Genomic DNA, 57,671 nt, shown 5'->3' with positions numbered 1-57,671 from the left:
CTTTCCCTTTCCATTGTTCTCCTAGTACCGCTACGTTTACATCATTATCCACGTAAACGGGGAGTTGCAGTTGCTTTTCCAACTCGGACCTTAGTGGGAAATTAACCCAACCTAAGCTAGGTGCCTCAATGACAATACCATTTTCCGTATCAGTGATGCCTGGTGCCCCGACACCAACGGCCATTACTTTGTCAGAAGCGAGGCTTTCTTTTTGAAGTAACCCTTTAACGGTATTGCAAATTTTACTTAGTAAATCTTCTTCCTTTAATGCCACTTGTGTTTCAAATCGATCTAAGGCGAGGATGTCTCCGGCCATATTGAGAATACCGATTTCTACAAGCGTACCTCCAATATCAATGCCTATCATATAATGGGCACTATGGTTAAAAAATAGGTGGATAGGCTTTCGGCCACCAAGGGAACTAGCCACAGCACTTTCTTTTTCATAAAGCCATTCCTCTGCGATTAATTCATCAACGATGGCAGAAACAGTAGGTTTACTTATGGATAGGGCGGAAGAGATCTCGGCTCTTGAGGTCTCGCTGTTATCCCTAAGGTACTGAAGGATTTTCTTCTTGTTCAAGTGCTTCAAATAATTTGGTGTGTTCGTTCTAGTTTGCTTCATAAACCTGGCCCCTTGAATAGTATTCGTTCAGTTTTTAGTTAGTTCGTAAAGGTTCCTTACTAACTGATTCTATAATATTTCTATTGTTTGGATTTGTCAATGGATTTATCAGAAAATTTAGATCTCTATTTTTCGATCAATTTTGTCAATTAAAACGATATGTGCGATATGTAAACCAAGTTTATCCCCAATCAGCAAGACGTTCAGTCCAAAAAAAGGGGGCCAACCGTCCAAATGGAAACGATAAAATGGTTGCCCCCTTCCTCTATTTTTCCTAGGTTCTATTCTTCAACATGATGCAATGGATAGCTTAATAGATTCGTGAAGAGACGATAGCCACCAGGAACTTGACCTTGTACCTGTCTATACCAAACGAGGTTTGTGAGCATATACGTTCCTTCACCGTATTCTGCCATTAAGATACCACTTACGAAAGGATCTTCCCCTGGATCCGCCATACTAATAAACGTTTGATAGGAATCGTCCCACTCCATAGGGAAGTAGAGGGCGCGCTCCTGAACCCAATTATCCCAATCGGCTGGTCCAATGGTATTCGGGAAGTTAAACAATGGGTGATCCGTTTCGTGTACCGTCACTTCGCTGTCCACCTCAATGTAGGTTACTTCCGCGTGTTTATCTGTTACTCTCCAACGAATGGAAGGAGTACCTATTCTCATAGGATAAGGTGCATGGGTCTGCCCATTGAATCCATCGTTTGGTGTATGATATTGCACCACTAAATGACCACCCTGTTCCACATACTCCAACAGTCGATCGTTATTTTGAGGAAGGACATTGTTTCGGTAAGCACGGATTCCTAACACGATGGAATCATATTGGGAAAGGTCTCCAGAGATAATGTCATCCTCCGTTAGCTTCGTTAAATCCATGCCGATGTTAATCAAATAATCGGCGATTTGGTCAAAGCCACTTTCAAAGTATCCAACCTTTAATCCTTCTGGGATCTCTAGTTCAAAGGCAACCCCAGAAGCAGAGGATTCATATAAATAATAAGACTTTTTGATGTGTTCATAGTCAATATTTTGTACGGTAGTTGCAAAGGTTAACCCATCGACTTCTACTTGACCAACTACTTCAAAGGCTTCAGGAATTGTATCACCAGGTGTTACCGTAAAAGTGACGACCTCTGTATCCCCTTGATTTTCAAAGTGTATTTCATCCACAGAAGCGGTCGCGGACCAGCCTTCAGGAATTTCTAAAGAAGGATTCGCTGTTGCAGACCCCGGTAAGTAATTTGTTAATACCATTTCCACGTCAATTTGATCCGGAATATCTAATAGGTTGATAGAAATTTGACTAGGATTGAAATCCACGGCAACGTGAGGAAGGACCGCAACAGTGTCCGTCGGCTTCACGGAATAAGAAGCCGTAGCCTTACCAACATCGTAGCTAACTTGGGCCGTAAGAACGGAGTCCACATATGGATGGAAAAATGCTTCATCCGCAGGAACGTGAACCTCAAAACTTACACTTCTTTGTCCATTCGGTTGTAAATCACTGCTGGTAACAGAACCGTCTACTACCCAGCCATCTGGAACATTTAATGCCACATCCAGGTTGGAGAGTGTATTGTCACCATTGTTTTCTAAGTAAACAGTTACAGATGAGCTGCCATCCCTAGTTAGGGTTGGGTTAGCCACGTCCACCACCACATCTAAGGAGGAAGCTACTCTACTTACTTTTGTAAGCTGGTCAACCTTTACGTCGAGTTTAAATAATAGGTCCGATTTTAGTTGTTCGTTTAGCTTGCTTTTTGCAACCTTATCCTTCGCCTTTGCTACTTCATCTATAGCAGCATGTGCAGCAATGAGAGCTTGCGCACGGGAAGGATATTGATCGATCACATGATCCAGGGCACGTTGAACATTTAACAATGCTCCACGTACTTGATTATCACGACCTGCTAGCTGTTGTGCAGTGTCAGTAAAATTGAAATCTAATCCATCAAAAATGGAGTCTTCCTTTTCAGGAATAGGATTAACAGACGCGATTAAGTCTAGGTGAACATAACGTGGCTCCACTGGGAGATCCCGTCCCATCCCTTGGCTCTTGTGTAAGTAGCGGGAATCCTCCCCAAGCTGAGCATAAGTCTTCCCGTAAACAGGATCGATTTCATTACCCACTTCGATGGAAAGGGTAGCATTATTGTTGTTACTAGCTGGTAAGTATAATTTTTTCGCTTGCCATGGCTCTAAGCCCTCTTCTAAATGCTCAGGAAACACAGTAGGATCAGCTGCATCTTCGAAGGCTCTTACCGTAAGAACCGTCATGGTACGATGATGGCCATGTTCTGTGTTAACATCTAGGAAGGAAGTGAAGAGAATTTCTGGTCTGTATAAACGTAATTCTCTAATTAACCTCTCGTAAGTAATTTCCTCTGTCCATTCATTCAACGTTTCTTCTACAGTCTTGGAAAAACCAAAGTCGTATATCGGATCACTTAGGTCCTTACTTAGCATAATTAGATCCACATTGGCGATATCGGAAGCTTCGATAAGCTCTTCAGAACGGATAATTCCGAGACCATTCCCAAGCTCATGTCCAATTTGGTTTTGCCCACCTTCCCCGCGATTGGCAATAAGGCTTCCCGTACGAGCCCCTTCACCTAGTGACATGTAGGTTAATAAATGGCTTCTTTCATCATCAGGGTGTGCCCCAGTGTTAATAAAACTAGTAGTTGTACGTAACGGGTGGATTACTTTCCATAACTCTTCATCGTGATCAAAGGCAGACGGTTTGGAAAATGGCTGCACAAGCTGAGAAACCATAACGAAAGAGAGTAGTGCTAACGTCAATATTTTCTTCACAATAAACCCTCCAATTTATTAGTTTATGACAGGTCCTGTTGAGAAAAACGTATGGTTCACCTCCCTTATTTTAAATAATTACTCCCTAGTATTGGGGAAGGTTAGTAAGGCTTACTTACCAACCTCCCTTTAAAATATACATAAAATTTTGAATATTTTAAAGGGTATAAATTACTAAAATGGGAAAAAAAGTAATGAACCTATGGACTAGTTATTTGATGAAACAGATAGTGCTTATGGTAGGGAGCACAGAGAAGTTGTATAGGAACTAAGTATTGTTATGAGAAGTTCAATCTTATAGATGAACTAGTAACTAGATTTAAAGAGGTTGTAAAAACTTGGTTATGAATTAAAGGGGAAAAGCCAGTACAAAATGACTCACTGTACTGGCTTCAACTTTGTAGTTGTTTACTTAATGATTGTTATTTTTACATCTTTTCTTCCCCATTGTAAAGCGTCATTACGATCGGGAATAAACACATCAATCTTTTTTCCATTGATAGCTCCACCAATATCTGCGGCAATTGCTAGACCATATCCTTCCACTTCGACAATAGAGCCCAAGGGGATAACATTTGGATCAACTGCGATAACCTTACCAGTGTCATACTGACGTAAATCAATTCCCATTCTCGTAATGCCAGAACAGCCATCACAATAAGCAGTATAGGCTGTACTTTCAACGGTCATTTCTTTTCCTGCATATGTATTAGGATTAGAACGATCGTTCAAAGCAGATAATGTTTGTGGACCTGCGATACCATCTACCGTAAGCCCTGCTGATTGTTGGAAGTTGATAACAGCTCTTTCTGTTCCTGGTCCAAAAATCCCATCAACTGCTGATGTATAATAGCCAAGATCTTTTAATTGGTGTTGAATATGAGTAACATGCTTTCCTATATCCCCACGCCTGAAAATTTGAAGTGCCCGATTCGTTTCCGGACCTGCAATGCCGTCCACTTGCAAGTTGTTACGTCGTTGAAAATCTGTAACAGATTTTTCCGTGATCTCCCCGAAATAACCGGTTGATGTATGGTATGGGAATACACCTTTGGTCATTAATAAGTCTTGTAGTTCTTCCACATCAGAATGTGACATTCCTTTGCTTAACGTTTGACCCCCATATGAGGCTTCACTTAATACAGGTGCGCTAAATAGGACGAACCCTAACGCAAAAATAAAAACGATAGCTTTCAAAACTATTCCTCCATTCATAGATGAAATTAAGCTCGAGCGTCTTTTTATTGAGCTTAATTAATAGATTCGTAATAGTTTCGTAGATTGTTGTCATCTATTTGTAAAATGAGAGGAATGTACTAGAGTGCCAGACACTTGTCGTAGATAGATTTAAACGTTTCTAAGGGGATCTAATCTCGAAATGGCTTCGTGTGCACTATTTATACTAGACTGTTTTCATGGTTTTATAAATACTTAGGCTAAAACATGCATAATACATATATCGGATGTTACCTCGTATTCTACTCGCAAATGATGAATTATGGTTAACGCTCCCTTTTTTATCTATCCCCTATTGCTTTAGCTTCCGTTACTCGAATTGTATACTTAACCCCCATTGAGAAAAGATCAAAATCGCATCACATGGGAAAACACCATTTAAGAAAGCGACAATGTAGAAAAGAGATACCGAGTGATTGGTCCATAAATGATTACAATGAACTAATATTGAATATAATGAATTTGTTATTGTCGGTGAAGCGGCATTATGGAGACTGCAATGGTAGGTAATCCACAAAACTATTTTAAGAAAAATCCAGGATACACTTACTCTTGGTAAAGTAAAGGATGTGTTGAGATGAGTAAATATAAACAAGACATTCTTAATTATGGTGATGACGTAAACGATGTGGATTCCAGTCCCTTTGAAAGCCTACGTATGCTTCATGATAGGAGTAGGATTCATAATATACAAGACCAGTTAGACTTTAATGAAAAAGCCTGGCTTGGTGAATATGATTTAAAATTGATTGCAAATGCTAAAAATATGGTGGAACACATTAGTGAAGTATATGATTTTACTTTATCTGATAAAAATGATATTCCACATGAGCAATGGTGGTGGCATCTTGATAAAATTGTCAAGGGAAATATGAATTTTGGAGTTGCATCGAAAAAGGGGAAAGTAATGTAGAAGCAAAGGACCTACGTCCTTTTGCTTCTTTTAGATTTATGGGCAGGCACTTAAGGTTACATCGAGCCCTTTCCAGATAACTTACTAGTAACTATAATGATTAATATATAAGGTAAAGAGAGGCATTTTGAAAATGAAAGAAAAGGGGAGTAATACCATTGTTCTTGAAGATTGGGAACTTCACCCCTAGCAGATCTAGATGTAAGTTCTGATCATTCCAATTATCCATTAATAGATTTATATAATAGCTGGTTTTGGAACTATCGAACTTGATATGCAAAAGGTTAGTTATAAAATGTCAAGGGCAGTACTGGATTTTTGCTGCGTACTTTCTATGAGAAACCCACTCTTAGAAAGCTACGAAAATTCTTAAATGTTATTCTACATATAAACTAGTATCTTTCCAAAAAAAATATTTACAATAGAAAAAGACAAAAGTATGCAACAGCGTAGGAGCGATTTAATTGGGCAAGAAGAAAAAGCGACGTGGCCATTATTGTTATTATTGTGACCGCTATCGGGCTAACGAAAAATTCAGTGGTAAGGGTCATCAAGATCACATTTGTAAGGATTGCAAAAGGAAAAAGCGAGCAATACGAAAAGAACAAGACTCATTTGAAATGGAAAAAGAGATTTATGAGATAGAAGAATATAAAGCTCTGTTAGACTATGAACCAGAATGGGATATTCAACAATCTACTGATCAAGAAGTGTTAGATCAAGCCCACTATCATCATCAAATCACCGAAATCTGTGAAGGGCAGCCTTTCTATAATACACTGGAGCAAACGGTAATAACTGTACCAACTGAGCTAGGAGACGTATTAATACAAAAATACCACACCCATCAGATTGATGAAGCCATTACAATCTACCTAGCCATTTCACTCTATCAAGACAAAACAATAACAATTGAACAAGCAGCAAAATTGTCAGGCCTATCTTTTATCGATTTTATTGACCTGTTAGAGGAACAAGGTATCCCTTGGGAAATTAGACAAGTAGACAGTTCTCAAGAAAGTTAATACGATTTGTTTTCCGTAAACTGCATTAACTCGCTGACTGTGACTAGCTGATATCCCTCGTCAACTAACTCTTTAACAAGGATTCTAACAGCTTCCACCGTTTGAGAACGATCACCTAAGCCATCGTGAAAAAGAAAAATACTGCCGTTTCTTATATGATTACGAGATTTAGTTACAATATGATTTACTCCAGGCTGTTCCCAATCCACTGCATCCATATTTACGGCACCAATCATCTTGTAGGAAAAATCTTGTACAATCGAAACCGTGTCTTCATTAAAATCAAAGTAGGGTGGCCGAAAGGTAGCTGCCCTTTGACCAGTTAATTTCTTAATAATAGAATCCGACTCTTTAATTTCTTCTTTACAATCATCTTTGCTCAATTTCGTTAAAAAAGGATGGGAGTATGTATGATTACCAATTTCATGGGATTGTTCTACCACATTATTAACAATCTCAGGGTGTTCTAACATATGCTTTCCAATCATATAAAACGTTGCTTTACCTGATACTTCCTTAAAAATTTCGAGAATCTGTGGAGTATATATCGGATGAGGGCCATCATCAAATGTAAATGCAACTGCTTTTTGTTTTGCAGGTATTTCATGAATTATATTTGTATTACTCATTCTGAATTGCTCCTTTTCTTTAGGTACTGTCACCACCCGAGGATTGGCGGATTTTGTCTTTTTGTAAATATAAAAAGGTAGTGAGTGTGACACACAACAATTCGTGGGCGTGTCACACTCACTTCGAATACAATCGCTTAAAAGAACGGATGGTAACCGTTATTAGTATCCCAAATGGAGTATGGGAGCTGGAACCGTACTACTACCATCATTCTATGAAATATATTTTATAACTTACTTCCGCATTTCCCTACATAATAAGTTTCCGTCGGTCCTAGATAGCTAGTTACAGGTTTCTTTCCTTCTGGATAGATTACGAGCTTTTCTAATACGAAGCCTGGACTAACGGCATAAATCCTTAGTGTATTGAAGCCTTCCTTACAATTGATTCTGCTGCTGCGCGTATGGATGTTATTAAGGACTCCAGCTCCCCAGTTATCATCATCAACGCGGTATTTTTCCGGAAGCGTATTAACGATGTTAATCTCATCCTCATTTCCTTGAATACCACAGAATATTGTACCTTCTTTAGTAACTGGATTAGATGGTTGCATGTAAAGTTCCACTTCATACTGGCCACTTTCCTGTACGACAAAGTGATATTCCAAATACGGTGCATCCTCTCCGGCAGTAAAATAACCTGTTGTTGGAAAAGCCTTCATTGCTGATAACGTCTTACCATATCCGTGAAGGACTTCAAATTTATTCACATCACCTTGCTGGTTTGTTGCTTCCTTATTTAGGGCGAAATGTTCTGCTTCTATGGAAATATAGCCATTGGTCTCCACAAAGGTCATTTCAGGTAGTTCGCTGAAATCGTTCTGCAGTGCGTTCACAATAATAGTACACGTACCTACCGGCATTTCCACAACGATACTGCCTTCTGTTTCGGCCTTCATCTTACTACGATCAATTTTTACATGAATGATTTCCTTTGTTTTTTCTACACCATCTAAGCTGCCGCTCGTCTGAGAACATGTTAGCCACTGGTTTTGGGAAGTAATCTTAAATTCAGCCTTCAAATCACTAATACTAGAAATAGTAAAGGAAGCTTCCTCTACATCGGGCTGTAAAAAGTCGTTTAAGTAGACTTTATTGTTATGCCAAGCAGGACCTTCCGTGTGCTGATCCGTCCCATCCACCGTGACCATCAATCTTTGCTTATTAGCAGGCAATACATTCATGAGGATAGGGTATTGGCACTCCTCTTCATTCCAATTAATAAAACCGATATGCTCAGAAAGCCCCATTCCGTACCACTTTCCATTATCGATCGTATGATATTGTTCTACTAGTTTTCTATCTCTCTTGAAGCATTCTCTAATTTGATCCGCCAGTTTGTTTGCTTCCATTTGTCTCAACTTTGCAGCATAATGATTTTTCCCTGTTAGTAACCACATCTTCTGCAAGTTGAGATTTCCCACAGCAGGATAATAGACTAGTGAAAAATAAGCGGTGAAGTTCTCCGGATCCACCTTCTGATAAAGTTCCTCAGCAAGATTCAACAGGTAATCAATTTGCTGTAATAAATGATCCGCTTCCTTGTAATTCACCGGATGATAGACATCGGCATTCATATGCTCAGGTCTACGATTATGGGCAATCTTTGTATAACCTGTGAGCAACTCAACTACCTTTTTCCTATCATCCTCACTGAACACAGCCTGAAACTGTTTTTCCACCCATTGGTTCGTATACAGATTTGTCTTATTAACAGCATCAGTTCCCCATTTTTCAAAATCATAAGCTAAATCTAAGAAATAAGATAACGGGAATTCCTGCGTCGCAATATCACCCACATTCACAATCCACAAATCGCGAACACCAAAGTCGTAAGCCATGCTCATCTGTTCCCATATCTTAGGGAGGTAGGAACTGTTGATCCATTCGTACGATATTGGCCCACCATGATAATCAAAATGATAATACATGCCATAACCACCTTTATGGTTACGCATTTCTTCTGTTGGTAAGGTACGTAAGTTGCCGTGATTATCATCGCAGAGCATCAAAATAACATCCTCGAGCTCCTCCGAGTTCATTAATCCTGGGGTATTCTCATCTCCATAAAAGAAAGGTTCTACCTCTTTATAAAGGGCTAACATTCTTGGCACTTCGGAAAGGTTAGGGTTTACATTTTCCCGTATCAGCTGATTTTGTGTTTGTAGCACATCTCGGAGCAAGTTAATATTGTCCGCCAGTGTAGCTTCTTTACCCATGATGGAAGTGTCTTGTTCCCCACGCATACCGACAGTGATGACGTTTTCAAAATTACCACTTCGCTTTAAGCCGTCTTCCCAGAACTTTATAATCCCTTCTCGATTCGTGATGAAATTCCAAGCATCACCGTAAATGGAGTTCTCGCCACGGAGATATTTATATTCCTCTCCATTTCGCAAACAAGGCTCATGATGGGATGCTCCCATTACTACCCCATATTCGTCTGCCAGTTCTGCACTTGCAAGTCCCGGACCGTCTTCACTGAAACGTGCTGACCACATGGCAGGCCAGAGGTAATTTCCTTTCATTCTAAGCAATAGTTGAAAAACGTGATCGTACATTTCTGCATTGAATCCACCAAATCTCTTCATCGTCCAGTTACCGAAGGCTGGCCATTCATCATTGATAAAGAAGCCGCGATAACGAACAGATGGCTCTTTCGATATATATTTCAAGTCTGCCTCTAAGGAGAAGGACTCTTTCTGCTGTGGTTTCACATCACACCAGTCTACCAACGGAGAAACTCCAAGGAGCTCTGATAGATGAAAAAGACCGTATATGGTGCCGCGCTTATCACTTCCTGCAATTACTAGGGCTTTCTCAACACCTTCTAATGGATGATCAATGACTTGTAATAAAAAAACTTCTCTCTTCCCTTTAATTTCGGAAAGATCAATCATCTTTTTCTCATCAAGTTCCTGAAGCATGGCACTGTGATCCACCGTTCCATACAAAACAGCGTTTTTTCCCAGCTTTTTTCTGTCTGTAGTTGCTTGTGGTGCATTTCCAAAAACCAATTCTAGATCATGCATCACCTTTTGGGCAATCTTATTTACACCGCTAAAAGCCTCTTTTTCCTCATAAAATAACGCTGCATTTGTACTAGATACATTCTTTAACAATTCTTGATTAATCACAAATTCCATAGAAAAATCCTTTCTACTTAGTTTTTTGTATTAACCCTATTACATCATAGGTTATTAGTTAAGAGAGTCTTCTACTAATTAGGTTGGTAGAAGAGTTTTTTCGATAGAGATCAGGCATTACATTTGTAAGGCATTTTGGTTTCTCTTTCTCACAATGGAATAGTGTTGCATTTTCAAAGGAGACCTTATGTAATTATATTTTATTATCAAACGAAAAACATTAGTGAAAGAATAGACATAACCACCACAAAGTATATGATTTTTGGCCAGGCACTTATCGAATAATGTTGTTAGACACCCATTACGGCATTTCCCTTCAGTGCGAATTTACGTAATGGGAGATTCTTTGAATGTAAGTAGAGGATTAATAGTCTCTATTTAAAAAACTAAAGGTATTTTCCGGGGAGAGGTATTTTCCGTGTAGGGTCTAGTATAATGATGATAATATTTACGTTGCATGATGTACAATAGTTGCAGCATAGAGGGGAAACGGATGAAAGAGAGAGAACGAAAGAAAACGATCAGCATAGAAAGTACAGAAGAGAGTAAAATGTCGGAGGAAACAAAAGCGAAACTACAGAAAATCTCCTTGTTTGCTATTACTTGGCCAATCTTGATTGAAGTGTCTCTGCAAACGCTGATGAAGTTTGTGGATGTGTTTATGCTCAGCTTTGTTTCTGATGAAGCAGTAGCTGCGATAGGCGTTGCCAATCAGATATTAATCATTACGTTCGTCCTGTTTAACTTTACGGCAATGGGCTGTGGTGTCGTTGTTGCCCAATTTGTAGGGGCTAGAAAGCCGAAAGATGTGAGCGCAACGGTTGCTAATGCCATGCTTATAAATCTTCTCTTCGGTATTTTTATCAGTGTCATCATTGTCTTTTTTAGGGAACCCCTATTAGGTCTATTTGACCTGAGTCCGGAGTTAATGGCCTATGCAGACATTTACATGCTCATTGTTGGTGGAACGTTATTTGTACAGGCCATGATTATGACAGTTTTTTCCGCGCTTCAGGCCCAGGGAAACACGAAGGATGTCATGTATGTCTCCATCGGGATGAATGTACTTAATATCATTGGTAACTATTTGTTTATTTTCGGTGCCCTCGGAGTGCCACAATTAGGAGTCATGGGTGTAGCTATTTCCACGGCGGTTTGTCGGATGTTAGCCATGATCGTCCTTTTCTATCTCCTATACTTACGGGTGGAGGTTAAAATACGCTTCCGTGACTATTTTACGTTGAAAGGCGCTTACGTGAAAAAAATAATGAAAATCGGTGTACCAGGAGCAGGGGAGCATTTATCCCATAGCGGTAGCCAGTTTGTTATTACTGTCTTTATTACGATTCTTGGCACGATTGCTTTATCCACGAGGGTGTACGCCCTTAGCTACACCTGGGTCATGGTAACCTTTTCGATGGCCATGGCCAAAGGAATGCAAATTTATATCGGTCAGCTCGTTGGTGCTGGGTTAATGGAATATGCCTACAAACGGATGTACCGGGGATTAAGAATTTCGTTACTAGTAGCTGTATCTGGAGCCATTATCCTCGCTATCTTCGGGGAATTCTTTATGGGTCTATTTACAAGTGATCCGGACATTATTACGATTGGTGCAATTTTATTAATGATCGGTGTCTTGATCGAGCCTGGGCGAACAACCAATATGGTTGTCATTAGCGCGCTGAGAGCAGCAGGGGATGCCCGCTTTCCTGTTATTATTGGAATCCTATCCATGTGGGGAGTCAGTGTCACCCTTGCCTATTATTTGGGAATCTACCTTGGTTTAGGTCTCATCGGGGTTTGGATTGCCATCCTCGCTGACGAATGGATAAGGGCCATCATTATGCTATTTCGCTGGAAGAGCCGTAAATGGCAACAGATGCGCTTGGTGGATGAGGAGAAGGAGTCCGTGAAATCAACGGCTTAGTAGTGGTGCCAGGCAGTTGTCGGACTACGGAAAACGGAGAGAAAACAATCCCTCCGTTTTTTTGTTTCCGTAAAGTGTGATTTCCACCTGGTCATATTAACGTTCCACCAAGAGGGCACCTCGCTTACCCACTAGCAATCCATCAGGATGTAAATACATTGCGAGCGGTGATCGTATCCACCGCTTGGAACCGCCGTTTCTTTGTTCACTCGCTCTATCGGATCGTTAATGGAAATGACTTGAACTTCCACTCTCATTTGCAAAAAATAAGTTCTAAATGATTCGCTACCTTTTTTCATCTCCTCCTGTAACTGCCCTTAACCAACTATTACACCAATTGTGTAGGTGGTATATCCTTAAGAAGGCGATGTGAGGACAAGAAAAAAGAAAACGCTTAGTTATGTCCTCAGGCTCTTTATTATTAGATATCTTCTCCTTTACGATGCTAAGATTTAATCCTTTGATTGAAAGGGAATAGAATCTTTTAACCTAGCTATTCCTTCCTTGCAAACGCCATATTGTAACCAGCTGCATCCTTTACATAAATGATCTAGATCATCGGGCTGGACTAGCCGTGCAGTCCATTCTACTAATATACTTTTAGAGTAGGACTTGTTCTCGATCAAACCTAGATGTTCAATAACACGACCATCCATTGACTTTACATGGTCGTCTGAACCTTCGTTAGCAATACATATGCTTCCCCCATTATGTGGGCATGCTTGACACGTGTCATCCAGATCCTTCACCACTTTTATTTGGAACTCTTTTTCTTTATTTCTAATGTCTTTGACAATAGCGTCCATCTCTTTCACAAACTCTGGACTGTACCCCATCCCTTGAAACCCATGAACGCATAATAAATGATGCCCTCGTAATATTCGCTCCATCCAAACTCTCCTGACTATATAGAATAAACTAGTAATCTTATTATATATGAGCGACCATGGCTATCACAGTATCACATGAAAATGTGCCTACCCCCGGTCGTTAAAACTTTGTCATGACTAATCTAAACCAATCTGCTATTGCTTCCTATTTTTGCACAGGGTATCTTTACCAGTATACACAGCTATTTTTTTCTCCGTGTCCCATGTTATAATAGCCAATGATAAAAAAATAAAATCCGTTCTGTGAGCGGGAGAGGTTCTAGCGAATACCCTCTATAAAAAACTAAGGTGGAGAGACATGTCAGCCATATCCTTAGGGGTATGGCTTTTTTAGTGTCATCGTCGCCGTAATATAGGAGATGGATAGAATGAAAAACGAAAAAGCGGTTGTAGTATTTAGTGGCGGACAAGATAGTACCACGTGTTTGTTCTGGGCTATGGAGAACTTCAAGGAAGTGGAAGCAGTCACCTTTAACTACAATCAACGACATAAATTAGAAATTGAAGTGGCCGAAAATATTGCCAAGGAACTTGGGATAAAGCATACAGTCCTAGATATGTCTTTACTGAATCAATTGGCACCTAGTGCTCTCACTAGGGAGGATATTGACATTGAACAAGAGGACGGGGAACTACCATCTACATTCGTAGAAGGTAGAAATCTATTATTTATGAGCTTTGCGGCTATTTTAGCAAAGCAAGTTGGTGCTAGACACCTTGTCACAGGTGTATGTGAAACGGACTTTAGTGGATACCCTGATTGCCGCGATGTGTTCATTAAATCATTAAATGTTACCTTAAATCTTGCTATGGACAATCCGTTCGTGGTTCATACACCGTTGATGTGGTTGGATAAAGCAGAAACGTGGAAGTTAGCCGATGAGTTAAATGCCTTCCAATTTGTCCGGGAGAAAACCCTCACCTGCTATAACGGAATCATTGCCGATGGCTGTGGCGAGTGCCCAGCCTGTGAGTTGAGAAAACGAGGTTTAGACATCTATCTTAGTGGAAAGGAAGTGTAGGCTATGTTCGGTTTCAAGATTGTCGACAAACTTCAAAAACTAGGAACTGATATTAAGAAAGAACAACTCAAATACCACCATAAACGAGTTTTAGTAAGTAAAGAGTTTACCTTTGATGCGGCCCACCACCTCCACTCCTATGAGGGGAAATGTAAAAACCTCCACGGCCATACGTACAAAGTTATCTTCGGTATTAGTGGCTATGTGGATGAGGTGGGATTAATGATCGATTTCGGTGACATCAAAGAAATTTGGAAAGAGGAAATCGAGATTTACTTAGATCACCGCTATATTAACGAAATGCTACCACCAATGAATACGACAGCGGAAAACATGGTCGTTTGGATTTATGAAAAAATGGAAGAATCCCTTAGTAAGCGGGAAGCCCTCCGTGAGAAACAAGGAGCACGGGTAGAATTCGTCCGTTTATACGAAACTCCAACAAGTTTTGCAGAGGTAAGACGGGAGTGGATGGAAGTTGAGTAGTAAGTTGCCCGTATTAGAAATATTCGGACCAACCATTCAAGGAGAAGGAATGGTTATCGGTCGAAAAACGATGTTCGTGCGAACAGCAGGTTGTGATTACTCCTGTGTCTGGTGCGATTCTGCCTTTACTTGGGACGGCAGCGCAAAAGATGAGATAGTCCAAATGACGGCAGAACAAATCTGGCAGCAACTCAAGGCAGTAGGGAAGGATAATTTTTCCCATGTAACCATCTCTGGAGGAAACCCTGCTCTTTTGAAAAACTTAGATCAATTGATTGCTATTTTGAAAGAAAACAACATTGCTGTGGCACTGGAAACCCAGGGGAGCGTATGGCAGGAATGGTTCCTAGAGGTGGATGATCTTACCATCTCCCCAAAACCACCAAGCTCTACAATGGTTACGAATTATAAAGTGCTAGATTCCATTGTAGGGAAGTTATCGGATCATGGACGTTTAAATAATATGAGCCTCAAAGTAGTGGTATTTGGTGAAGAAGATTTGGACTACGGCAAGGAAATAACGAAAAGATACCCCGAAGTAACTTTCTATTTGCAAGTGGGGAACAACGACGTGGGAACAAATGATGATCAATCATTAATCCGAGGATTGCTAGGAAAATATGAACTCCTCATTAATCAAGTTGTAGAAGATAAAGATTTGAATCACGCCCGAGTATTGCCTCAGTTACACACATTGGTGTGGGGGAATAAGCGAGGTGTTTAAACGGATTTTGATTTTTATATAATGGGTCTGTAATAATGGTGCCAGACCTCCATTACGGTATTTCCCCCAGTACAAAACTAACGTATTGGGGGTTTCTTTTATGTTTACACCTGAATATAAGTAGATGATTAATAGTCTCTATTTAAAAAACTAAAGGTCTTTTCCGAGGAGAGGTATTTTTCGTGGAGGTTCTAGTATAATTGATGATTATATTTACGTTGCACGATGTTTAACTTGCATTGCAACATAGAGGGGAAACGGATGAAAGAGAAGGAGCGAACGAAAAATATCAGCTTAGATAGTATAGAAGAGAGTAAAATGTCGGAGGAAACAAAAGCGAAGCTACAGAAAATCTCCTTATTTGCCATTACTTGGCCAATCTTGATTGAGGTGTCCCTGCAAACGCTGATGCAGTTTGTAGATGTGTTTATGCTTAGCTTCGTTTCTGATGAAGCGGTAGCTGCCATCGGGGTTGTCAATCAAATTTTAATTATTACGTTCGTCCTGTTTAACTTTGCGGCAATGGGCTGTGGTGTGGTTGTTGCCCAATTTGTAGGGGCTAGAAAACCGAAAGATGTGAGCGCAACGGTTGCCAATGCCATGCTTATGAATCTTCTTTTTGGTATTTTCATAAGTGTCGTCATTGTCTTTTTTAGGGAGCCCCTATTAGGTATATTTGACCTGAGTCCGGAATTAAAGGCCTATGCAGACATTTACATGCTCATTGTTGGTGGAACGTTATTTGTACAGGCCATGATTATCACGATTTTTTCCGTGCTGCAGGCCCAGGGAAACACGAAGGATGTCATGTATGTATCCATCGGGATGAATATTCTTAATATCATTGGTAACTATTTGTTTATTTTCGGTGCCCTCGGAGTGCCGCAATTAGGAGTCATGGGGGTTGCCATTTCTACAGCGGTTTGTCGGGTGTTAGCCATGGTCGTCCTTTTCTATCTTTTATACTTACGGGTGGAGGTTAAAATACAGCTCCGGGATTACTTTGCGTTGAAAGGCGCATACGTAAAAAAAATAATGAAAATCGGCATACCAGGAGCAGGAGAGCACTTATCCCATAACGGCAGCCAGCTTGTTATTACAGTCTTTATTACGATTCTTGGTACGGCCGCTTTATCCACGAGGGTGTACGCCCTTAACTACACATGGGTCATCGCGACCTTTTCGATGGCGATGGCGAAAGGAATGCAAATTTATATCGGCCAGCTCGTTGGAGCGGGGTTAATGGAATACGCCTACAAACGGATGTATAGGGGATTAAGAATTTCTTTACTAGTAGCTGTATCTGGAGCCATTATCCTCGGAATCTTTGGGGAATTCTTTATGGGTCTATTTACAAGTGATCCAGATATTATTACAATTGGTGCAATTCTATTAATGATCGGTGTCTTAATCGAGCCTGGGCGAACAACCAATATGGTTGTCATTAGTGCGCTGAGAGCAGCAGGGGATGCCCGTTTTCCTGTTATTGTTGGGATCATCTCCATGTGGGGAATCAGTGTCACCCTTGCCTATTATTTGGGAATCTACCTTGGATTAGGTCTCATCGGGGTATGGATTGCCCTCCTTGCAGACGAATGGATAAGAGCCATCATTATGCTTTTCCGCTGGAAGAGCCGTAAGTGGCAGCAGATGCGCTTGGTGGATGAAGAGAAGGATACCGTAAAATCAACGGCTTAGTAGTGGTGCTAGGCACTTGTTGAACTATCTCTACTTTTTCTCCACGACACTCCAGTCCTATTGAGGTATTTTAGTTGGACTTGAGTAACTATAGGCTGATCTATCTTCTTTTCAATATAGTAGAGTAAATAGAATGTAATCCTGCAAAACGGAGTGGAAACAAGAAAACAATCCCTCCGTTTTTCTGTTTCCTTCTAGTGTGATTTCCACCTGGTCTACCTTACGTTCCACCACACGGGCACCTCGCTTACCCACTAGGACTCCATCAAAGGATGTAAAAATACATTGCTAGCGAAGATCGCTTGAGCCACCTCTGGGATTCACTGACCCACCAACCAACTATTACCCAATTCGTACGTATTGCTTCAACCTTTATTTAGTTCGTGCTTCTGAAGAGAAGCAAGCGAAATTGCAACTTTGAATAACTTTACGCTGTCAACGTTGGGAATAAGCTCTTTCAAAAGAAGATTAATGGCAACCAATTAATTTCAAGCAAGAGGGAATTTTATCTATTTTGGCTCCTGGAGCAAATAAGTCTGCATCAAAGTAGAAAGTCTCTTTTGGTCTAACAAGACAACTATTGACATTTATTATGTACATCAATTCTTTCCATTTAAATAAAGCCCCTAATGTCTGGGGATTATTTGTAAAGTAGTAATTAGAGAAGACAACTTTTGATGTAGGATCAGCATAATTTTAAAAACAAAAGCTGTCTGTTGAACGCAGTTAAACGATCAATAAAAATAGAAATGGAAAGTAAACGCTTTCTCAACGAAGTTTTCAACATATAGTTTCTATACTTAACACGGATATATAAGTATGGAACTAAAATGAGAAATTAAATTATAGGGAGGGGTTATTTTGACAAGCAATATTGGAAAACAGATAGCTATCATTTGCAATTTGGAAGATCAAGTTAATGTAAATCCACAAATCGATTGGGCTGTTGAGCAATTAAAAGAAACATTAGAATCAAAATGGTTCCATGTTAATCTATCCAACGAAATAGTGGAGGATGAAGGGACAGTTTTTACTGTGGTAGTTGGTAATTTGAATGATAATTCACTAGATCCTCATCCGCCCGTTGAAGCGGAGTCCATTGTTATTAATCCAGTTAAAATAAATGATAATCCTGGATTGGTTATAACAGGTGCTGACTCTCGAGCAATCGTTTATGGGCTTCTTGAAGTTTGTGATTGTATAAAACATGCTGAAGACCCATTACTAGAATTAGAGAATTTCCTGCCGGTAAATGAAAAACCTGCTAATACCATACGTAGTGTTAAGCGTTTATTTGTAAATGAACATACAGATAAATTGTGGTTTTATAATAAAGATTTTTGGCGTGAATACTTAACAGAACTAGCCACTCATCGATTTAATCGATTTAGTTTGGCATTAGGCATGGGTTATGATAATGGACACGATCCAGACATTAAAGATTTCTATTTCTGCTTTGCTTATCCATTCCTTGTTTCCGTACCGGGCTACAATGTATATGTAGAAGGATTGTCTATCGAAGAAAGAAACAAAAATTTAAACATGCTTCGATTTATAGGTCAAGAAGCTAATCGAAGAGGAATTGAGTTTCATTTAGGCCTTTGGACACATACGTATGAACCGGAGGAGAGCCCTGATCTACGCTATCGAATAAATGGAGTCAATGATGATAATCATGCAACCTATTGTCGTGATGCTATAAAAACGTTATTAGAGGAATGTCCAGAAATTGATGGATTGACTATACGAGTCCACTACGAGAGTGGGATTCCTGAACCAGCACATTTATTTTGGAAAGTAGTGTTAAAAGGGGTAGCTTTATCGGATCGTACTATAAATCTAGATTTACATCCAAAGGGAATTGATGATGAACTGTTACAGGTAGCAGAAGAAAATGGAGTACCCTTTACAATTTCACCAAAATTTTGGGCAGAGCACATGGCTCTACCTTATCACCAAGCAGCTATTCGAGAGACTGAGTTACCGGTAGACCCGACGCCGGAGGCTGGAAAGATGATTATTACAACCACATCTAGAAGGTTCACTAGATATGGATATGCTGATTTCTTGAAAGAGGATCGTAATTATGAGATGTTTTTCCGTATTTGGCCAGGAACTCAAAGGGTTCTTTTATGGGGGGACCCGGAAATAGCCGCAGGTTATGGTCGTGCAGGAAGCTTTTGTGGATCCAAGGGGATCGAATTAATGGAACCCCTGTCTTTTAAGTCCCGTAAAACGAGTGAAACACCTTCAGGTAGGGATCCGTATATTGATCCGGCTTTACGACTGGGGATAAATGATTGGAAAAAGTATCGCTACAGTTATCGTCTATGGGGTCGTTTATTATATAATCCGGATGCCAACCAAGAAACATGGCAACGTTATTTAAGAAACGAATTTGCAAAAGCAGCAGAGGCTAGTGAGAATTCATTAAAATATGCTAGTAAAATCTTACCTTTAATAACGTTAGCTCATATGCCGTCTGTTGCAAACAATCATTATTGGCCGGAAATATATAGTAATATATTTATCATCGACACAGATGGTAAGCCGGAATACCATTGTGATGGGCGACACCCTGACACCTTTAATGTAGCTAGTCCATTAGACCCGGAGTTATTCTACCGAATTGATGAATTTACAGAAGATATGATGAACAATCAAAAATCAAGTAAAATTTCACCAATTGAAACAGCCGCTATTTTAGAGGATTTGGCGAAGTCCGCTAAACAAAATTTAGTAAAGGCTAATGAGCTCATAAAAGATAAACGTGATCCTTCCTTTAGAAGGTTGGCGATTGATGTTGAAGTACAAATTCACATGGGATTGTTTTTTGCTAATAAGTTTAGAGCTGCTACGGCCTATGCTTTCTATGAAAAAGTTGGAGCAAAGGAATTGCTAGATAAAGCACTTTTCTATTATAGAAAAGCGAGAGATGAATATGAAAAAATAGCTGATGTTACGAGATCGATTTATACAAATGATATTACCTTCGGTTATGTTCCATATATGCGAGGACATTGGACTGATAGGATCGAAGGCATTGAAGAGGATATGAAGCGAATGGAGAAACAAACACAGTTTATTATAACGGAACCCTCTACTGAGGCACTAGAAAGGGCTACGGTATGGTTAAATGGTAAGTCTAAGGCTAAGGAAATTTCTGTCGAACATACACCTCCATTAATTTTTCAAAGAGGGGACGATGTTTCTATTGCATTACAATTACATGGGACAGACCAAGGAAAGGTTACCATGAAGTACCGTAGGGTGAATCAAGCAGAAGGTTATAAGTCTGTGACAATGGAACGAAAAGGAAATGAATTTACCTCGACTATTCCATCATCGTACACTGATAGCTTGTATCCATTAGTTTATTATTTTGAGGTGGAGGATGACCGGAACGAAAAAAGACAGTATCCCGGTTTTGAAAATACTCTCTCAAATCAACCTTACTTTGTAATACGACAGTCCATGTAAAAAAGTGGGTATGAAGCGAATCTTTTACTTCATACCCCTTTTTTATACTTTAGTAGAAAATAATTTACCTAGGAGGTACGTACATGAAAATTGGTTTTATAGGTTTGGGGAACATGGGTTTACCGATGGCTAAAAATTTATTGAAGGCAGGTTTTGATGTAGTCGGCTTAAATAGAAGTAAGGAAGCGGAAAAAAGATTTCTTGAAGTTGGAGGGAAGATTAGTAGTTCTATCAGCATATTAGCTAAAGAAATGGATGTGGTTATTACGTGCTTACCGCTCCCAACTGATGTAAGAGATGTTTACTTAAACGAAGGAGGACTACTTTTACATGGGCATGAAGATTTAGTTGTTATAGACTGTAGTACGGTAAGTCCTTCCTTAAATCGAGAGTTGTATGGGGAATTATTGAAAAGAGGGATCCACTATTTAGACGCTCCTGTGAGTGGGGGGACTTCAGGGGCTAAAGCTGGAACGTTAAGTATAATGGTGGGGGGAGACGAAAATATTTTTCAGAAGGTAAAAACAGTCTTTGAAGGCATGGGGAAAAAGGTAAACTATATTGGGAGTAGTGGAAGTGGTTCCTTAGTTAAACTGATTAACCAATTAATGGTGGCACTTCATACTCAGGCAGTTAGTGAGGCCCTCGCTTTAGCAAAGCGGAATGGCCTAGACATGCAGCAAACAGTAGATGTATTAAGTGCAAGCCTTGCACAAAGTAGTGTTTTACAGCGACACTTTAATGATTTTATCGCTAAAGAAGAGTACACACCTGGTTTCGCCCTTAACCTTTTAAGTAAAGATTTAGGATTAGTATCAGAACTAGCTTCAGAGAGTAAAGTACAAATTCCTTTGGGTAGCCGCATAAACAACTTAGTAAAAAGAGCTTGTCAGATGGATTTAAAAAATAAAGATATGTCTGCCATGATGGAATACCAGCTACAACAGGACGAGAAAGGGAGAAGTGCGTCACCTGTTAAAACCTTTGCTGTTTTTTTACCGATGAAAGATGTTGAGAAGAGCCAAGTTTATCGTTCAGAACATCTTAAATTTTTGGATAAAAGAAGGAATGAAGGGGTACTACATGCAAACGGTAGGTTTGTCGATGGTGCAGGAGGACTCGTAATTTATTACGGTCATTCACAAAAGGAAGTAGAAGAATTGGTAAAGCAAGATCCATATATTATTAATGGAGCCCGTGATTATGAAATTCATGAATGGGACATGGTTCCCGGATTATAAAAACGTTAACTGGAAGTGCATTAATTTGAGGGTGATTCAAAAGGTATTGTACCTTTTGAATCACCCTTTACTTATAATCTTTCCACGGAAACATATTTCTTGCGGAATAAATAATTAAATTTACCCTTTTATATAATTCGTCCAATCCTACTTAAGGTCAATTATTGACATGTACTAAATAAGGTATTTGATCGTTTGGGAAATAGAGATTGAGCTAAAGTTCTTTGTGAATAAGCTGAATTTAACAAACAAGACATCTTTTGATATCAGGTAAATTTTGTGCAAGGAGCAAAACCTGTCTGTTGAATGCAGTTTTATAAACAGTAAAAATAAACTCATAGGTAAGCGTTTTCAAAGTGGTCGTAACGAAAGCGAGAATTGATTAATGGTAAGTTAATTTATCAATTAAAGGTCTGGAGGGGATCCGAAATTGAAAATACAAAGTATTGAAACTTATTCCACTAAAGAAATATCTATTGTTCGTGTAGTAACGGATAACGGGGAGGAAGGATATGGCCAAATTGCTCCCTATCATGCAAATATTTCATCGCTTGTCCTCCATCAACAAATAGCTCAACATGTTCTTGGACAGGATCCAATGGATATTGACGGAATTGTAGATAGGTGTATAGAAGCAGAGCATAAATTTCCAGGTTCCTATATTTGTAGAGCTGTTGGAGGAGTGGACACAGCTTTATGGGATCTGAAAGGAAAACTAGAGGGAAAGAGTGTTTGTGAACTCTTAGGTGGTGAAATCAGACCAATCCAAGCTTATGGTTCAAGTATGAGGAGGGATATAACTCCTCAAGATGAAGCAGACCGTCTTAAATTATTGAAGCAAAAGGATGGATACCGCGCTTTCAAGATTAGAATAGGGAATAACTTCGGAAAGAATGTTGATGTTTGGCCTGGAAGAACAGAAGAAATTGTCCCAACAGTACGACAGGCCATTGGAGAAGACATTGCATTATTAGTGGATGCTAACAGTGGATATACCCCTGATAGAGCTATTGAAGTTGGTAAAATGCTCGAACAATATAACGTAGGACATTTCGAGGAGCCTTGCCCCTATCCAGAAATTGAATGGACTGCAGAAGTTACTAGGGCATTAACAATTCCTGTAGCTGGGGGGGAACAGGATAATTGTTTAGCGCAGTGGAGACGGCTAATTGACTTAAAGGCAGTTGATATAGTTCAACCGGATGTTTGTTACCTTGGAGGACTCTCTAGAACATTGCGTGTGGCTAAAATGGCGGCAGAGGCTGGTCTTCCATGTACTCCTCACGCTGCAAATTTATCAATGGTAACCGTCTTCACATTACATCTGTTAGGGGCATTGAAAAATGCTGGACCGTATTTGGAGTTTAGTATTGAAAAAACTCCGTGGACGGAAAATCTATTCTATCCTGTACTAGAAGTGAAGGACGGTATGGTGGAAATCCCCAAAAAGCCTGGTTGGGGAGTAGGAATTAATGAAGACTGGTTGAAAAAAGCAGATTACAAGATTTCACAGCTTAATTAAAGGAGTGATACTATGCCAGAAATGGAATTATCCCCCAAAAAACAAGTTCCCTTAAAAATGAATCAATCTAGGCTCAAAAGATTATGGGGGCGTATAGTACAACATAAGTTTTTTTACTTATTGATGCTTCCCGGAATCCTATATTTTCTTGTCTTTCGTTATGCTCCAATGTGGGGTCTCTTAATTGCCTTCCAAGACTATAACCCCTTTCAGGGGATTTGGGGAAGTCCTTGGGTAGGTTTTAAACATTTTATCGATCTATTTACTTTTGATTATTTTTATACATTGTTACGAAATACTCTGGTTATTAATTTTTTAAGCTTGATTTTATATTTTCCTGTTCCAATTATATTAGCGATTATGCTCAATGAAATTCGTCATGAAGTATTTAAACGTGTTAACCAATCGATTGTATATTTACCCCATTTCTTATCTTGGGTAGTTGTAGTTGGTTTAACCTTTTTTATGCTATCTACTGATATTGGTGCTATTAACAAAATTTTGGGAAGCATGTTTGATTTTAGAATTTCATTCTTAACTAGTGATAAATGGTTTTGGGTCATTATCACATTTCAAAGTATTTGGAAAGATGCTGGTTGGGGAACAATTATATTTTTAGCTGCAATTGCCAGTGTAAATCCTAGCTTATACGAGGCTGCTGTTGTAGATGGGGCAAGTCGTATGAGACAAATTTGGCATATTACCTTACCAGCTATTCGTCATGTTATAATCATCCTTCTCATTTTACGCTTAGGAAGCATGATGGATGTTGGATTTGAGCAAATATTATTAATGCTAAACCCTCTAGTTATGAACGTGGGGGATGTATTTGATACTTACGCTTTTACTCAAGGGATCTTAAGGGGAGATACAAGTATTGGTGTTGCAGTAGGTATGTTTAAAGGTATTGTAGGGCTTATTCTAGTATTAGGAGCGAACTGGCTTTCCAAAAAATTCGGTAATGAAGGAATATTTTAAATACTAATTGAATCAACAATTATTTTTAAAAGTTTTAAGACTACTAGTACTAGTATAAAGGAGGTTTTGTATGTGAGCTTTGTATTATCCAAACGTATGACAATTGGGGACTATTTTATATACGGATCGATAGTATTATTCTCGTTTATTTGTTTAGCTCCCTTTCTATATGTCGTAAGTGTTTCACTTACAGATCCTGAGGTGTATGTTCCATTTCAATTCAGGATAATTCCAGAACAATTTTCTCTAGCATCCTATGCCTATTTATTATCGACGAATAGTTTTTTAAATTCATTAAAAAATACAGCCTATATCACTATAGTAGGAACAATATTTAATATTATAGTAACTTTTACAATGGCTTATGGGTTAACGAAGAAAACACTACCTGGGCGAACGTTTATCCTTTATGCTGTTGTATTTACCTTAGTATTTAATGCGGGTATTGTACCTAATTATATTCTCGTTCAGGGATTAGGATTAATTAATTCCCACTGGGCGTTGATTTTAATAAACTTAACCAATGCATGGAGCTTAATCGTGGTCAAAAGCTTTATGGACTCTATTCCTATAGAGTTGGAGGAGGCAGCCAGAATCGATGGTTGTAACGATATTGGTGTATTTTTAAGGATCATTATTCCATTGTCTATGCCTGCTATAGCAGCTTTCACCTTGTTTTTTGCTGTCGCTCACTGGAACACTTATTTTAACGCCATGATTTACTTAACAGATTCTTCTAAGTGGACATTACAAGTCTTAATTAAAACCCTTGTTATTGACTCAGGGTCAGATGCAGTTGCACAGGCTGGATCTTCAGGTGAACAAGCAGCATTACCACAGGAAACGATTAGAATGGCATCAATTGTATTGGCTATGTTACCAATATTAGTTATTTATCCATTCCTGCAAAAATACTTCGCAAAAGGGGTGATGTTAGGTTCTGTTAAAGGGTAAGCAGGGGGGCTTTTATAATCATAGAAAGGAGTTTCGTTAGTTGTTTTTTGGAAGCAAAAATGAATGAAAGTGGTAAAATGATTCCAACACTCTAAATGTCTTACACATCAAAAGGACAAAATCTAGATGGTTAGGAAAATTTGATTTTTTTTCTTTTAATTTTTGTAAAATATACAATAGGGGGAATTAAATCTATGAATAAGTTACTTGGTTTAATATTAGCCGTTGTATTAATATTTGGAATGTTGGTAGCTTGCAGTGATGAAACGGATGGAACTGCGGATGGGGGGGACACTGACACGCCTTCCAATAATACCGAGAGTGACAGTGATAATGAAATAGTTAATGAAGAACCTCTTGAAATTAGCATGATTCTACCTTTGTTCGAAGAAGTTCCAGATATGAATAACGAATACTGGACAGAGTTCCAAGAACGCACAAATACGAAATTAAATATTGAATGGGTACCGTCAGGGGATTTTAATACAAAGTTTGATCTTGTATTATCATCTGGTGCTCTACCGGATGTTTTATGGGCTCCTAATATTAACAGTCCGAGTTTATTAAGGGCAATTAATAATGGTGCGTTCTGGGAAATAGGACAGTTTTTAGGTGATTTTAGTAATTATCCTAATTTAAAGGAAAATGCTTCTCCTAATGCATGGAGAATGATGAATATGAACGGAGAGATTTATGGTATTGGTCGTAATCGCCCAAGTATTGACCAAGGGATAAAAATCCGAAAAGATTGGTTAGACAATTTAGGGCTACCTGTACCTACTACACTAGAAGAATACGCTGATGCTTTAGAGGCGATGGTAAAACAGGATCCTAATGGAACAGGAAGAAACGATACTATCGGTTATGTCCACTCCTATGGTGGAACAGGTATTCATGATGCTTTTGCGGTCGGCTTTGGTGCCTTTGATCCTGCCTTTGACGAAGATGGCGGTTTAATTCACTTTAACATGCATCCTGCCTATGTGGAAACAGTAGGATATTTTGCAGATCTATATGCTCGGGGTATTTTGCCACAGGAATTTGCAAGTATTAGTAGAACACAAACACAGGAGTTATTTGAATCTGGGCAAGCAGCTTCTTATATTCGAAATATTTGGCGAGCATGGATGTTTGAAGAATCTATTAAACGTCACACACCTGAAGCAGAGGTAATTGTTATTGAGTTAGAAGGACCGGCTGGCCCTGCAGTGATGTTAGAATCAGGAGTTTTTGGTGCCCTTATGTTGTCACATGAGTTGTCGGAAGAAAAAGTACTTCGTATTTTAGATTACTTTGAACAAACAAATTCACATGAATTTTTCCATGATATCTTCTATGGATATGAAGGGATTCATCATGAGCTTGATGATAATGGCTACCCAGTAATGACTGAATTAGGAGAAGTACAAATTGGGTCATCGGTTCAGCAACCATTACCATTGACGTATAATGATTGGTGGAAAATTGTTGATAAAAATGCACCTGAAGAATACAATGAGCGCATGCTAGCAGATACAGAACACTATGCAGAAATAGGCAAAGTAAATCCATTTTCATATCTTCGTTCAGAAACTTGGGTAGATGCATGGCCAAGATATCAAAATGAATGGGAAACTAGAGTTGTAGAAGCTATCGTTGGGAATATTACCATGGATGAATTTGAAGAATATATTGAGAACCTAAGAAATCTTCCTCAGTTTAAAGAATCTTTCCAAGAATTTGCTGAAGCTTATGAAGCGTTCTGGGAATAAATGAGAGTTGTAATATATTAAACAATCAAAGCTATATGATATGCCTGATCCCTATTCTAATCCAATAGGGATTTTCTTTAAATTTACAATTTGATATTTTTTATACTTTCTTTGAGGGGCGATGAGCCAATTTATTCTATTCTTTTATGGAGGGAATATATTTTTATTAATATAAAGGATATTAAAAGTAAAAAGCGAATAAACTAAACAGGCTTAGAAAATTCTGAATTATCAAACTCTATTCCTGGATAATATTATGAAAAGTGGTGATTTATGAAGATGGCAGACTGGCTAAAGGGAGTTTTCAAAACTTTTAATTTTATAACTGGGAATCAAAGAAAATACTTTCATCGGCTCATTTGGCTGGGGTGTATATCTGCATGTATTCCTGTTCTTCTAATTGGCGGTTTATATTATTATTGGCTAATAAATTCATTAACACAGCAAATTGAAAGTGAAACACAATCAGCTTTGGGTTTATTTAAAGAAAGGTCCGAATCTATTTTACAGACAATAGAAATGGAGTCTAATAAAATTGGTACAAGTTCTCTCATTACAGAATCATTTACTTCCCCTGACTTTGCTAATGATTTATTTTATCATTTAGAAATCTTAGATACACTAAAGGTTGCTACTTTGGAAAATAGATTTGTTGCTGAAGTTTATTATTTTAACAATAGGAACAATATAATTTTGTCTAATGAATATGGATATATTCCTTATCAATCATTTAAGTATCAAAAAGATATTGATGAAATATTAAAAACAAATCAAAATGTTGCTTGGTTAAATTTACCTGAGTCAAGTAAAGACGGGTATATTTCATTTATCAGGAAGCTCCCTAATTTAAATGCAGGAACTCCTTTGGGTATCCTTGTATTTCAAGTGAAAAAGGATTTGTTATTAGAGTATTTTCCAACAGAAAGATATCAATTTTCGTTTATTATTGATCCACAAGAAAGACTGATCTTACAAGATATAGACTATACAAAAGATCTTTACACTTATAATGATAACGCTTTAAATCTAGTGTTTAACAGTAACGCAAGTTCAGGAATGTTCTATGAAAAAAATGTAGATGGAACTAATACCTTATATGCATACAATCAATCAGCCTCTTTCGGTCGTATTTATTTATCCATTGTTCCAAATGATGTTATTACAGATCAACTTAGTTGGTTTCGTAGTATGATTTTTTATTCTGTTTTAGGATTTTTATGTATAGGTATATTACTCACCATTTATAATATGCGTCGTGCTTACAACCCCATTAAAGAAATAATGGATTATACTATGTCCATAAGTAAAAATAAAAACAAAAAATCCGATAGTATAATTGATATTAATATGATTATTGATAATTTAAAAAATTTAAATCAAGAAAAAGAAATGTTAGGTAAGTACATTAAAAAAATGAATCTTAGTTTACGGGAATTGTTTTTTCAACAACTAATTGAAGGGGACCATATTTTAAATAATAATTTTTATAGTCAATGTAAGGAATATAATATTCCTTTAGAAAGTAATTATGTTGCAATGGTAATTAATATGACCAACTATAATGACATAAATAGCTTCGAGGATAAGGATAAACCGATTATTTTCTTTTCAGTGAAAAATATTATATTAGAGATAATAGCAAATAATAAATATATTGAAGGAGTAGAAATAGTTAGCATTAAAAATAATCTTGTTACTGTATTTAGTTTTCCAAGTGAGAGAAATTCGGATGATATAATTAAAAATTTAAAGAAACTCTCCTTAAACATTTCTGAGTCAGTAGAAAAATATTTATCTTTAAATATCTCAATAGGAATTGGGAATGTTTACAGTAATGTAATTGACGTAACGACTTCTTATAATCAAGCGCTTACTGCTAATAAATACCGTATTTACCAAGAGAAAGATACAAGTATTATTTTGTATATTGATGATGTGGAACAATCTAAAAAGAGCGGTATGTTTTTTTATCCTAGAGAACTTGAAAAGAAGCTTCTAGAATCGTTAAAAGTAGGAGATATAAAACAAGCAGAGCGTAACCTTTTTGAATTTTCTAAAGCCACCTCATTATATAAGTCATATAACCAAATATATCAATGTTTTCACCTATTGCTTTCCTCAATTATTATGACTCTCGAAAAACAAGGTAATTGTATTAACGATATATTTGAACTAGATTTATTTGGCCAATTAAAGGAAATTCACACTATAGATGAAATTAATGAGTGGTTTATTAACAATTTGTTCCCTTTATATAAAACGTTGACCGAAGAGAAAGAAAAATTACCAGGGAAAAACGCGGTTAAACAAGTTTGCCATTTTATAAATGATAATATAGCTCAAGACATTACATTAACTCAATGTGCTGAATTAGTAAATTTAACACCTTCTTATTTAAGCAGACTTTTCAAAAAAGAGGTAGGAGTTAATTTTAGAGAATATGTTTTAATAAGGAAGGTAGAAGAGGCGAAAAATTTGTGTATTGAAACAGATGCTCGTATAAGTGAAATTGCTAAAGCCGTTGGATACTCGGAGCGAAACTTAACTAGGTTGTTTCACAAGTATGCAGATATGACACTAAGCCAATATAGAAATATGCATCGATAATGACATCACAAAGACAGTTTTTGTCATCCCCACTATGTTTAATAGTGGGGCTTTTTTTAAAGCTTATTAAATTAATCGTTGACTTATATGAAATAAAGACAAATATTGATGTGCAGGGAAACGAACGACATGACAAGTAGTGTCTATACTGTGTCCTTTAGGAAGAATATATAATGTTATGTACACACGTGATAAAAATAGGGTATTAACATATATTTCTTATTTTTTATTGAGAATTATATTTGAACCTAAGAGAGGGAGATGAAAATGAAACTTTTGTTTGATCATAATGACCAGATAATTAACTTTGGAGTAAAGCACTTGAAAAGTGCTTTAAATGAAAGGGGAATTCACTTTATTGAACAGTATGAACAGTATACACAAAAGTTACTCCCAACGGAAGGAATTATTGTCAAAAGAATAAATAAGGAAAATGAGTTTTCCGAAATGTATAAGGAAGAAGAATTTCGAATCTATAAAAATAATAAAGTAATCATTATAGAAGGGGCTGATTCAAAGGGTGTAATGTACGGGTGTCTTGAGTGGACAGAAAGAATAAGGTGTGGAAAACACTTAAGACAAGGAGAGGAAATTCGTCAAAAGCCTGCCCTTGGTATGCGTGGTGTAAAGTTTAATTTGCCATATGCACCTTTTGAACAAGGAGATCCATTCCTTGAAAATGAGAAAACTTGTTTAAGCATAGACTTTTGGTATACATATATAGATATGTTAGCAGAGAACCGATATAACTGCTTAAGCCTTTGGTCAGAGCATCCATTTCATCTAATGGTAGTTTCAAATAAATTTCGAGAGGCTAATCCCTTTACTAATGAGCAAATAAGGCAGAACATTGATTTTTTTCGAAACCTGATCAAATATGCAAAAAATCGAGGAATAGATGTTTATTTATTTACTTGGAATATTAGACTTTTACCTGAAGTTGCTAAAGGACTAGGCTTTCCTGAATCAGTAGGAGATCATGGGAACATGTATGATCAATTAATTCATCGTGTCGGTATTACTTTAAATCGTTTTCGTGGGAAGGATGAAATTATTAAAGATTACTTTAGGGAAATGGTTTTACAAGTTTTACTAACATATCCAGAGTTAAAGGGACTTGGCACATCGGCTAGTGAATGGATGGATGGAACGGGCTATGAAAGGGAAGTGTGGATTGTTGATACGTACGTGGAAGCAATCAAAGAATCTGGTCGAACAGTTCCATTTATACATCGTACAAATATGCAAAATGCAGGTAAAGAAATAAAGGATCTAATCCAACCCAAATTTGATCCAGAAGATTTTTATATAAGTTGGAAATATTCGAATGCCCACTGTTATTCTCATCCCCAGCCTCAATTTGAAAAGTACTGGAACGCATGGGAAGGTGTTGATTTAGACAAAACTCAAATTCTCTTTACGGTTAGAAATGATGATGTTTTCACTCACCGTTGGGGTGATCCGGATTATGTTCGTTCGTATGTTAAAGGAATGTTGAAGCATTATGTAAAAGGATTCTATTGGGGCGCAGACGGATATTTATGGGGAAGAGATTTTCAGCATGTAGACTATGGACATAAAACATGGAAGTATGATTTTGAAAAGCATTTATTTCAATTTCAGCTATGGGGTCGCCTTTCTTACAACCCTAATATGGACGATGTATGGGAGCATCTACTTGAAACTACTTATGGGAAAAAAAACGCTGGTGATTTCCTAGATGGATTACGATATGCTTCTCGAATAATTCCTGCCGTTAACAGGCTGTTCTGGATTGATTATGATTTCCAATGGAATCCAGAAAGTTGCTTATCCCAAGTTACGGGATTTAAAACAATTCTTGATTTTGTTGAGGCGAAGCCTATGCCTGAGGTAGGAGTTATGAGTATCAAAGCATTTACTATGGCAGAACACAAAAATAAGTTAGAGCTAGAAATGCAGAATTATCAGGAGAATCCATTAGACATTATTCAAATTTTAAAAGAATCTACAAATAAAGTTGAAGCAATAATAAAAAAACTTGAAAATAGCTTAGGAGATGAAAGGGGAAGTCATTCCTCCTGTACGTTACTTGATTTATATTCATGGGTTGAATTAGGAAGATATTACAAATGTAAATTCCATGCAGCATTAGAATTAAATCGTTTCGATTTAAATTCTAATGAAGAACATCGGAATCGTGCCGTATTATTATTGGAAAAAGCATACCACCATTGGGAACGCCTTGGGCATTATTGGAGTCAACATAATAAGCCATATTTTATGGCTAGAGTCAAAATGAATTTTGGTTATCCTTTCTATTTAGAAGATGTAAAAGATGATATAGAAAAGGCAAAGTTTTTTGGTAATAAAAGAGAAGTAATTAATTATGAAGATAAATATAGTATTAGAGGAGAATAAATTGGATGAATAGAAAAGGAGGTACTCTCTTGTTAGATAACTCTGAAAGGGAAGTATTCTTATTAATAGGAAGGAAATGAATATGCCAAACGGAATGATGGGATCACTATACCGTGGTTCAGAATGGATAATGCGTATAGCCTATGTAAATTTTTTATGGTTGGCATTTACATTGTTTGGTCTAATAGTACTCGGAGTTATACCAGCCACTGTTGCCACATTAGCTGTCATAAGAAAATGGTTCATGGGTGAAACAGATATACCTATTTTAAAAACATTTTTAACTGTTTATAAGGATGGATTTATTAAAGTTAATATATTAGGTCTTTTACTAGGTATCGCAATTTTTATTGTATATGTAGATTTCTTATTTTTAAATACTTTAGACGGCATGTTTCGAATTGTTATGAATATAGCTTTAATTACGATTGTTTTTTTACTTTTTATAATTATTGTATATATTTTCCCTGTGTATGTTCATTATCGGTTAAAACTACTCGATTATATTAAACACGCCTTAATTATTGGAATATTAAATCCTTTACCAACCCTACTTATGATTATTGGTCTCTTAGTTTTATACCAAGTGTTTGTATACGTACCTGGATTAATTCTATTTTTTGGAGTAAGTTTGATTTGCATTACTTTGATGGGGCCAGCTTATATAAGTTTCCGAAAGGTGGAAATAAAAAAGTGGGGCGTTGAGGTTAACAAAGCAGAAGAGAGTCATTAAGTATGATCCATATTTTAATAATAAAATAAAGAGGCTGGGACAAAAGTATTTTTACTAATAAGAAATCCGAACAAACTAGATGTAGGTACAATCTTCCCGCTTCGGAAATATACTTCCCTAAGGTAGTGTATTGTTCGTATTTCCGATTAAACACTTTAGTTATGTCCCAGTCTCCTTCTTAAAAACAACAAATAAAAATGAGCAACTAATACAAATGATGATTAGGTTACTTTTTCTTTTGATTTTTTTGCAAAGTGCCCATATAACCAATCAACTGCATTAGTGTTATTTGCATTTTGCTTAAATAGTTTATTACGTAATAAGATGGTAATCTTATCTTCCGCATGAAGCGTATCTCCCCATGTTCTTGCGTTACGTTGAACTTGAGCCGTACGGGTAGTTCGCTCTTGTTGATATTCTAAAAAGGCTTTTTCAATATCCGTATCGTGCTCCGATAGTTTTTCTGTTAGGCAAACGACATCTTCTAATGCTTGGCAGGCACCTTGTGCAAGGTACTGCAGCATGGGATGAGCAGCATCGCCAAGTAGTGTGAATCGTCCTGAGGTCCAATTTTCGATTGGCTCGCGATCGTACATTGGCCAACGCCGTTGTCTATGGACATATTTAATGGCGTTTTGTACTTTAGTACAGCATTTATTAAAGTGTTCATCTAATTCTTCTGGTGTGCCCCATTCATCGGAGTTCTCTTTATAATGGAAGCTTTTGAAAACGGCAACTTGATTGTATAGTTCCCCTCTGCGAATTGGATATTGAACAAGGTGAAGATTTGGAGCAATCCACATGATTACGTCATCCATTCCAATATCTTCACTGATCTCAGAAATAGGGATAGCTCCTCGGTACGCAACATACTCAGAGCAAATTGGTTTATCATCGGCAACGAGTTTTCGTGTGTTCGACCAGAGTCCATCTGCTCCAATCACAGCTTCTGCGATGTATTCTGTATTATCTCCACAGCTAACTTTGATTTCCTTGTTATTTATATGGTCTACTGCTTGAACCTGTTTGTTTGTGAGTAGTTGAATATTTTTATGATTTCGACATGCGTTCAATAAGACCATGTGCAGGTCGGAGCGGTGCATAACGATATAAGGGTATTGAAATTTTTCCCGAAAGGATTCCCCTAGATCAAGGGTTGTTAATTCCTTGCCGTCATAGGCATCTTTTATAACTAATCTTTTTGGGAAAACTGCATGTTCGTAAATAGTTTCAAGAACACTAAGCTGGTCTAATACTGCTAAGGCATTGGGTGCTAATTGTAGTCCTGCACCAAGTTCGGTAAATTCAGGTGCCTGTTCTAAAACGTGGACTGATTTTCCGTTGTTTGCAAGGCCGAGGGCAGTGGCAAGGCCACCGATCCCGCCACCAACAACTAGAAAAGGACATTTTGTATGCTCAGCCATTTTTTCACCTCATTTTAAAAAATTTCTGTAACGTGTTCGTGTGTTTCATTAAGGTAGAAGAGGTTCAAATTCACTTTTAACTTCTTGATATCCGTCGTTCTTATCGTATACTTCTTCCCGTTGTAAGTTTTGTCGTTCCATAATTGGTAAGTCGCTGACAGAGAAGAGGTCGGAATCTTCAAGGGCTACGTGCTCATGCAATGCCCAGTTTGGTACTACGAAGAAATCTCCTTTGGACCAATTAAATTTCACTCCGTCAATTACGGTGTAGCCGGAGCCTTTATGCACTTGATAGATTACTGCATTTGTATGACGGTGGGCTTTGGAGTGGAAGCCTGAAGGAAGCCTTTGCATCCAAGCAGCCATATTGTAATTGGCTGTTTGCCCGTTGGACGGATTAATAAACTCCACTGCATAACCATCAAATGGATCAGGGTCATATTGACTAAGTCCTTTTAAGGCAGCATCTGTTTGATTCCATTTATAAGAAGAAAGTGGTGCAATACTACTTTTTCGGTCACTAATTGGTCTAACCATTCCTCCTTGATAACGATTCATCTTATAATTATCAGGAATTTCCGGCTGCTGGAGATTATCTGGGTAACCTTCAAAGAAAGTACCACCAGTGCTATAGACAAACGGTATATCTAAGCAGTCCATCCATATCATTGGTTCATCCCCATCATGACGGTGACCATGCCACAGGCCGCCGGGGGTAATTAAATAGTCCCCTTCATCCATGTAAATTCTTTCCCCGTCAACAATTGTATAAGCACCTTTTCCTTCCATAATAAACCGCATGGCACTTTGGGTATGGCGGTGAGACGGAGCAGTTTCACCTGGTAAAATAAGTTGAACAGCTGCATAAAGCGTTTGAGTTGTAGAGGCCCATCCCCAAGGCTGTCTCTGGAGTAATCCTGGATTTTGAAAATAAATAGCTCTTCTTTCTCCACCACGCTCAGGAGTAAAGATTTCCCTTGCTTCCATAAGTTTTCGGTAAATAGTATCCCATTTCCATAAGTAAGCTTGTGCTTGGGGAGTAGGTTGTTTATGCATTAAATCAGGTATTGCATTCCACAGTGGACCAAGGTGAAATTTCTCTATTTCCTTATTAAAATCCTGTACCATTTGACTTTCAAAGAATGAATTTTTTTCAGCCATTTGTTGTTCCTCCCTTTAAATAATGGATAACAATTCGAATGAAACTATTTAGTGGTAACGGTGTGTGAATTAAATTGTTCGATGTTACGGTTGATTTGAGCAATATGCTTATCTTGATGCTCCACCATAAAATGGTCTAATAAAAAGGACAATGGACGTGTACCGAACTTAGGGTTCTTATGTGTTGCTTCGATTAATAAGTCCCTATCATTTAAAGATAGAAGAGTAGAGCGAATAGTAGATTTTAATCGCTGTAATTTGTTTAGCACTTCTGAAACAGCTACTGTATCCGTGTTTTCAACAGCAGCCAGTCTTTCGTAATGATCTAAGCCCCTTCCGTATTTAGTTTCCGGATTTTTTACGGTTCTTTCTAGTTCGTGTAACCAGAAACGATGTGCCTCTTCTACATGACAAAGGACATCCACGATAGACCACTTATTTTCCGCGGGTTTCCAACGTAGGGTTTCCTCTGTTTGATTTTTTCCTAGATCAATAATGGTGGATAAACGGTTGTTAATCTCGGCTACGTAATTTTTTACTGTTTCCTTTTCTACTTTTCTAACTGTATTTTCGAGAGTCCCTACTTTATCAACTGTAATAGCTACTACGTCACCATCTTGTAAAAATGTAGGCGGTTCCATAGCGACGCCTACGCCACCAGGTGTACCAGAACAAATTACATCTCCAGGCTCTAATGTCATAATGGAAGATAGATACTCAACTAAATGGGGGACGCTAAATACTAGATTTGCAGTATTCGAACGCTGACGTTCCTCTCCGTTAACAGTTAAGGAAATTTCTAATCCATCTGGAGAAGGTATTTCATCTTTTGTCACGAGCCAAGGGCCCATTGGTGCACTTCCATCCACACTTTTTCCTTGTAACCATTGTAAAGTTCTTTTCTGTAAGTCCCTTGACGTTACATCATTGACAATCGTATAGCCTGCTACATAATCAAGGGCATCCTCTTGTGGCACATCCTTTGCACGTTTTCCTATTACTACCCCTAATTCAGCTTCATAATCTAACTTTTCCGTAATAGGAAAATAAGGGATATCATCTTCAGGTCCGATTACTGTATTGGCGAATTTAGCAAATAGTACTGGATACTTAGGTATTTCCCTTTTCATTTCGAGAATGTGCTCTCTATAGTTATGTCCTACACAAATGATCTTTTGGGGTTCTGGAACAGGAGCACCAATTTTTACTGAACCCTTTTCATAAACTGCTGAAGACGTATCGAGTCGTCCTTTAACAAATGAAATTGCTTCTTTTGCGGCATCGAGGCTGCTGTCACCTCCTTGCAGGAATTCATTCGTTTTATTAGGTATAAAAGTTTTAGCAACTGTTAAAGCCCTAACTTCTCCTTCTGCAGCCAACTTTTCCTTATAGGCAGTCTGTAAATCTACAACCATATCATTTTCAATTAAGGCACCAACTTTAAGTCCATTACCTGGGTCAAATGTAATTAGTTTCATTATCCTACCTCCATTTTTCTCTAATAGTGAACTAAGTTCACTGAACTGTTAATTAGAATTTTAGAGACCATCTATAGAAATGTCAATAATTTTTAGAAAATTAATGTTATTATTGTGATTAATGTCACTGAAAATTACGCTTTCCTTCAATCTGTATGGAAGGGAAATAGATATATTTGTAATATTGAGTTGATTTAAATGTTTAACTTGCTTACTATTAAATAAACCGTTGTGTAGGAGGGATAAAAATGAGTTCGTCAAATACAAAAACCATTCAGTCCCTAGAAGTGGGATTTAATATTATAGATATTGTTGCAACGAAACGTCGGCCGTTGAAATTTACGGAAATACATGACTTAACTGGAATTACTAAAAGCAATCTTTATAAATACTTAAATACATTAACGAATCTTGGGTTTTTATATAAGGATCCAGGAGGTCTTTATTCTTTAGGTTCCAAATTGATTGAATACGGTACAACCGCTATCGGGAACGAAAATGTAGTTGCAAAAGTAACACATATCATGGAACGTATGAATGAGGAATTGGGGGAAACCATTATTTTGTCAGTGTTCACGGACAATGGACCGGTAGTCGTTCAAATAATGAAAAGTACAAGGACGATAAATATTGGTGCTGAAATTGGGACGACACTGCCTATTTACTCCGCTTCAGGACAAGTGTATGCAGCATTTCTAGATAATTTAAAAAGTAGGAATTGGCTGGAGCAACAATTAGGATTGATGGATTCGGAAAGGAGAACCAGGGTAGAAAATGAGATTGAAGAAACGAAGAAAAACAGAATTGCTTATGCTATTGAACCTTTAGCTCCTTCCGTTTCTTCTGTGGGAATTCCTATTTTTAATGTAACTGGAACGCTTTTAGGTGCTATAGCTGTTGTAGGGTTCTTTGATTCTAGCTCCTTAAAAAGTGACAATAAAATGCGTCAATACTTACTTACAAAATCAGAAGAGGTATCTAAACAATTTGGATATAGACCAATAAAATAGCAGTTGAAAAGCCTTCCGTTTTTTTTTAACGGGAGGCTTTTAATTTGGCGAACGCTAACTCGACTTTAATTTAGTCACGTAAAAAAAAGTTTTGAGGTAAAAATTCCCTTTATATTAACTGCCAATCTTATTTTTTGGAAAATTAATTATATTAATAACATTGACAATATAGTGAACATGTTTTACTATATCGATAAACATAATCCGCACTGTGGAAATGGTGTTCACCTGGTGGTTAATTAAGGAGATTGATGACATGAAAGAAGTAAATGTAAAGTCCATTCGAAGTGTGGAAAGAGCATTAAGTGTCTTAAATTGTTTTCTGCTTGAACGTAAGAAACTAACTTTTAAAGAGATTTTAGAAATGACAGGGCTACCAAGGACTACCCTTTACCGAATCCTTTTTACGTTAGAAAAGGAAGAGTACCTTGTATATGATAAACATTTAGATGAGTATCGTTTGAGTATGCGATTCTTCCATTTAGGAATGACTGCTTCTGAAAGCGGTTACTCTTATAAGGCGATATCACCCTTTTTAGATGAGTTGAAGTCACAAGTCCCCCATACAATCCTTATTGCAGGCTTGTCAGATCGTAAGCTTATTTATCTTGATAAAAGAGAAAGTACAAGGGAATTGAAGGTAGGGTCGGAAATCGGGCAAGTAAGAAATCCTGATTACAGTATTTTAGGAAAAGTAATATTAGCTTTTTTAGAACAACAAGAATTAACCAAAATTATTGATGACTTAAAAGGAGTGAGGTCAGAAGAAGAAATTTCCGCTTTATTAGTTCGTTTAGAAGAGATTCGTAGAACAGGGTATGCTAGTGCATGGGACGAAACGACCGTTGGCGTTGCTGGGGTAGCCGTTCCGATTTTTAACCAAAAGAACGAAGTAGTCGTTTCCTTAGGTGTTCTGTCTCCCTCTGCAGGTTTAGAAGAAGGAGAGTTTCAAAGAATTATAGATTTAACTGTACATACAGCTTTTGAAATTTCTAGTTCATTAGGCTTTAGAAAGGATGGGGTGAATGTCTAGAAAGATGGATACAGATGTTTTAGTAATTGGTGGTGGTTGTGCTGGCATACGGGCAGCTTTAGCAGCTAGAAAAGAAGGGGCTCGTGTTTGTTTAGTTTCGAAAAGTAATGTAGGATCTGGAAGTGCCACTGCATTCTTGGATCAGTTAGTAGAGTTTACTGCTCTAGGTGTTACAGCGGGAGAAGAGGATAAGCAACATTACAAATCTGATTTATTCGAATACGGTCATTATGTTAATGATCCTCAATTAATTGACATTTACGTAAAAGGGACTGCAGAACAATTAGAGTATTTAAAGGATGTAGGTCTAGAGGTTACAGAAAAGCCCCAAATGTTACCTAGTCATAGGAAAGCTAGGGTGTTGCGGGGGAAAGGTGAATTTGGCACAGATATGCTTTACAAGCTGAAGGATAAGGCCATTGAAGAAGGGGTAGAGTTTTTGGAATTTGCCTCTGTTTATGAAATTAATAAGAATGTATTTCCTTCATTTTGTAAAATTGCTCAGCGAAAAATCAATAAAGAACAACCATATGAGTTTGAGGATATTTCAATGAGTTTTAAGAGTCTCGTAATGGCGAGTGGTGGAGCAGGTCAGATTTTTTCCTTAAGTACCAACCCCCTAGGTGCTACTGGGGATGGAACAGGTTTTGCTTTACAGTTAGGGGCAGAATTGTCTAATCTAGAGTTTATGCACTATCTACCTTTGCTTGTACATCCTATAAATGGGTTCTATATTATTAGTTCCATTACGACTAAGGGCAAGTTCTACAATACAAAAAACGAGGAATTTGTTCCAACCTTACCTGAGGAATTACTCTCTGAGGAATTAACGGTACAACAAGGGTACTTACTGTTAGAAGTATGCCAGTGGATTGAACAACAAATCATTGATGGAAATGTGACAGAACGAAATGGCGTTTATTGGGATGGAAGGGGCCACATTGAGCTTATTAAAGAAAAAATTCCAAATAGCTACAATAAACTTCTTAAACAAGGTTTAGATTTAGGGAAGGACATTGTGGAAATAAGTATTGGATGTCACCAGATGATGGGTGGGATAAAAATAGACAATACAGGTTCTTCTACAGTTCCTGGCCTATATGCTGCAGGTGAAACGGCTAGTGGCTTTCAAGGAGCGGAGCGTTTAATGGGGACCGGTGTGATGGATGGTCTCGTTTTTGGGGAACTTGCAGGTAAAAACGCAGCTAAATATGCCCTTGCAAATAAGAAAAAAGAAACAGAAAAAACTTATCCTGTAGTAAGTGAAGATGGTAAATCTAATCAAATAACTAGGGAATCTATCAGCCAATTAAAGAAACAATTGAAAGAAGCGATGGATAAGATTCTAATTACGAAAGATGACCAACGGTTAAAAGCTGCCTTAGTTGAGGTTATGCGAGTCCATGATTTAATAAACGACTATAATATTAACTCGCAACCCTTATCTGTACGTCATTCCCTATCGGAGTTAAAAAATATGGTGTTGACCTCTTTAGCGGTTATCGAGTTATCACAGGCTCGAAAAGAAACGAGAGGTAGTTTTAAGCGGTTAGATTATCCACAGCTGGATCCAGATCTGACAAGGCCAATTTCCTTTTTATTAGATGATCTTTTTTTACCGAATCATACTAAAAAACATGTTTATTAAAGTAGTGAGTCATTTGATTTTTACTTCATTTATGTTTGTAAGCGTGTATAAAAGCGCTTGATAAATAATAAGGGGGATTTATTCCAATGAGATTGTTAAATGTAAAATTAGGAGTATTGTTAGTAGGATTGTTCGTTCTTTCTTTGGTGGCTTTGGGGTGTAGTAATGATGCAGGAAGTAATACTGAGGGGGGAGATACGGAGTTTTCCATTGGAACAGCAGGAACTGGTGGGGCATTATATCCAATGGGGGTAGCAATGGGGCAAGTTATTAGTGAAAATAGTGATTACGTAGTAAATGGTCAGGCTAGTGAAGGGACAGTAGAAAATATTCGTAATTTGAGTGAAAATCGTATCGGTTGGATTATTGCACAAAATGAAGTCGCTTATTTTGCTTATAAAGGAGAAAATGAGTACGAAGGGCGTGAATTTGAAGAGATTAGCTCTTTATTTGCAACCATTGACGGCTGGGTACAAATTTTTGTTAGCGCAGATAGTGAGATTCAATCGGTTTCAGATTTTGAAGGTAAACGAATTGGTGTAGGTGCCCCTGGTAGTGGTGGAGAAACGACATCTCGTAGAGTACTAGATTTTTACGGTTTAACTTTCGATGATATCCAAGCAGAACGCATTTCTGATGGTGAAATGGTTGAGGCGTTATCTGATGGGACAATTGAAGGGTTTATTAGTACACATCCTCTAAACTCAGCACCATTAATGGACCTTGTTAGTTCTACAGATGTTAGAATGATTGGTATTGAAGAAGAAGAGTTCTATGAAACATACCCATACTATTCGCCAGCAACTATTGCTGATGATGTGTATGAAGGCGTGAATTCTGTACAAACAGCAACAAGTAAAGTATTTATGTATACTCGAAATGATACGTATACAGAGGATCAAATTTATGAGTTACTAGGACTTATTTTCGATAATCGTGATGATTGGGTAGGAGCTCATGCATCATTAGAGGTTATTACGGTAGAGAATGCTTTGGACGGTATCGTTATTCCTTTACACCCAGGTGCTGTGAAGTTCTTTGAGGAGAGAGGTTTAGATATTCCAGAGGACATGAGACCATAAGGACATGATAGGATAAAGGTGAAGCAACCAAAGAGATGCATAGTTTTGTGTTGCTTCCTTTCCTTTTCAATACTAGTTTTTGTGGCATATAAGGGTTTATATAGAAAGGTTTCCTAAGGAGGTCGTAATCCTTTGACTATATCTGTAGGGCATAATCAATATACCAATGCATTACCTTTGTTTTTTTATATTGACTATGACAAAATGAGAGAACTTAATATTTCGTTTGTTACTAGATTACCTGCTGAGTTAAATAGGGGATTGGCAGATGGTAAGTTAGATATTTCTTTAATATCCTCGTTCTCTTATGCACTTAATGCAGAAAAATATGAGCTGTTACCAGGGTTATCCGTATCGGCTCAGAAGGCCGTAGGTTCTATTTATTTATTTTCAAAGGTTCCTATTAATGATTTAAATAATAAGAACATAGCTCTAACGAATCGTTCAGCAACATCCGTTGCTTTATTGAAAGTGCTATTAAAGGAATTTTACAACTACGACGTAAACTACGATGTTATGGATCCAAATGTAGATGAAATGTTGAATAACCATGATGCTTGTCTAATCATAGGTGATGAGGCTATTTTAACTTTTCGAGAAAAGAAATTAAAGCTTTATTCTTATGACTTAGGGAGGATGTGGTCTATATTTACAGGTTTGCCCATGACGTTTGCTATATTTGCTGTCCGAAAAGAAATCTATTTACAAAAACAGGTGGAAATCCGGTTAATTTGGGATGAACTGATCAAAAGCAAAGAATTATCCCGGGAAAAGAAATTTAGACCGATGATTCATAAGATTAAAGAAAAATATGGCGGAGATTACTCCTTTTGGCTAGATTATTTTAATTCTTGTTTAAATTATGAATTAAATGAAGAGCAAATGGCAGGGTTACAATACTATTATGAATTAGCTTATAAACATAGTTTAATAGAAAGAGTTCCTAATCTTTCTCCATTATCCATGTTAGAAAAGTGAATGGTTGGAGGTGTCCTCATTGTTTGAAAAAACAGCAAATAAAATTATTTTTGTTATTGGGCTTTCATTGGCCGCTTTTCATATTTACACAGCTATGAATGGACTTTTGACACCGATGTTACAACGAGGAATCCATGTAATGGGGGTACTGTTAATAGCCGTTTTACTTTATCCCTATGTAATAAAAGGTATCAAAGGCACTATTATTAATAGTGGTTTATTTATCCTTGTATTAGTAAGTAGTATATATTTTTTATTTCAGCTATCGCCTGATCGGATTGCAGATCGGGGATTTTTAGGACCTACCCAGCTAGAGATAATATTTGGAATATTTCTAATTGTGCTATTGCTAGAAGTAACTAGAAAAACAGTAGGTTGGGGTATATTCTGGGTTGCAGTAGGTACGTTAATCTATGCCTTTTTCGGTCCTTATTTCCCAGGCGCCCTTTCTCATCGGGGAATGGACTTTTATGATGTTTCTTCATTTATTGTATGGACAACAGAAGGGATTTTTGGTTTGCCGATTGCTGTTGCAGCAACATTTATCATCCTTTTTATTATTTTTGGATCCCTGTTAAATCGATTAGGGGCTGGAGATTTCTTTTTAAAGCTAGCTTTAGCCTTAACGGGAAGAATTAGGGGTGGCCCAGCACAAACTGCCATTGTTGGAAGCTCTATAATGGGGTCTGTGTCTGGAAGTTCTGTAAGTAATGTGGTAACGACAGGTAACTTTACTATCCCGCTCATGATGAAAACAGGATATAGCCCTAGAATATCTGGGGGGGTTGAAGCAGCTGCCTCTACGGGCGGTCAAATTATGCCTCCGGTTATGGGAGCTGCGGCGTTTGTAATGGCAAATGTGATGGGGGTTCCTTATTCTACTATTGTATTAGCAGCCTTAATACCTGCGATTTTATTTTATGTGTCTCTTTGCTCAACTGTATATTTAGAGGCGAGAAAATCTGATTTAAAACCAATGGAAGAAAGCCAAATTCCAAGGTTAAAATCCTTTATTTTTAAAGAGATTTATTTTGTTATTCCATTAATTGCTCTTGTAGTTTTCCTCATGGGGTATCAATATTCAGCTATGAGATCTGCTTTATTTACTATTTTTGTTACAGTTCTTTTATATATCATTGTTAGTTTGATCAAACATTTTAAGATACCAGTAAAAGAGATTCTCGGGGCATTAGTTGATGGAGTTAAGATGATCGTTCCTGTAACAGCGGCGTGTGCCACAGCTGGTATTGTTATTGGGGTGATAAGCTATACTGGGTTAGGAGTACTGTTTACACAGTTAGTTATTGGTTTATCAGGCGGGCATTTAATACTCGCATTATTCTTTACGATGATTGCATGTATCATTTTGGGAATGGGGCTACCTACAACAGCAGCTTATATTATTACGGCAATACTAGGGGCTCCGGCGTTAGTGGAGTTAGGTGTTCCACTAATAGCAGCTCATTTCTTTATCTTCTATTTTGCCATCATGTCTTTTATTACGCCTCCAGTAGCTATTTCTGCTTATGCTGCTAGCGGTATATCTGGGGCAAATGCCATGGCAACAGGAATTTCTGCGTTTAAACTAGGGATTGCTGGATTCATTGTTCCATATATGTTTGTATATAACCCAATATTATTGGGACAAATGGATAATATCTTTCTAGTTATCTATGCTTTTGTTACAGCTCTCATTGGTATATTCTCCTTATCAGTCGCTGTAAGTGGTTGGTTAATGAGTAAGGTTCATTTAGTTGAAAGAGGCTTATTTCTTACGTCTGCCATTTGCTTAATTTATTCTAATATCTTTACGGATGTTATAGGGGCATTACTATTTGCATTACCATTGATCCTTAATATTAGAAGATACCAAACATTAAATAATGAAGCACGTCTTTCTCAAGTTGAAGGGACTTCAGCTTGGTAAACTAACATTCATTTAGTTAATGAGATTGGTCGTGAATAATTAATGGAAGTAAAGAGCTTTTCCATAAGATCAACAATTATTATTGGGCTAATTATTAATTATTTAGCCTATTTCTTTTTTCCAGTAAATGTGTTGCAGTGGAGTTTATTTGTTTTATCCATCTTTGCTTTTGGTATGAGTATTATTAGAGTGAGCAAAGTTCCCATGGTAATTGGACTAGTATTGTCGTTAACAGGTACTTTTATTATTCTTGTCTTTGATTATGGTTTGCAAGAGTTAATCAATGGATTTTTAATGAATCTTCCGATACTCAGTCTATTTTTACTTGTCCCCCTCATTTCTATTCCTTTAAAAAGTGGCGGGTATTTTAACGGTATTCAGGGGATTATGTACCAGTGGGCGAAATATCCAAAGAAGATATTTTTCATTGTTACTTCTTTTTTGTTTGTTATAGGTCCTGTTTTGAATATAGGGTCTTTAAGGGTTGTTAATGATATGGTAAATAGATTAAAGCTACCTGCTCCTTTATTGGCTAAGGCTTATGTTTTGGGATTTGCTTCTGTTTCTTTATGGTCTCCTTATTTTGCTTCTATTGTACTTATTATGTTTTATTTAGAGGTTCAAATCACTCAATTTATCCCATATGGTATTACCCTAGCCTTTATTCAGCTATTTGTAGGCAATGTGATTTTTAGAAATTGGGTAAAAAGGAATAAGGGAGTGGTAGACACATCTAATGTTCAAAGGGAAGAGAATGCTGAAATTACCGTAACTAATAAAACAGTTGGATATACAAAGACCATTCAATTTCTAGTTATTATTCTCGGATTGATTGTTAGTATATTAACGTTAGAGTTTGTTTCGGGATATCCTGTTCCTTTATTAGTTAGTTTAACATCCCTTGCTTTTCCTTTATTGTGGGTTTTGGTTAGTCGGACCTGGGTAGCATTTGGAAATGAATTAAAAATCTATCAATATCGTCTTGGGAAAACGAGTAGTGAGGTAGTCTTATTACTAAGTGCAGGATTATTTGGTCATGCGATTACACTAACTCCCTTTGCGAATACTATAAGTACATTTTTATATACGGTTGCGGATCTATCCATTTTGCTATTAGCAATTATCATTGTATCTGTTGTTGCCATATTATCCTTTATAGGTGTCCATCAAATAATTGTAGTACCAATTCTAGCGATGCAAATGGATCCTAGTGTCATTGGTGTACCTGGAGAACTTTTAGCAGTTATTCTTGCTTTGGCTTGGTCTGTTTCTGTTATGTTTAGCCCGTTAATTGCATCAAATATTATGGTTGGACAGTTAGTTAATCGATCGAGTTTTACTGTAAGTGCTAGATGGAATTGGGTACTTGTACTTACAATGGTTGTTGTTGGTGTATTTTATATTGGAGTATTGTCCATGTATTTTTCCCTTTAATGAGTTAGGAAGGGAAATAAGGGGCAAGGAAGTGTGAGGAAGTTTCTCATGCTTTTTTGCGTTTACCTAAAGGGTTAGAACCGTGTAGATTCTAGTTACTTTCATTCCTAAATATTAAATTTTTAATAAATTCACGAAATTGTTAAATTTTCATATGGTTTGAGTGATTTAAATCACTGAAATATTCGGATAATTTGGTTGACATTTGAAAATAAACTTGTTATTCTCTAATAAATAACTCAATTCACTATAAGTGTTTATGGGGTGCTGGTTACTTAATATCTTATAAACCAAGGGGGATGACTGTATGAAAAAGAATTTCACAGTATTTTTCATTGTAATGGTTACGATGGTGGTTCTTGCTGCATGTGGGTCTTCAGAGGGAACGACTGGTGAAAGTAATACGGAAGCTGCTGGTGAGGGTGAGTCCTATACGTTTAAACTAACGCACATAACTGGACCAAGCCATAATTGGCACCAAACAGCAGAAAAATTTTCTGAAGAATTGGAAGCCCTTTCAAACGGGCGTATGACTTTAGAAATTTTCCCATCAGGACAATTAGGTTCTGAGGGAGATATGATCCAACAAATTGAAACGGGTACAGTAGATTTCGGTTTCATCACTAATGCTTATTTAAGTACACGCGTTGATACGTTAAATGGATGGTTTATGCCGTTTTTGTTTGAGGACTTAGAAGCTGCTAATGCTGCAAAAGGAACACCGGAAGCAAAGCAAATGCTAGAAGATCTTTCAAATGACAGTATGATAGCATTGGATTTTGCCTTTGCAGGAAATAGACATATTTTAATGACTGACGGCACTATTAGTTCACCTGATGAATTACAAGGAAAGAGAATACGGGTTATTGGTAGCCCTGCCATTCAAGATTTCTGGGTTGAAACGGGAGCCAGTCCAACACCTATGCCACTTCCAGAGGTATATACTTCTTTACAAACGGGTGTAATCGATGGAATTGATATTGATTTAGATGCCCTTGTATCAAATGCTTTATACGAAATTGCCCATGACTTAACGTTAACTAACCATATGGCATTTCCTAGTGTTGCTATCATGAGTAGGCAAACGAGAGATAGTTTATCTGAGGAAGACATAGCTATCGTGGATGAAGCCTTAGCTACAGCTATTGAATGGGGGATTCAAGATCAAATTCAACGTGAGATTGATAACTTAGAATATTTAAAGGAACAAGGATTGAATATCATAGATTTTAATAATACTAATGCGTTTGATTCTATAAATGCAGTAGTTTATGAAAAATACAGTGAAAATGAAACGATTAGAAGTATTATTGAAGCGTATAAGTAATATTTTAGTAAGTTTCCGTTCATTTATTTCAAATACTTAGTTTTGTAGGACAGAAGTGGTAGGGACCTGCGATATAGGAGCAGGTCCTTTTTTGAAAAATAAACCATGAACAAACCCAATGGGGGTGAATAAATGCTTATTATTAATGGACTTAGTAACGTAATTTTTAAAGTAGAAAAACTGTTGGCTGGAATTTTACTTTCCACCATGTTTTTATCTTTATTTTTAGGCGTTGTTTACCGCTACTATTTTAATAGTCCCTTATTTTGGTCCGATGAAGTGGCTATATTTTCTTTAATTTGGTTGTCATTTATAGGTGGAAGCATGACAATTAAAACGAAAAGATCAGCCGTTGTATCTGTTTTTGTAGATAATTTAGGAGAAAAATCAAAAAGGGTTGTTATAAGCCTTAGCTATTTTATTGTGTTGTTTTTTACCGTTTATTTCTTTTATATAACGATGAAATGGATTGTGTCACCGTCCATACTTGTTCAGCGTTCAAGTGCTATGCAGTTGCCTATGATTATTCCGTACTTTAGTGTAGTGGCAGGCTTCTTTGCAATGATGATTCATTCATTGGCGCTTTTTGTTAACAGCTTAAGAAATGATGTTACGTAGGAGGCTAATCTATGTTAATAGCGCTACTAATTTTTATACTCTTATTATTATTAAAGGTACCTATAGCCTTTGTACTAGGAATAACAAGTATTATATATATAGTGTTCTTTGGAAATATTGGATTACTGGCGACAGCTCCACAACGACTCTATTCTGGAATTGAAAGCTACGGGTTATTAGCTATTCCATTATTTATGTTAGCAGGAGAATTAATGAATTCTGGTGGAATTACTAGAAGGTTAATTACTTTTTCTAAAGCTGTTATAGGACATTATCGTGGCGGATTAGCTTATGTTAATGTAGTGGCCAATATGTTTCTTGCATCTATTATAGGTTCAGCAACAGCACAAATTGCAATGATGAGCAGAGTTATGGTTCCATCTATGGAAAAGGAAGGGTATGATCGAGCATTTAGTGCATCCACGACAGCATCGGCGGCATTACTAGGACCGATTATCCCACCAAGTATGCTTTTCATCATTTATAGTGTTACAGCTAGCCAGTCTATTGGAACAATGTTCTTGGCTGGAATTATTCCTGGAGTATTGTTGATGCTAGGCTTTGTTGGGTTAATCGCGTTTATTGGCTATAAACAGAACTTACCTGTTTCTAAAAAGGAATCTTTCAAAAATGTTATGATTTCTTTTTTTCAAGTACTCCCTGCGTTGTTAGTACCAGCAATAATTATTATTGGGATATTAGGAGGGATTTTCACTCCTACGGAATCTGCAGCTATTGCATGTTTTATAGCATTGGTGGTGGGTGCTATTTATAGGGAACTTAAATTTAAGGACATTCCAAATATTTTAGTAAATACAACATTATCCACTGCCACTGTAACATTACTCATTGCTATGGCTAATTTATTTGGCTGGGTATTAACATTTGAACAAATTCCACAGGCTCTTGCCCAGTGGATGACCTCACTAACAGAAAGTCCGATAATTTTCTTACTATTAATCACTATCTTTTTATTAATAGTAGGTACGGTAATGGATGGGATTGCAGCATTAATTATACTAGTTCCTATCTTTATGCCATTACTACCACTTTATGGTATTGATCCAATTCATTTTGGTGTTATTATTTGTATCAACCTAACGATTGGTTTATTAACACCGCCAGTAGGTGCAGGTTTATTCATTGCTTCATCCATTGGTGATGTAAAATTTGAAAAATTATCTAAGGCCATATTACCGTTTTTAGTGGTTTCGATAATTGTTTTACTCCTTTTAACATTCATCCCAGATCTTGTGCTGTGGATTCCTTCACTCGTTAATGGATAACAAATCTTGGTGTTTGGGAACAGGAAATGATATTAAACTTGAAGAGTTAGGGTCTGTTAACCTCTTATGGTTAACAGGCCTGTTTTTTTTGTGAACAAATTGTGTCTAATTCACAGTTTGTTCACAAATGTACAAGTTTTTAATCTACCAAATTTAATAATTGTGACAACTTTTAGTTGAAAAAACAAAATGTGATTTATATCACCGTAATTCAATAGGTTATTCCCTTACTATTTTTACCAGAGAGACATTTAAAGGGCTCTCTCTAATAAAAACGAGGGGGGAAATATGTGAAGTCTAATTTATTGATTTTCTTCATTGGGTTTATGATTGCGCTTCCAGTTGGTTTTTTCATTTTTCAATCGGATAGTCAATCTACAGCCGTTGAAGAAGCCTCAGAAAATGCTACAGAAAATAGGGAAGAAGCGAATAATCAAAATGAAACAACAGAGGAACCAAGGGAAATTCCAACTGAAGCAATTGCTCTTCAAGGAAACGGTTGTGTTGCATGTCATGCAGTAGAAACCCTTAACTTGGATGGACCAGCAACGGGACCAGATTTATCAAATGCTTACACTATTGTTGAAGCAAAGCATGGTAAATCCATAGAGGAATATTTGCAAAATCCAACGACTGCTGTTATGGCCAGTGTGATGGACGGGCACCCATTATCGGATGAGGCATTGGAATCCGTGGTGGAAGCACTACGCCTAGCAGCACAATAACCGTACCAACCATACAGAATATTTCATCTACTAAGGAGGCTATTTATGACTAAGATATTATCGGGTATCGGCGGTATTGCAGTTGGATTACTCGTCACCTTTGTATTATTTGGAGGTTCCCTATTAGGGGCAGGGAGTGCGGAACAGGACCTTCAACTGAAAAGTAATGCAGAAGCAGTATACGTACCACATGGGGAACATGATGAATATTACTTAATAAACTCTGGTGGGCACTCGGGTCAACTATTTATTTATGGTGTTCCATCCATGAGGCATATTCGTACCATTCCAGTTTTTACCCCAGACCCGGCGACTGGTTACGGGTTTGATAAAGAATCAAAGGAAATGTTAGGGGGATATACGTGGGGAGACTTACATCACCCTGCTTTATCTGAAACGAACGGTGACTATGACGGAAAGTTTTTATTTGCAACGGATGTAGCGAATAACCGAATTGCTGCCATCGATTTACAGGACTTTCATACCGTGGACATGATGAAGGTTCCAAATATCGGTGGCCCTCACTGTGCCGCTTTCGTAACGGAGAACACGGAATATTTATTCTTGCCAACACGTTTCTCTTTACCATTTGATGATCCACATGCTTCGTTAGATGATTTTAGTGAAAAATATCGTGGTGTGATGTCCGCGATTACCTTCGATCAAGAAGAGAAGAAATTTGATATTGCTTATCAAGTAGCGCTGCCACCTTGGAGCTATGATAAAGCAGCTTCCGGTAAATTAGTTTCAAGAGATTGGGCGGTTTTATCTACTTATAACACAGAAGAAGCGACCACAAATTTAGAAATAAAAGCATCACAAGCGGATCGTGACTATGTTGTTTTATTTAATTGGAGAAACCTAGAAGAAAGAGTAGCAAACGGCGAGTATGAAATGCATAACGGAGAAAGAATGATTTTTCCAGAAAACCTTGATGGTGATATTTACCTTGTACCTGCAGCAAAATCCCCCCACGGTATTGATGTTACACCAGATGGAAAGTATTTCATCACATCTGGTAAACTAGCACCTGCCATGACGGTTTTCTCTTTTGAAAAAGCCTTTGAAGCGATTGAAAATCAAGATTTTTCCGGTGAAAGAAATGGAATTCCTATTTTAACCTATGAATCTGTTATGGAGCGTGAAGTAGATCCTCCAGGAGCACTAGGACCTCTTCATACACAATTTGATGACCGGGGTAATGCGTATACGACCATGTTTATTTCATCAGAAGTCGTGAAATGGGACGTTGCAACTGGAGAAGTTCTGGACCGCCATTCAGTGTATTATTCCCCGGGGCATTTAGTTACGGCCCATGGCGATACGGTTAACCCCCATGGGAACTACTTAGTATCTTTAAATAAGTTTTCATTAAATAACTATCTATCCGTAGGACCATCTCACCCGGAATCGATGGATCTATTTGATATAACTGGTGATACATTGAGACACCTGTCATCAACGCCAGTTAACTTAGAACCACATTATGCGCAAATGGTTCATCGAGATGTTATTAATCCTTTCCATGTTTATGAGCGGGATGAATCGGATCCACGTGCTGTTTACGATCAAAGTGATACACGTATCGAACGGGACGGAGACCATGTAACGATTTATGGAATTTCCATGCGTTCTAAATTTTTGTTCGATGCAACTTCAGAACGTCCAGATGTGATTGAAGTCAATGAAGGGGACTTAGTAACCTTGCATGTAACGAACAATGACTTCGACCAAGACATTACCCATGGTCTTGGAATTATGGATTACAACATTAACTTTGAGCAAATGCCAGGTCAGACGAAAACAATCGAATTTGTTGCAGATAAAGCGGGCGTTTTCCCGATTTATTGTACTAACTTCTGTTCCGCATTACACCAAGAGATGACAGGTTATTTAATCGTTAATCCAAAATAATGTTTAAGGCAGGAGAGACTGGGACATAACAATGCATTAACACAGCGGAGGAAATATACGTAGACTCCATCGGGAGCAAAGGCAAAGGTGAGACCCCGCAGTGGGAGCCAGGATGGCGACATTACGCCGTTGCCCACAAGCGGGACCTGAGACACTTCCTCGAGTAGTTTGTGTCGAGTAATCGCAGACGCAGGACGTGGGCTTTCCTTAGGCGTAATTGGCGAGGAGGCTCACCAGCCGCCCGCGGAAAGCGAAGTATATTTCCGAAGCGATTTACATGCTTATATCAGTCTATCCTATTTAGGAGATGTGGATGATGTCAAAAAGACTTTCAACTCAATCTACCATTCTATTATTTGTTTCTGCAGGATTACTCGTTGTATCGATTTTCCTGCAATGGTGGGGAATGAAGTTTTATGCGCCACAATACCCACAAGGGTTAAATATTATTGTATATCCCTATAAGCTAGCGGGTGAAATCGATATAGTTAACAGCTTAAATCACTATATTGGCATGGCGAGGTTCAGTGAAGAAAGTTTTCCAGAGCTGCAATACTTACCTTGGATTATCACTGGTATGGGGTTACTCATTATTATTACAGCATTAGTAAGAAGAAGGAGTCTTTTATATGGTGTGATCGGTCTTTTCATCATCGGAGGAATCCTTGGACTGTACAGTATTCGCTACTGGCTTGTTAAGTTTGGTACAGAGCTTGATCCAATGGCCCCAATCACCATCGATCCATTTGTACCTCCGATTATTGGAAGAAACACGATTGCTAATTTTGAAACGATCAGTTATTTTTCGTACGGTTCCTTTGTTTTAGGGTTCGTATTTTTACTTCTCCTTTATCCCTTATGGAAGGAGAGAAAAAAAGGATGAAAAAAGGACTTCTTGTTGTTTTTATGATGCTCCTTCTATTTTTTCCAAAAAACATAGAAGCTGGGGGAGAATTACAAGGAATCATTGATCAAACACCCCCGCACGGAATAGTGGAACTGTCTAAAAAGGTGTACGAAGGAAATATTACCATTGATAAGCCGATCACGATCATCGGCGTAGATTCCACAGTGATCCGTGGGGATGGGACTGGAAATGTAATTACGATTAACACGGAAGAAGTTCATTTAGAGAATTTACAGATTGAAAACAGCAGCTTTGATAGGGGGAGTGGCGAGGAATATTCAGGAATAAAAGTAAACGAAGGTAGAAATACGCTTAGAAATCTTCACATTTCTCAAGCTTATCACGGTATTTATCTCAGTCAAGCCCATGGAAATGTGATTGAACAAGTAACGATATTCGGGCAAAAAGGGAAGGAAACCGTTGCTGGACAAGGGAACGGCATTCAAGTGTATTACTCAAACGATAACGAGATTACCAGTAATTATATAGAAGGTACACGAGATGGTATCTATTTTGAATATGCCAATAAGAACACCTTAACGAACAATGAAATCAGCCATACACGGTATGGTTTACATTATATGTACTCAGAAGATAATGTTTTTCGGGGCAATACTTTTGCCTTTAATATTGGTGGGGCAGCTGTTATGGGTTCACGGCGAAATGAATTTACGAATAACGATTTTTCCATGAACCAAAGCTCCCGGTCCTTCGGCTTACTCTTGCAAGCAAGCAGCGATAATGTCGTAATAGGAAATCATTTTTCTAATAACAAGAGAGGGTTGCTCGTAGAACAATCTCATCATAACAACATCTCTGAGAATGCTTTTATTCAAAATAATATTGGTATCGAGATATGGGCAAGCTCCACGGAACAAACCTTGACAGAAAATCAATTTTATAAAAATCAAAGTCCCGTTATTCAAGTGGGGGGACATTCCGAAAATCATTGGAGCGTAAATGGACGAGGGAACGACTGGGGAAATAGTTTCCCATTATTAGATTTAAATCAAGATGGTATTGGAGATTTCCCTGTTTCTTATTACTCCTCGTTACATCAATTGATCGAAAATAATGAACTTACCTATTTCATGATCAATAGTCCAAGTATCGTCGTTTACGAAAAGATGAACCAATGGATGAACAATCAGCGCGCCATGTTTCAAGATGATTTTCCACTACAAACACGAACTAGTCTACCATTGATGCCTTATTCCATTGCACTAGTGATCGTAGGTGGATTCGTAATTGGTATTTACAAACGCAGGAGGGAAGCAGGATGACATACATTTGGAAAGAATGGCTAGAACAAACGAGAAGTAAAGGACTATGGTTCGGAATTGGAATCGTCATGCTTATGTCTGTCTTCATTTTCATGGAAGCAAAGAACAGCCCGATGGAACATAATTTTCAGGCGTTTCTTATCTCCCTTCACGAAATGCATGTGTTCTTGCTCCCCCTTCTCTGCTTATTTCTTGCATCCTTTGCCGTTATGCAAGAAAAAGAATTAAAAACATTAATGATGATCGTTACGAAAAAAGAATCGTATCGTACGTTTCTTTTCAAAAAAGCCATTGCCGTCAATACCATCATCTTAGGCCTATTCATTGGCTGGTACTTTCTATTAGCTATAACAATGAAATTATTTTTATCCTTTGAAGTAGGAGAGTTTCTCGCATTTTTACTAACGGTTATCGTCTTTATTCTCATATTTAATCAAATTGGCTTTTTTATTGGAACCCTTTGTTCCAACCGCATGCAAGCAGTAGGGTTAATCGTGTTTGTTTGGTTTTTATTTATCTTTTTATTTGACCTTGTTTTACTTTATCAGCTGCCAGGGGTCACCCATGAAAACATCTTCCTGTTTTCCATCGTGTTCTTTTTGCAGCCATTAAATACGTTAAGACTTTATTTAGAAACTTCGGTAGGTGTGTTTTCCCTTGAATACATGTCTTCCTTAATGGATAGATTGATTTGGCTTTCACCAGCTAGTTTCCTAATGTTAAATTTACTCCTATTTATTGTTGTATTTTTCGAGTTAGCCATCTGGTCAAAGAGAAAGGGGCTTCGTCATGATTAATATTCAAGGATTATCCCAGTATTATGGCAAAAAAATCGTCCTTAACGATGTCCACTTAGGGGTGGAAGAGAAAGAACGCTGTGCCCTAGTCGGCCGTAATGGCTCAGGTAAATCCACGTTAATTCATTCCATGCTTGGATTATTACCTGTTAAAAAAGGTTCGATTCTGTTAGGGGGACATTGTACAAGGAAAACGGATAAATGGAAAAAAGAAGTAGCCTATTTACCTGAAAAGTTTCATTTGTACCCACAATTGACTGCGAATGAAAACCTTCGTTTTTTCGCCGAATTACAGGACAGTAAGCCTGATGATGAAAGAGTGGAACAAGTATTAACACAAGTGCGACTAGAGGAAAACAGAAGTGATAAAATCCATACCTTTTCCAAGGGGATGCTGCAACGCTTAGGGCTTGCTTTAATGCTCTATTATGATGCAAAACTATTAATTTTAGATGAGCCGACGAGTGGACTTGATCCTATTGGTCGCGCAGAAATTTTGAGTATTTTACAATCGTTGAAGGATAAAACCATCTTTCTATCTTCCCATCATATGGATGAAATTCAACAGGTTTGTACGCATGTAGCCTATTTAAATGATGGGAAAATAACGAAGTATACCGTAGCAGACTTTACGAAAAAGATGGGGGAGGAACTAGCGTATGCCAAAAATAAAAAAGCAATATAAGCTGGTGATTTTGTCGATTTTGTTTCTAGCTTTCCTTGTAGGTTGTGGAGGAGGGGGCAACTGGGTTGTTCAACTAGAAAATGAACCCGTTTACGAACGGGGAGAAAAAACAAAGATCGTGTTTACGGTAGTAGACGGGGAGGCCCCCGTAAATGATTTGCAAATTTCGGCGCTGCTGGAAATGAGCCGCATGGATCATGGCCATATTGAAGTAGATTTTATCAATGTAGACAACGGAGTTTACCTAGGTGAGGTGGAATTAGCCATGCCAGGGGAATGGATTGCCAGCCTGACAATAGTATCAGGTACGGATGAATACGAAAAAATGATGGAATTTGAAGTGGGGGATGGGCATGATTAGTTTACGAATCTATGGTAAAAATATGTTATTTTATAGCATCCTATCTGCCTTCCTATTATTGGCCGTTGCTTGCAGCGGAGAATCTAAAGCGGTGCTAGCAGAAGTGGATGAAACGAAGATTACTAGTGAAATGGTAGAGTTCCAACAATTATTAAGCTTATTACACATTGAACTGGTCCGGACGGAGGGAAAATCATCCATGGATGAAGCGACATTTGCGGAAATGAACCGTTTGTGGGAAGAGCAGGAGCGTCAAGTTACACACATTAACTACACGTTAACATCGATGATTAGGACCCTTGCAATGGCAAAATTAGCAGAACAAAAGGGACATATTATCCCCGAAGAAGTAGTTTTAGAGCAAACAGATCAATTTCTGAACCAATATCGTTACGATGTAACGTTCACATTAATAGAAGAATTCGGTGAAGAAAGATTTGTCTCTCAACTAGAAAAATACACGAAAGACTGGTTATTAGCTCGCCTCGTCTATAATGACATGATCGAAGATATACAAGGAAAATATCCAGAAAAGGTGTTAGAAGAAATTCACTATTTAGCAAATGAGCAATATGAAGATTTGCTCGTAGCACAAATGGAAACATTGAACGTGACCATTTATTCGTTAGAAGGGTACTAGGTGGGCAGACGCTTGTCGAATAATATATTCCATGGAAAACGGAGAGAAAACACCCTCTCCGTTTTAGCTATTTCTTGCAGTGTGATGATTACCAGGTCTACTTTACGTTATGCCCTCAGGATGGGCGAAGTGAGGACAACAAAAGAGGTAATCGCTCCGTTATGTCCGCAGGAGGAGCAGTGTGAGGACAAGAAAAGTGTAAAACGCCCCGTTATGTCCACAAGAAGGCGATGTGAGGACAAGAAAAAAGGAAACCGTTTGGTTATGTCCGCAGGAGGGGTGGTGTGAAAATGATAATGTAACAGGGATCATGTCTTTTTTCATTTACTCGTTTTCCTTAAACTTCATTAGCTCACTGACTGTAACTAGCTGAAATCCCTCGTCAATTAATTCTTTCACAAGGATTCTAACAGCTTCCATCGTTTGAGAACGATCACCGAAGCCATCGTGAAAAAGAAAAATACTGCCGTTTCTTATATGATTACGAGATTTAGTTACAATATGATTTACTCCAGGCTGTTCCCAATCCACTGCATCCATATTTACGGCACCAATCATCTTGTAGGAAAAATCTTGTACAATCGAAACCGTGTCTTCATTAAAATCAAAGTAGGGTGGCCGAAAGGTAGCTGCCCTTTGACCAGTTAATTTCTTAATAATAGAATCCGACTCTTTAATTTCTTCTTTACAATCATCTTTGCTCATTTTCGTTAAAAAAGGATGGGTGTATGTATGATTACCAATTTCATGGGAATGTTCTACCACATTTTTAAGAAAAACGAATGGAAAAAAAGTAGAGAATGTTATGATTCAATCGGATGAGGAAAAAGAGTTCGGTTTATTCGACATGGCCGATTCATATGATGAGAAGCAGGAAACAATCGCGAATTGGTTGAAAGTTGTAAATGACAAAATCATTTATACATACGATTTTGGTGATAACTGGGAACACGAAATTGTTTTAACAAAGAAGGTTAGACCTGAAAAAAAGGCACAGTATCCACGATGTATCGGAGTCAAAAACCTTTCCCCTGAGGAAGACAGCAGGGGAGAAGTATTAATGGGGGAAGTGGACCTTGAATACGCAAACTCAAACATACTATTGGAAGAAATTAACCTGAGTTTGGAGGAGCAA

General features: G+C 37.7%; 46 protein-coding genes and 1 pseudogene (2 of these 47 only partly in view). 35 read left to right on the top strand and 12 right to left on the bottom strand.

All coding sequences use genetic code 11. The annotated features are described in order from the left end of the window. The 3 genes from J2S74_RS03400 to J2S74_RS03390 form a co-directional block, all read right to left on the bottom strand. On the bottom strand, positions 1 to 625 hold the 5' portion of the coding sequence (locus J2S74_RS03400) for an ROK family transcriptional regulator (protein WP_307321832.1). It extends 593 nt beyond the left edge of the window; only the first 625 of its 1,218 coding nucleotides appear in the window; its start codon is at positions 623 to 625; its stop codon lies beyond the left edge, outside the window. Between the two features lie 281 nt (positions 626 to 906). Beyond that, entirely contained in the window at positions 907 to 3,453 is a 2,547-nt protein-coding gene (locus J2S74_RS03395) for a PIG-L family deacetylase (RefSeq protein WP_307321829.1), read from the bottom strand. Between the two features lie 408 nt (positions 3,454 to 3,861). Further along, entirely contained in the window at positions 3,862 to 4,650 is a 789-nt protein-coding gene (locus tag J2S74_RS03390) for a peptidoglycan-binding protein (protein WP_307321826.1), read from the bottom strand. A gap of 616 nt (positions 4,651 to 5,266) precedes the next feature. Between J2S74_RS03390 and J2S74_RS03385 the strand changes: the two genes are divergently transcribed. Next, the gene (locus tag J2S74_RS03385) at positions 5,267 to 5,602 is read left to right on the top strand and encodes a hypothetical protein (RefSeq protein ID WP_307321823.1); all 336 of its coding nucleotides are present in this window, start codon (positions 5,267 to 5,269) and stop codon (positions 5,600 to 5,602) included. A gap of 464 nt (positions 5,603 to 6,066) precedes the next feature. Beyond that, entirely contained in the window at positions 6,067 to 6,627 is a 561-nt protein-coding gene (locus tag J2S74_RS03380; protein WP_307321820.1) for a UPF0175 family protein, read from the top strand. Here the strand turns inward: J2S74_RS03380 and J2S74_RS03375 are convergent. Further along, positions 6,624 to 7,256, bottom strand: coding sequence for a polysaccharide deacetylase family protein (locus J2S74_RS03375; RefSeq protein ID WP_307321817.1), 633 nt, complete (start codon positions 7,254 to 7,256; stop codon positions 6,624 to 6,626). The genes J2S74_RS03380 and J2S74_RS03375 overlap by 4 nt on opposite strands. A gap of 227 nt (positions 7,257 to 7,483) precedes the next feature. Continuing rightward, positions 7,484 to 10,402, bottom strand: a complete 2,919-nt coding sequence (locus J2S74_RS03370; protein ID WP_307321814.1) for a glycosyl hydrolase 115 family protein — start codon at positions 10,400 to 10,402, stop codon at positions 7,484 to 7,486. A gap of 493 nt (positions 10,403 to 10,895) precedes the next feature. Between J2S74_RS03370 and J2S74_RS03365 the strand changes: the two genes are divergently transcribed. Then, entirely contained in the window at positions 10,896 to 12,332 is a 1,437-nt protein-coding gene (locus J2S74_RS03365; protein WP_307321811.1) for an MATE family efflux transporter, read from the top strand. 131 nt (positions 12,333 to 12,463) lie between these two features. On the opposite strand, the gene J2S74_RS03360 is transcribed toward J2S74_RS03365, so the two are convergent. Both J2S74_RS03360 and J2S74_RS03355 read right to left on the bottom strand, forming a co-directional pair. Next, positions 12,464 to 12,595 carry a hypothetical protein gene (locus J2S74_RS03360; RefSeq protein WP_307321809.1) on the bottom strand — a complete coding sequence of 44 codons (132 nt, stop codon included), beginning with the start codon at positions 12,593 to 12,595 and terminating at the stop codon, positions 12,464 to 12,466. A 189-nt stretch (positions 12,596 to 12,784) separates the two neighbouring features. Then, positions 12,785 to 13,222 (bottom strand): DUF1284 domain-containing protein, encoded by a 438-nt coding sequence (locus J2S74_RS03355; RefSeq protein WP_307321805.1) that lies wholly within the window; start codon positions 13,220 to 13,222, stop codon positions 12,785 to 12,787. Positions 13,223 to 13,590: 368 nt separating this feature from the next. On the opposite strand from J2S74_RS03355, the gene queC reads away from it, so the two are divergent. The 13 genes from queC (at position 13,591) to J2S74_RS03290 (ending at position 32,818) form a co-directional block, all read left to right on the top strand. Further along, positions 13,591 to 14,244: a 7-cyano-7-deazaguanine synthase QueC gene (queC, locus tag J2S74_RS03350; RefSeq protein WP_307321802.1), complete on the top strand. Its 654-nt coding sequence runs from the start codon at positions 13,591 to 13,593 to the stop codon at positions 14,242 to 14,244. Between the two features lie 3 nt (positions 14,245 to 14,247). After that, positions 14,248 to 14,730: a 6-carboxytetrahydropterin synthase QueD gene (gene queD, locus J2S74_RS03345; RefSeq protein ID WP_307321799.1), complete on the top strand. Its 483-nt coding sequence runs from the start codon at positions 14,248 to 14,250 to the stop codon at positions 14,728 to 14,730. Continuing rightward, complete coding sequence (queE, locus tag J2S74_RS03340) at positions 14,723 to 15,454, top strand: 7-carboxy-7-deazaguanine synthase QueE (protein WP_307321797.1); 732 nt, start codon at positions 14,723 to 14,725, stop codon at positions 15,452 to 15,454. Before queD ends, queE begins: the two co-directional genes overlap by 8 nt. 261 nt (positions 15,455 to 15,715) lie before the next feature. Next, positions 15,716 to 17,152 (top strand): MATE family efflux transporter, encoded by a 1,437-nt coding sequence (locus J2S74_RS03335; RefSeq protein WP_307321795.1) that lies wholly within the window; start codon positions 15,716 to 15,718, stop codon positions 17,150 to 17,152. An 861-nt stretch (positions 17,153 to 18,013) separates the two neighbouring features. Beyond that, positions 18,014 to 20,632 carry a hypothetical protein gene (locus J2S74_RS03330; RefSeq protein ID WP_307321792.1) on the top strand — a complete coding sequence of 873 codons (2,619 nt, stop codon included), beginning with the start codon at positions 18,014 to 18,016 and terminating at the stop codon, positions 20,630 to 20,632. 83 nt (positions 20,633 to 20,715) lie between these two features. After that, entirely contained in the window at positions 20,716 to 21,873 is a 1,158-nt protein-coding gene (locus J2S74_RS03325; protein WP_307321790.1) for an NAD(P)-binding domain-containing protein, read from the top strand. Positions 21,874 to 22,303: 430 nt separating this feature from the next. Beyond that, positions 22,304 to 23,395, top strand: coding sequence for a mandelate racemase/muconate lactonizing enzyme family protein (locus J2S74_RS03320; protein ID WP_307321788.1), 1,092 nt, complete (start codon positions 22,304 to 22,306; stop codon positions 23,393 to 23,395). A gap of 21 nt (positions 23,396 to 23,416) precedes the next feature. After that, the gene (locus J2S74_RS03315; RefSeq protein ID WP_370875953.1) at positions 23,417 to 24,373 is read left to right on the top strand and encodes an ABC transporter permease; all 957 of its coding nucleotides are present in this window, start codon (positions 23,417 to 23,419) and stop codon (positions 24,371 to 24,373) included. Positions 24,374 to 24,445: 72 nt separating this feature from the next. Continuing rightward, positions 24,446 to 25,327: a carbohydrate ABC transporter permease gene (locus J2S74_RS03310; RefSeq protein ID WP_307321782.1), complete on the top strand. Its 882-nt coding sequence runs from the start codon at positions 24,446 to 24,448 to the stop codon at positions 25,325 to 25,327. A gap of 194 nt (positions 25,328 to 25,521) precedes the next feature. Beyond that, complete coding sequence (locus J2S74_RS03305) at positions 25,522 to 27,078, top strand: extracellular solute-binding protein (RefSeq protein ID WP_307321779.1); 1,557 nt, start codon at positions 25,522 to 25,524, stop codon at positions 27,076 to 27,078. A gap of 273 nt (positions 27,079 to 27,351) precedes the next feature. Beyond that, entirely contained in the window at positions 27,352 to 29,685 is a 2,334-nt protein-coding gene (locus J2S74_RS03300) for a helix-turn-helix domain-containing protein (RefSeq protein WP_307321777.1), read from the top strand. Between the two features lie 267 nt (positions 29,686 to 29,952). Further along, a complete protein-coding gene (locus J2S74_RS03295) occupies positions 29,953 to 32,085 on the top strand; it encodes a hypothetical protein (protein ID WP_307321774.1) in 2,133 nt (710 codons plus the stop codon). 82 nt (positions 32,086 to 32,167) lie between these two features. Next, positions 32,168 to 32,818, top strand: a complete 651-nt coding sequence (locus J2S74_RS03290; RefSeq protein WP_307321771.1) for a YesL family protein — start codon at positions 32,168 to 32,170, stop codon at positions 32,816 to 32,818. A gap of 221 nt (positions 32,819 to 33,039) precedes the next feature. Here the strand turns inward: J2S74_RS03290 and J2S74_RS03285 are convergent, their stop codons facing one another. The 4 genes and pseudogenes from J2S74_RS03285 to J2S74_RS03270 form a co-directional block, all read right to left on the bottom strand. Then, complete coding sequence (locus tag J2S74_RS03285) at positions 33,040 to 34,242, bottom strand: FAD-dependent monooxygenase (protein ID WP_307321769.1); 1,203 nt, start codon at positions 34,240 to 34,242, stop codon at positions 33,040 to 33,042. Between the two features lie 48 nt (positions 34,243 to 34,290). Further along, positions 34,291 to 35,403: a cupin domain-containing protein gene (locus J2S74_RS03280; RefSeq protein WP_307321766.1), complete on the bottom strand. Its 1,113-nt coding sequence runs from the start codon at positions 35,401 to 35,403 to the stop codon at positions 34,291 to 34,293. 44 nt (positions 35,404 to 35,447) lie between these two features. Continuing rightward, positions 35,448 to 35,921 carry a DinB family protein gene (locus J2S74_RS03275; RefSeq protein WP_307322297.1) on the bottom strand — a complete coding sequence of 158 codons (474 nt, stop codon included), beginning with the start codon at positions 35,919 to 35,921 and terminating at the stop codon, positions 35,448 to 35,450. A gap of 36 nt (positions 35,922 to 35,957) precedes the next feature. After that, positions 35,958 to 36,881: pseudogene (locus J2S74_RS03270) on the bottom strand (fumarylacetoacetate hydrolase family protein); the annotation flags it as partial. 248 nt (positions 36,882 to 37,129) lie between these two features. Between J2S74_RS03270 and J2S74_RS03265 the strand changes: the two are divergent. The 18 genes from J2S74_RS03265 (at position 37,130) to J2S74_RS03180 (ending at position 56,536) form a co-directional block, all read left to right on the top strand. After that, positions 37,130 to 37,891, top strand: a complete 762-nt coding sequence (locus tag J2S74_RS03265; protein ID WP_307321763.1) for an IclR family transcriptional regulator — start codon at positions 37,130 to 37,132, stop codon at positions 37,889 to 37,891. A gap of 256 nt (positions 37,892 to 38,147) precedes the next feature. Then, positions 38,148 to 38,924 carry an IclR family transcriptional regulator gene (locus tag J2S74_RS03260; RefSeq protein WP_307321761.1) on the top strand — a complete coding sequence of 259 codons (777 nt, stop codon included), beginning with the start codon at positions 38,148 to 38,150 and terminating at the stop codon, positions 38,922 to 38,924. After that, positions 38,917 to 40,572 (top strand): FAD-binding protein, encoded by a 1,656-nt coding sequence (locus J2S74_RS03255; RefSeq protein ID WP_307321759.1) that lies wholly within the window; start codon positions 38,917 to 38,919, stop codon positions 40,570 to 40,572. Before J2S74_RS03260 ends, J2S74_RS03255 begins: the two co-directional genes overlap by 8 nt. A gap of 86 nt (positions 40,573 to 40,658) precedes the next feature. Beyond that, complete coding sequence (locus J2S74_RS03250) at positions 40,659 to 41,654, top strand: TAXI family TRAP transporter solute-binding subunit (protein ID WP_307321758.1); 996 nt, start codon at positions 40,659 to 40,661, stop codon at positions 41,652 to 41,654. Positions 41,655 to 41,786: 132 nt separating this feature from the next. Further along, a complete protein-coding gene (locus J2S74_RS03245) occupies positions 41,787 to 42,632 on the top strand; it encodes a menaquinone biosynthetic enzyme MqnA/MqnD family protein (RefSeq protein WP_307321756.1) in 846 nt (281 codons plus the stop codon). Between the two features lie 19 nt (positions 42,633 to 42,651). Further along, positions 42,652 to 44,559: a TRAP transporter permease gene (locus J2S74_RS03240; RefSeq protein WP_307321755.1), complete on the top strand. Its 1,908-nt coding sequence runs from the start codon at positions 42,652 to 42,654 to the stop codon at positions 44,557 to 44,559. A 42-nt stretch (positions 44,560 to 44,601) separates the two neighbouring features. Then, positions 44,602 to 45,993, top strand: coding sequence for a hypothetical protein (locus J2S74_RS03235; protein ID WP_307321753.1), 1,392 nt, complete (start codon positions 44,602 to 44,604; stop codon positions 45,991 to 45,993). Positions 45,994 to 46,300: 307 nt separating this feature from the next. Next, a complete protein-coding gene (locus J2S74_RS03230) occupies positions 46,301 to 47,320 on the top strand; it encodes a TRAP transporter substrate-binding protein (RefSeq protein ID WP_307321751.1) in 1,020 nt (339 codons plus the stop codon). A gap of 132 nt (positions 47,321 to 47,452) precedes the next feature. After that, positions 47,453 to 47,938 (top strand): TRAP transporter small permease, encoded by a 486-nt coding sequence (locus tag J2S74_RS03225; RefSeq protein ID WP_307321749.1) that lies wholly within the window; start codon positions 47,453 to 47,455, stop codon positions 47,936 to 47,938. 11 nt (positions 47,939 to 47,949) lie between these two features. Then, the gene (locus J2S74_RS03220; RefSeq protein WP_307321747.1) at positions 47,950 to 49,224 is read left to right on the top strand and encodes a TRAP transporter large permease; all 1,275 of its coding nucleotides are present in this window, start codon (positions 47,950 to 47,952) and stop codon (positions 49,222 to 49,224) included. A 290-nt stretch (positions 49,225 to 49,514) separates the two neighbouring features. Then, entirely contained in the window at positions 49,515 to 49,949 is a 435-nt protein-coding gene (locus tag J2S74_RS03215) for a c-type cytochrome (protein ID WP_307321745.1), read from the top strand. A gap of 45 nt (positions 49,950 to 49,994) precedes the next feature. Beyond that, positions 49,995 to 51,863: a Sec-dependent nitrous-oxide reductase gene (gene nosZ, locus J2S74_RS03210; RefSeq protein ID WP_307321743.1), complete on the top strand. Its 1,869-nt coding sequence runs from the start codon at positions 49,995 to 49,997 to the stop codon at positions 51,861 to 51,863. A 316-nt stretch (positions 51,864 to 52,179) separates the two neighbouring features. Then, a complete protein-coding gene (locus J2S74_RS03205) occupies positions 52,180 to 52,746 on the top strand; it encodes a hypothetical protein (RefSeq protein ID WP_307321741.1) in 567 nt (188 codons plus the stop codon). Then, the gene (gene nosD, locus J2S74_RS03200) at positions 52,743 to 54,053 is read left to right on the top strand and encodes a nitrous oxide reductase family maturation protein NosD (protein ID WP_307321739.1); all 1,311 of its coding nucleotides are present in this window, start codon (positions 52,743 to 52,745) and stop codon (positions 54,051 to 54,053) included. The genes J2S74_RS03205 and nosD overlap by 4 nt, the downstream gene beginning before the upstream one ends. Next, positions 54,050 to 54,850 (top strand): ABC transporter permease, encoded by an 801-nt coding sequence (locus J2S74_RS03195; protein WP_307321737.1) that lies wholly within the window; start codon positions 54,050 to 54,052, stop codon positions 54,848 to 54,850. The genes nosD and J2S74_RS03195 overlap by 4 nt, the downstream gene beginning before the upstream one ends. Then, positions 54,843 to 55,535, top strand: coding sequence for an ABC transporter ATP-binding protein (locus J2S74_RS03190; protein ID WP_307321736.1), 693 nt, complete (start codon positions 54,843 to 54,845; stop codon positions 55,533 to 55,535). The genes J2S74_RS03195 and J2S74_RS03190 overlap by 8 nt, the downstream gene beginning before the upstream one ends. Further along, positions 55,510 to 55,896: a FixH family protein gene (locus J2S74_RS03185; RefSeq protein WP_307321734.1), complete on the top strand. Its 387-nt coding sequence runs from the start codon at positions 55,510 to 55,512 to the stop codon at positions 55,894 to 55,896. The genes J2S74_RS03190 and J2S74_RS03185 overlap by 26 nt, the downstream gene beginning before the upstream one ends. Further along, complete coding sequence (locus tag J2S74_RS03180; RefSeq protein ID WP_307321732.1) at positions 55,889 to 56,536, top strand: hypothetical protein; 648 nt, start codon at positions 55,889 to 55,891, stop codon at positions 56,534 to 56,536. Before J2S74_RS03185 ends, J2S74_RS03180 begins: the two co-directional genes overlap by 8 nt. A 324-nt stretch (positions 56,537 to 56,860) precedes the next feature. On the opposite strand, the gene J2S74_RS03175 is transcribed toward J2S74_RS03180, so the two are convergent. Next, on the bottom strand, positions 56,861 to 57,301 hold the full coding sequence (locus tag J2S74_RS03175) for a polysaccharide deacetylase family protein (RefSeq protein ID WP_307321730.1): 441 nt from the start codon (positions 57,299 to 57,301) through the stop codon (positions 56,861 to 56,863). Positions 57,302 to 57,341: 40 nt separating this feature from the next. Between J2S74_RS03175 and J2S74_RS03170 the strand changes: the two genes are divergently transcribed. After that, positions 57,342 to 57,671, top strand: partial view of an IS1096 element passenger TnpR family protein gene (locus J2S74_RS03170; RefSeq protein WP_307321728.1) — the 5' portion only. It continues 153 nt past the right edge of the window; only the first 330 of its 483 coding nucleotides appear in the window; the start codon lies at positions 57,342 to 57,344; the stop codon falls past the right edge of the window.

It is taken from the genome of Evansella vedderi, assembly GCF_030813435.1.
GTDB classification, from domain to species: domain Bacteria; phylum Bacillota; class Bacilli; order Bacillales; family Salisediminibacteriaceae; genus Evansella; species Evansella vedderi.
Note: the sequence above shows the minus strand (reverse complement) of the source record. Positions and strands in the feature narration are given on the sequence as shown.

Excerpts from the sequence above, each read along its gene's own strand:
- J2S74_RS03385 (WP_307321823.1), top strand. The coding sequence starts at position 5,267 with ATGAGTAAATATAAACAAGACATTCTTAATTATGGTGATGACGTAAAC.
- J2S74_RS03375 (WP_307321817.1), bottom strand. The coding sequence starts at position 7,256 with ATGAGTAATACAAATATAATTCATGAAATACCTGCAAAACAAAAAGCA.
- J2S74_RS03370 (WP_307321814.1), bottom strand. The coding sequence starts at position 10,402 with ATGGAATTTGTGATTAATCAAGAATTGTTAAAGAATGTATCTAGTACA.
- J2S74_RS03365 (WP_307321811.1), top strand. The coding sequence starts at position 10,896 with ATGAAAGAGAGAGAACGAAAGAAAACGATCAGCATAGAAAGTACAGAA.
- J2S74_RS03355 (WP_307321805.1), bottom strand. The coding sequence starts at position 13,222 with ATGGAGCGAATATTACGAGGGCATCATTTATTATGCGTTCATGGGTTT.
- queC (WP_307321802.1), top strand. The coding sequence starts at position 13,591 with ATGAAAAACGAAAAAGCGGTTGTAGTATTTAGTGGCGGACAAGATAGT.
- queD (WP_307321799.1), top strand. The coding sequence starts at position 14,248 with ATGTTCGGTTTCAAGATTGTCGACAAACTTCAAAAACTAGGAACTGAT.
- J2S74_RS03335 (WP_307321795.1), top strand. The coding sequence starts at position 15,716 with ATGAAAGAGAAGGAGCGAACGAAAAATATCAGCTTAGATAGTATAGAA.
- J2S74_RS03325 (WP_307321790.1), top strand. The coding sequence starts at position 20,716 with ATGAAAATTGGTTTTATAGGTTTGGGGAACATGGGTTTACCGATGGCT.
- J2S74_RS03315 (WP_370875953.1), top strand. The coding sequence starts at position 23,417 with ATGGAATTATCCCCCAAAAAACAAGTTCCCTTAAAAATGAATCAATCT.
- J2S74_RS03305 (WP_307321779.1), top strand. The coding sequence starts at position 25,522 with ATGAATAAGTTACTTGGTTTAATATTAGCCGTTGTATTAATATTTGGA.
- J2S74_RS03300 (WP_307321777.1), top strand. The coding sequence starts at position 27,352 with ATGAAGATGGCAGACTGGCTAAAGGGAGTTTTCAAAACTTTTAATTTT.
- J2S74_RS03295 (WP_307321774.1), top strand. The coding sequence starts at position 29,953 with ATGAAACTTTTGTTTGATCATAATGACCAGATAATTAACTTTGGAGTA.
- J2S74_RS03290 (WP_307321771.1), top strand. The coding sequence starts at position 32,168 with ATGCCAAACGGAATGATGGGATCACTATACCGTGGTTCAGAATGGATA.
- J2S74_RS03285 (WP_307321769.1), bottom strand. The coding sequence starts at position 34,242 with ATGGCTGAGCATACAAAATGTCCTTTTCTAGTTGTTGGTGGCGGGATC.
- J2S74_RS03280 (WP_307321766.1), bottom strand. The coding sequence starts at position 35,403 with ATGGCTGAAAAAAATTCATTCTTTGAAAGTCAAATGGTACAGGATTTT.
- J2S74_RS03265 (WP_307321763.1), top strand. The coding sequence starts at position 37,130 with ATGAGTTCGTCAAATACAAAAACCATTCAGTCCCTAGAAGTGGGATTT.
- J2S74_RS03260 (WP_307321761.1), top strand. The coding sequence starts at position 38,148 with ATGAAAGAAGTAAATGTAAAGTCCATTCGAAGTGTGGAAAGAGCATTA.
- J2S74_RS03255 (WP_307321759.1), top strand. The coding sequence starts at position 38,917 with ATGTCTAGAAAGATGGATACAGATGTTTTAGTAATTGGTGGTGGTTGT.
- J2S74_RS03250 (WP_307321758.1), top strand. The coding sequence starts at position 40,659 with ATGAGATTGTTAAATGTAAAATTAGGAGTATTGTTAGTAGGATTGTTC.
- J2S74_RS03235 (WP_307321753.1), top strand. The coding sequence starts at position 44,602 with ATGGAAGTAAAGAGCTTTTCCATAAGATCAACAATTATTATTGGGCTA.
- J2S74_RS03230 (WP_307321751.1), top strand. The coding sequence starts at position 46,301 with ATGAAAAAGAATTTCACAGTATTTTTCATTGTAATGGTTACGATGGTG.
- J2S74_RS03225 (WP_307321749.1), top strand. The coding sequence starts at position 47,453 with ATGCTTATTATTAATGGACTTAGTAACGTAATTTTTAAAGTAGAAAAA.
- J2S74_RS03220 (WP_307321747.1), top strand. The coding sequence starts at position 47,950 with ATGTTAATAGCGCTACTAATTTTTATACTCTTATTATTATTAAAGGTA.
- nosZ (WP_307321743.1), top strand. The coding sequence starts at position 49,995 with ATGACTAAGATATTATCGGGTATCGGCGGTATTGCAGTTGGATTACTC.
- J2S74_RS03205 (WP_307321741.1), top strand. The coding sequence starts at position 52,180 with ATGTCAAAAAGACTTTCAACTCAATCTACCATTCTATTATTTGTTTCT.
- nosD (WP_307321739.1), top strand. The coding sequence starts at position 52,743 with ATGAAAAAAGGACTTCTTGTTGTTTTTATGATGCTCCTTCTATTTTTT.
- J2S74_RS03195 (WP_307321737.1), top strand. The coding sequence starts at position 54,050 with ATGACATACATTTGGAAAGAATGGCTAGAACAAACGAGAAGTAAAGGA.
- J2S74_RS03190 (WP_307321736.1), top strand. The coding sequence starts at position 54,843 with ATGATTAATATTCAAGGATTATCCCAGTATTATGGCAAAAAAATCGTC.
- J2S74_RS03185 (WP_307321734.1), top strand. The coding sequence starts at position 55,510 with ATGCCAAAAATAAAAAAGCAATATAAGCTGGTGATTTTGTCGATTTTG.
- J2S74_RS03180 (WP_307321732.1), top strand. The coding sequence starts at position 55,889 with ATGATTAGTTTACGAATCTATGGTAAAAATATGTTATTTTATAGCATC.